Consider the following 55,690-nt stretch of genomic DNA (forward strand, 5'->3'; position numbering starts at 1 on the left):
CACCGCGACCACGAACACGACGCCGGCGACGATGACCACCCACGCGACCACTTGACCCAGCCGACTGTGCGCGCCGAATCGATGCCCGTCCCCGGGGTGGCCGGTCACGGTGGTCGGTTCGCCGCTGGATTCAGGATTTTGCGTCATGCCCCAAACGATGGCACGGGTATACCCACCGGGGGTAGGGACCATTGGCCCTAGAAAAGGGCGTGGCCCATCTGGTCGGCTTACCTGATGGCCGGATTCACTCGGCGGGCCGCGCTCGCCGCGCTCGGCGCGCACAGTCGGCTGGGTCAAGTGGTCGCGTGGGTGGTCATCGTCGCCGGCGTCGTGTTCGTGGTCGCGGTGATCTTCTTCTCGGGCGTCTTCTTGGGCTGGGCCTCGGGTGACCGCTACGGCTGGCACCACGGCTACGGCGGCGGGCGCGGCGGTACCTGCCCGATGATGGGTCCCGGCGGCATGATGGGCCCGGGAATGATGGGACCCGGCGGAATGGGGCCGGGCGGTCCGATGGGGCCTCAGCAAACGCCAACGCAAACGCCGACGGCGCCGCGCCCCTAGCGCACGCCGGGCCGCGCTTCGATGGCGCTCTGGAGTTCGCTGCTCCGAAGATGACACCTGCCCGGCGTTCGTCGTTCCGCAACGGGCAAGCCGGCCGCAACCTCGCGCCGCCGGCGCCGGGGCCGGCGTTCAACCCCGGTTTCCATTCGGACCGTCAGGGTTAGCCAACCGCTCTAGAATGAGACCCTTTGGTGCTGCCCTGTAGCCGGTCGGGATGAGGTTGGTATGAATAGCCCTGCGCGCAATCCACGTCAGCTGGCCGGCGGCCGTCCGCGTAGGGCGGCCGCCTTGCTGCGGGCGGCGTTCAGTTGCGCAGCGGCGGCAATCGTGGTGGGCGGGTGCACATCCTTCGTCGACGGGCGGGCGCTGTCGATGCTCAACGACCCGTTCCGGGTGGGTGGCCTGCCCGCGACCAACGGCCCCAGCGGGATCCGCTCGAACGCACCCGCCCCCACGGGCACGGTCGTCAACACCGACAACGGCGAGATCGACAAGCTGGCGTTGCTATCGGTCAACGACATCGAGGAGTATTGGAAGTCGGTCTACAGCCAATCGTTGAAAGGCGACTTCGTCCCGGTTGGCAAGATGGTGTCGTACAACTCCAAGCAACCGTCCAGCCCGATCGTTTGCCACAACGACACCTATAAACTCGTCAACGCCTTCTACACATCGCGCTGCAACCTGATCGCCTGGGACCGCGGGGTGTTCATGCCTGTTGCGCAACGGTATTTCGGCGACATGTCCGTCAACGGCGTGCTGGCCCACGAATTCGGCCACGCCTTGCAGACCATGGCGAAGCTGGTGACCAGACGAGACCCCACGATCGTGCGCGAGCAGCAGGCCGACTGCTTCGCGGGCGTCTACCTGTTCTGGGTGGCCGACGGCAAGTCGCCGCGGTTCACGTTGAGCACCGCCGACGGGCTGGACCACGTGCTGGCGGGGATCATCACCACCCGGGACCCGGTGATGGACAGCGAGGCCGAGAACGACGACGAACACGGGTCGGCCCTGGACCGGATCAGCGCCTTCCAAATGGGTTTCATCGACGGCGCCTCGGCCTGCGCGGCGATCGACAAGAAGGAAATCGGCCAGCGCCGCGGCGACCTGCCCAACGCCCTGCGCGTCGACAGCAGCACCGGGAACCCGGAGACCGGGGAGGTCCCGATCGACCAGGACACCCTGTCGACGCTGATGGAACTCTTGGGAAAGGTGTTCTCCCCGAAGAATCCCCCGGCATTGTCCTACCAGTCCGCCGACTGCCCGGACGCCAAGGCCAGCCCGCCTGCGTCCTACTGCCCGGCCACCAACACGATCGTGATCGACCTGCCGAAGCTGGCGGCGATGGGCAAGGTCGCCGACGAGAACGAACAAACCCTGCCGCAGGGCGACGACACCGCGCTGTCGGCCGTGATGTCGCGGTACGCGCTGGCCGTGCAGCACGAACGCGGGCTGGCCATGCAGAGTCCGTGGACTGCCCTGCGTACGGCCTGCTTGACGGGCGTGGTGCACCGCAAGATGGCCGAACCCATCGAGCTCTCGTCGCAGAAGCAGCTGCTGCTGACGGCCGGCGATCTCGACGAAGCGGTGGCCGGGTTGCTCACCAACCACCTGGTCGCCAGTGACGCGGACGGCACCAGCGTGCCGGCCGGTTTCACCCGGATAGCGGCGTTCCGCGGCGGGGTGACGGGCAATATGGACGCGTGCTACTCCCGCTATCCGGGATGACCGAAAGGCCGCGCTGTCAACCGATCTGGGCGAGCTTGGGTATCACTTCGTCGCCGAGCCGTCGGATGAATCCGACCGGATCGGGGTTGCCGGGGAACGGACCGGCATTGACCATCTCTATGCCGAGTTCGCCGTAGCGCTCGACGGTTTTGAAGTAGCCGTCGAGGTCGTCGAAGGGATTCACGAAAAAGCCCACGGTCTTGCGGATTTCGCTCGGGTCGCGGCCGATCGCGTCGCAATGGCGGTTCAGCACCTCGACCTTGCGCTTGAGTTCGTCGACGTCGCTCGTGGTGCTGTTCCAGACGTCGGCGTACTGCGCCACCAGGCGCAGCGTCTTCTTCTCGCCGTCGCCGCCGATCAGAATGGGCGGGCGCCGAATCGGTTGCGGCTCACAGATCGTCTCCGCCAACTGGTAATACTTGCCCTGGTAGGGCCCGTTGTCCGCGCTCCACATCTGCCTGCAGATCTGCAGCGTCTCTTCAAGCATCTCGAAGCGCTGACTCACCGGTGGGTAGGGGAAGCCGAGGGCGGCGTGCTCGCGGTCGTACCAGGCGGCGCCGAGCCCCAGCATCGAGCGGCCTTGCGACAAGACGTCCAGTGTGGTGACCGCCTTGGCCAGCATGCCCGGGTAGCGATAGGTGACACCCGTGACCAGCAGGCTCAGCTCGATCTTGGTCGTCTGCCCGGCCAAGAAGCCCAGCGACGTATAGCCCTCGAGGAACGGATCCTCCGCCCGTCCCATCGCTTCCATCTGAAAGAAGTGGTCGGCGAGCGTGAACAGCGTCGCCCCGCCCTGCTCGGCGGCCTTGGCCGCGTCGGCCAGCGTCGGGCCCAGTGCCGCCGGGTCGCCGGGTAGAAAATCGATGAAGTGCAGTCCTACTTCCATTGCAGCCCTTGCCCTTTCATTATTCGGTCAAGCGCTCGAGCAGCGTTAGCGCGTCGAGGATGATGCGACGCTCGCGTTCGGAATACCGCTCGTGGATGGCGCGTGCCAGCCACTCCTCCCGTACCTGTCGGTTGCTCTCGGCCCGTCGCCGGCCCGCCGCGGTCAGCGAAATCAGTTGCCGCCGGCCGTCTTCAGGGTCGGGCTTGCGCTCGATCAGCCCCCGCTGCCCGAGGGCGGCCACTATCGTGGCCATGGACTGTGGACGTACCCGTTCGGCTGATGCCAGGACGCTCGCCGATGAGGCGCCCTCTTTCCAGAGCCGGTTGAGCACCGCCGTCTGTGAGGGGGTCAGGTCGCCGTCGGTGGCAAGGTCCCTCAACTGGCGTCGCAGCCGGCTGAACATCACCCGTAGGTCGCGGGCCGCCGCAGCCGCTGACTCGGCGATTCCGTCCACAAGATCAGTCTAAACTGTTCAGCCCAAACTGTCTAATTGCGTCCGAGCAGCTTTAGGGCGGCGTCGACCGCCAGCGCGGCCACGTTCAGCGTCTTGGACCGCAGATCGTGGCGCGCGCCTGCGATCTCGACGACGGCGGTCGTGCCGGTGACCAGCGCGGCGGCGGCGCGCAATTCGTCGGGCGTGCCGAAGGGATCCGACGTCCCGTGCGTGAACACCGTCGGCACCCTGATGTCGGGCAGGTGCTCGGTGCGGGTCCGTTCCGGCTTGCCCGGGGGATGAACCGGATACGAGAACAGGGTGAGCATGTCCACCGGCGCTTCGCGGGCCGCCACCACCATGGACGTCTGCCGACCGCCATAGGAATGCCCGCCGGCGATTAACGGGCCGTCGGCGAGGCCCCGGCACAGCGCGATCGCCTCGACGATCCCGGCCCGGTCGGCGGCCGCCGAACCCGACGGCGGGCCCTTCGGCCGGCGCCGCCGGTAGGGCAGGTTGTACCGGACGGCGAGCCAGCCGCGGCGCGCCCATTCGTCGCAAACCTGCTGCAGCAGCGGCGAATCCCGGTCGCCGCCGGCGCCATGGGTCAGCACTACCACCCCGGCGGGTGGCCCGTCGGGTGCGTGCGCCACGCCGGCGATCTCGTCCAGGTTCACGTCAGCCTGAACAAGGGTGAGACGGGGCCGTGCCCGTGGCCCAGGGGATAGGAGGCGCGCAAGCATTCGGTGACCCATCGCTTCCCGAACCCGACCGCGTCGGGCACGGTGAAGCCGTGCGCCAGCGCGCACGCGATGGCCGTGGCCAGGGTGTCGCCGCCCCCGTGGTCGTTGCCGCCCGGCAGGCGTTCCGAATCGAACTCGTAGCAGGACACGCCGTCGTAAAGCAGGTCGCAGCTGCGATCGGACGATCGCAGGTGACCGCCCTTGACCAACACCCACCGCGGTCCCAGCGCGTGCAGCGCCTTGGCGGCCGCCCGTTGCGACTTCGCATCCACGACGTCGATGCCCACCAGCAGCCGAACCTCGTCGAGGTTCGGCGTGACCAGGGTGGCCAACGGAAACAGTTGTCCGCGAAGGGCATCGAGGGCGGACGCCGCCAGCAGGGCGTCGCCGTGCATGGACGCGCACACCGGATCGACGACGAGCGGCACCGACGAGTCCAGCCGGTGCCACATGTCGGCCACCGCGGCGATGATGGGGGACGACGCCAGCATGCCGGTCTTGGCGGCCTGGACGCCGATGTCGGTGACCACCGCTTCGATCTGATCGGCGACGACGTCGGGAGGGACCTCGTGAAACCCCTTGACGCCCACCGTGTTCTGCACGGTTACCGCGGAAACGGCGACGCAGGCATGCACACCCAGCAGCGCCATGGTGCGCATGTCGGCCTGGATGCCCGCGCCGCCCCCCGAGTCGGATCCGGCGATGGTCAGCACGCGCAGCGGCGTGGTGCCCGGCGGGGCCAGGGGCAGGTAGCTCACTGTGCCGAATTGCCGCGACCCGCTGCGCCCGGCTCGGTCATTTCTGCCGCATTCGCGTCATCACGGCTGGGTGATCGGCAGGTACACCCGCTTGCCGTGCTCGGCGAACTCGCGCGACTTTTCGGCCATGCCCTCGCTCATGACGGCCTCGATCGCCTCCTCGCTGTCGAGCCCGTGCTCGGCGGCGTAGGCCCGGACGTCGGCGGTGATCCGCATGGAGCAGAACTTGGGCCCACACATCGAGCAGAAGTGCGCGGTCTTGGCGGGTTCGGCCGGCAGGGTCTCGTCGTGGAATTCCCTTGCGGTGTCGGGGTCCAACGACAACGCGAACTGGTCGTTCCAGCGGAACTCGAAGCGGGCCGTGCTCAACGCGTCGTCGCGTTCCTGGGCGCGCGGATGCCCCTTGGCCAGGTCGGCGGAGTGGGCGGCGATCTTGTAGGCGATCACCCCGTCCTTGACGTCCTTGCGGTCCGGCAGCCCCAGGTGCTCCTTGGGCGTCACGTAGCACAGCATCGCGGTGCCGGCCTGCGCGATGATGGCCGCGCCGATCGCCGAGGTGATGTGGTCGTAGGCCGGCGCGATGTCGGTCGCCAGCGGGCCCAGCGTGTAGAACGGGGCCTCCTCGCACAGCTCCTCTTCCAGCCGCACATTCTCGACGATCTTGTGCATCGGGACGTGTCCCGGTCCCTCGATCATCACCTGCGCGCCGCGGGCTTTCGCGATCTTGGTCAGCTCGCCCAGGGTACGCAGCTCGGCGAACTGCGCGGCGTCGTTGGCGTCGGCGATCGACCCCGGCCGCAGCCCGTCGCCGAGCGAGAAGGTGACGTCGTAGCGGGCGAAGATGTCGCAGAGCTCCTCGAAGTTGGTGTAGAGGAACGACTCCCGGTGATGGGCCAGGCACCAGGCCGCCATGATCGACCCGCCGCGGGACACGATGCCGGTGACCCGCTTGGCGGTCAGCGGCACGTACCGCAGCAGCACGCCGGCGTGCACGGTCATGTAGTCCACGCCCTGCTCGCACTGCTCGATCACGGTGTCGCGGTAGATCTCCCACGTGAGTTCCGTCGGGTCGCCCTTCACCTTTTCCAGCGCCTGGTAGATGGGCACGGTGCCGACCGGGACAGGGGAGTTGCGCAGGATCCACTCGCGGGTTTCGTGGATGTTCTTGCCGGTGGACAGGTCCATGATGGTGTCCGCACCCCAGCGGGTGGCCCACACCATCTTGTCGACCTCCTCGGCGATCGACGACGTCACCGCGGAGTTGCCGATGTTGGCGTTGACCTTCACCGCGAAGGCCTTGCCGATGATCATCGGCTCGATCTCGGGGTGGTTGTGGTTGGCGGGGATCACCGCACGGCCGCGGGCGACCTCGTCGCGCACCAGCTCGGCGGGCATGTCCTCGCGGGCGGCGATGTATGCCATCTCGGCCGTGATCTCGCCGGCCCGCGCCCGCTGCAGCTGGGTGCCGCGGTCGCGGACCACCCCCGGCCGCGCCGGCAGCCCGGTCGTCAGGTCGATGACAGCGTCCGCGTCGGTGTACGGGCCGGAGGTGTCGTAGAGGTCGAAGTGGTCGCCGGTGGACAGGTGCACGCGCCGGAACGGGACGCGGGCGCCGGGGAACCCCTCGACGTCGCGGTAGACCTTGCTGCTGCCTGCGATGGGTCCCGTGGTGACGGAAGCCTCGACGGCTTGGGAAAGGACATCAGTCATTTTTCATCTCCCTACGCCGGCATTACCCGGTCAGGTTCGTACGGTCGACGGCCCCAGCCGTCCTCTCAGCGCATTCGACGTGCGCTCCCGCGTTTTTGGATGGTCCGCACGCGACGTTACCCCCACCCCGGACCTGCTGGCATGTGGGCGCGCCTTTTGGTCAGGGCGGTAGCCGGTGGTATCCCCCTGGTGTAAGGATGCAAACGTGCAAGAGCAAGGGGAAACGGACGGGCCGACACCCGACACGTCCCGCAGCGGTCACGAGCTGAGTCCGCCCGAGGCGGCCGCCTGTCATCTCAACGTCGGCACCTTCCGGTTCTGGTTCATCGGTGAGCGCTGGGAGTGGTCCGACGAGGTGGCCAGGATGCACGGTTACGAACCGGGCACCGTCGAGCCCACGACGAAGCTGTTGATGTCGCACAAGCACCCCGACGACCGCCGGCACGTCCAGGAGGTGCTCGACTACGCCCTGCAGTCGGCGGAGTCCTTCTCCAGTCGGCACCGGTTCCTCGACACGTCCGGCAACGTGCACGACGCGATCGTCGTGGCCGACCGCATGCACGACGAGTCGGGCGCCGTGGTGGGCACCGCGGGCTATTACATCGACCTCACCAACACGTTCGACGAAACCCGGCAAGAGGTGCTCGACGAGGCCCTCCCCGACCTCTTCGAAAACCGCGCGGCGATCGAGCAGGCCAAGGGCGTGCTGATGTTCGTCTACCGGGTCAGCGCCGAGCAGGCGTTTCGCGTGCTGCAGTGGCGGTCGCAAGAGACCAACGTGAAGCTGCGTGCGCTCGCCCGGCAACTACTCGCCGAGGTGACTACCCTCGAAGGCTCGACGGCCACTCTGCAGGGTCAGTTCGATCATCTGCTGTTGACGGTGCACGAACGGATAACCGCCGAGTCCGCCGGGTAACCAGAGGAATACGCGAACGCGGCAGCCCGCAAACAGTTAGTGTTCCTAGACGCTCCGAGCGGCGCACGCCGCGCATTCGGCCGACTGTGAAAGGCGCTGGAGTTGTTGGCGGTGGAACATGAGTCTCTCGAGGATGCGGTCGTCGTGCGCGTTGCGGGCGCCGTCGACTCCAGTACCGTCGAAGAGGTAGCCACTCACCTGAACGCCGCGCTCAAGTTGGCCGAGACTCACCCGGCCCGGCTGATGGTCGTCGACCTGCAGGCCGTCGACTTCTTCGGCAGCGCGGCGTTGAACGCCGTGCTCGAGTGCCACGACGAAGGCAAGGAAGCCGGGACGGCCGTCCGCCTGGTCGCGAACAACGACCAAGTGCTTCGTCCGATCGAGGTGACCGAACTGGATCGGATCTTCGACATCTACCCGACGCTGCCCGAGGCTCTGCAACACAAGCGACAGCAATGAACCCGGCGCTGCCGCCCGACCTGGCGGCTGCGGTCGAGCTGGGCGGCGAGATGGGCCGCCGCTTCGCCGAATTCGACTGGGACGCCCATCCATTGGGATCGCCGCGGGGCTGGTCGGCCGAGGTGCGCGCGGCCGTGGCGATCGCCCTGACCTCGCGGTTCCCCATCGTGCTCTGGTTAGGGCCGGAAAACCTCTTCCTGATGTACAACGACGGCTACGCGCAGATCCTGGGAGACAAGCACCCCGCGGCCCTGGGTTGCCCCGCGGAGCAGGTGTGGTGGGAAATCTGGGAGCAGATCTCCCCGATGCTCACCAGCGTGATGGAGACCGGCGTCGCGACCTGGTCCGACGACCTGATGCTGCAGCTCATCACCGGTGGTGAATCCCAGGAGCGGTATTTCACCTTCACCTACAGCCCCATCATCGGCGACGACGGTGGGGTCCCGGCCGTTTTCTGCGCGGTGATCGAAACGACCGACCGGGTGTTGAGTGAGCGTCGGCTCCACCTGCTCAACGCGGTCGCGACCGCCGTGATGGACGCGCACGCCATCGACGACGCGGTGAGCAGCACCGTCGCGATATGCGAGGCGCAGCCGCTGGACTTGCCGTTCATTGCCGTCTACGTAGCGGACGACGAGGCGGCGCGCGACAGCACGCTGCGGGGGGCCACGCCGTCGATCCGGCCGCTGCTGCCTCGCTCGCTGTCGGAGCTCAAGGGCTGGGACACCACGCCACGGGCCCGGGCCGCGCGCGTCATCGACCGGCTCGAGGACGTAATCCCGGGCATCACAGCGCGTTTCGGCGAGAACTGCCCCCGGCAGGCCCTGGTGTTGCCGCTGGGAGAAAACTCGAACGCCGGGGCGGTGGTGATCGGGGCCAATCCGCGGCGTCCCCTTGATTCGATGTACCGCGGCTTCTGCCAACTGCTCGCCGACCAACTGTCCGCGGCGTTCGCCTCGGCCGTCTCCTACGAACAGCAGCGGCGCCGGGCCGACGCGCTGGCCGAATTGGACCGCGCGAAAACGGCTTTCCTCACCAACGTCAGCCACGAGTTCCGCACGCCGCTCACGCTGCTGCTCGGACCCCTCGACGATGCGCTGACCGAAGCGGCGCCGGGAACCGCATTGGCGGATCGCCTGAACACCGCCGCCCGCAACGCGCGGCGCCTGCAGCGCCTGGTGGACTCGCTCCTCGACTTCTCCCGCATCGAGGCCGGCCGCGCGAACGCGAAGTTCGCGTGTGCCGACGTGGGCGCGCTTACCGCCCACATAGCATCGTCGTTCACCGAGCTCTGCCATCGGGCGGGGCTCGATCTCGTGGTGAACTGCTCGCCGGTGCTGGCCGACGTCGACCCGGGCATGTGGGAGACGATCGTCCTGAACCTGCTGTCGAACGCAGTCAAATACACTCTGCGGGGAACGATTTCGGTCGAGGTGCGCGCCGAACCCGAGCACTGCGTCGTCACCATGCGCGACACCGGAGTGGGGATCGCCGCCGCGGACCTGGACCGCCTGTTCGAGCGCTTCTACCGGGCCGACAACCTGCGCGGCCGCAGCGTTGAGGGCACCGGCATCGGCCTGTCGCTGGTGCGCGGGCTCGTCGAGCTGCACGGCGGAACCGTGCAGATCGACAGCGAATTGGACCGCGGCACGACGGTGACCATCCGGTTGCCGCAATCTATCGGCACGGCGGCCGACCAGTCACCCGCCGGCCCGCTGGACGAGACCAACCCGTACGTGGCGGAGGCCCGCCAATGGCTGGCGCCGGTTCCGGAACGCGACTCGTCGGCCGCCGCGGCCGAGAAGTCTCGCCAATTGGTGCTGATCGCCGACGACAACGCCGACATGCGAGACCATCTCGACCGGGTGCTGTCGCCCCATTGGGAGACGGTTCTTGCCGCAGACGGTGAGTCCGCACTGGCGGCGACCCGAAGCCTGCGTCCGGACGCGGTCGTCACCGACGTCATGATGCCGGGCGTCGACGGCTTCGGACTGGTGACTGCCATCCGGGCGGACCCCCAATTGGCGGCGACGCCGGTCCTCATGCTGTCCGCCCGGGCCGGCGCGGAGGCGGTCGACGAGGGTTATGCCGCCGGCGCCGACGACTACCTGCCCAAGCCGTTCCGTTCCCAGGAACTGATCGACCGGTTGAAGTCGCGGCTGTCCGCGGTGGCCCGCGAGCGCGACCGCCAGCGTCGTGCGGCGGCCTCCGATCTGTTGCCACTCGACTCCGCGCTGCAGGCCACCGACTCGGTCGCCGGGATCTTGGCCGCCCTGCTGGAGTCGCCGTTCGGCTCGGCCGACGCCGCAGCCGTCACGATCGGCGTCCTCGACGGCGAACGCCACATCCGGTTCGAATACGCCGGCGACCTGCCCGGCGAATTGCGCGACCGCTACCACGTGACAGAACTCGACTCCCCGGTGGTGGGGGCCGACGTCGTGCGCACCGGCGAGCCGATGGTCATCACGGACACGTTCGACCTGCCCCCGCGCTACGAACACGCCGTGCAGGACACCGCCGACAGCGTTCGGGCCTGCGTCGCCCATCCATTGCGGGATCACACGGGCCGCGTCATCGGCGTGCTTGGCTTGCTGTGGTCCACGCCGCGCCAGTTCGACACGGCCGAACTCGAGGCGTTCGGCCGCATTGCCGAGCTGACGTCCTCGGCGTTGGACCGGGTTCGCGTTATGGCGCGCGAACACCGCATCGCCGTCGACTTCCAGGAGCATCTGCTGGACCTGGACCGGGGCTCGACCGCGGCCGTCGTGGCCGCCGTTTACCAGCCCGCCGGTGAGGCGATGCGCGTCGGCGGCGACTGGTATTCGGTCACCCCGCTGGATCGCGCCGGCCGGGTCGGGATATCGGTGGGCGACGTCGTCGGCCACGGGCTGGCCGCCGCGATCGTGATGAGCAGGCTGCGCGCCGCGGTCGCCGCCTCGGCCCTCACCGCGGGCGAACCGGGCGCGGTGCTCGGGGCGCTGGATCGGTACGGCGCCAGCGTCGCGGGCGCCCGCTGCGCGACGGTGGCCTACGCGCTCGTCGAGACCGAACCGGACACCGGTTGCGCCACCGTCCGGTACAGCTGCGCCGGCCACCCCTATCCGCTGCTGGTCTTTCCCGACCATCGCGCCGTGTTCCTGACGTTCGGGCGGCGTCTGCCGGTGGCCGTCAAGGAACACGATGCCGAGAGCTATCCGTCCGGCGCCACCGCGACGGCGAATCTGCCACCGGGAAGCCTGATCCTGCTGTACACCGACGGGCTCATCGAGCGCGCCGGCGAGACGCTCGATGACGGGCTGGGCCGCCTGAAGGCCGCGGCCGCGGAATGCGTCGACCTTCCGGTCGAGGCGGTCTGCGCCGAGCTGCTGTCCCGGCTGACCCCGCCCGGCGGCTACCGGGACGACGTCGTGGTGCTCGCGCTGCGGCCGAGCCACGACTGCCCGCGCAGCTTCGCCACCGTGGTCACGGCCGCGCCGGGCCAGATTCCGGTGGCGCGCGAGCGGTTACACAACTGGCTGGCCGGCAACAACGTCGACCCGAAGCGCGAAATGGACATCCTGTTGGCGACCGGCGAGGCCGTGACCAACGCGATCGAGCACGGCAGTGACGGCGAGCCGCGCCGAACGGTCTCGGTGGAGGCCTTCCTGCGCCGGCAGACGGTTGCGGTCACGGTCAGCGACACCGGGCGGTGGGTGGGCGATTCCTCGGCCAGCCTGCGCAGCAGGCGGCGCGGCCGCGGTCTGACCCTGATCGGCGGGCTGGCCGATCACGTCGACACGTTCCGCACCGCCGGGGGCACCCGGGTCACGCTGCGGTTCGACAACGTCGCCGGGACCGCTTGACCCGCTCTCAGGCCTCTTCCATCGCCTCGCCGAGCTCTTCGAGGAGCTTGTTGTGGTGGTTGCTGGCCAGCAGGTGGCCGGCGGCGATCACCACGGCCACCGGCCAGTCGATGAGTTCGAGCGCCGCGAGGGCGGCCAGGCCCCCGAAATAGGCCAGCTGCTCGGGCCGGGGGATTTCCATCTGACCGACAACCGGAAGGTTGACGTGGAACGTTTCGCCTTCGCGGATCTTTTGCACCGCATCGCGCTGCGATGTCCCCCTGCGTGACTTCTTTTCCGCCATCATTTGCCTTTCGGTAACGAAGGGTTTGCCGACTCGCCGGGTACTGCGACCACCGTCGGACTTATGTCGACGATGACCGACACCGGGGGCGATCCGCTGGTTTCCTCTATTGCTCTGGTGCTGAAGGTGCCGCTACTGGAACTCTATGCGCTGCTATGGCGGGCCGGGGTCGTCGAGGTTCGTGCACCTCAGCGGGTGCATCGGCCGATCTGTCCGGACCCGTCAGCACACGATTCAGGACGCCGATCGCGACGGTCGCCGCGGCAGCGGATCCCAGCCCCTGCGCCCAGCCGACTGGACCCAGCGGTGTGCAGCCGAGCAACTGGCTGACCACCGGGATGCTGATCAGCGTCCCCATCGCAGCGAGCGAGCCCGCCGCGGTGAACACCACCAGCGGGGCACGTGAATCCAGCAGGGTTTGACCAAGCTCGGCGCCCACCAGGGCGACCAGCGCGACCGTGGATGCGCGCTGCGGACGACCGGTGACGCTTCCCATAGCCCACGCCGCCGTGGTCGCGGCCGCCGTGGTGACGCCGCGGATGGCGACGGCACGCCACAACGCGGGCTGATCGGGGCCCCGGATGCCCGGGTCGACCGGGCCGCTGGGCTTGCTGACCGCGAGGGCCGCGGCGGGCAGGGCGTCGGTCATCATGTTCACCAGGAGCAGTTGTCGCGTGTTCAGCGGCGAGGTCCCGGTGATCGCGCTGCCGACGATGGCGAACAACACCTCGCCGGCGTTGCCGCCGAGCAGCACGGAAACGGCGGCCTGCACCCGCTGCCAGAGTTGGCGGCCCTCCTCGATGGCGTACAGCAGGCCCTCGATGCGGGCGTCGACCAGCACCACGTCGGCCGCCATGTGCGCAGGGTCGCTGCCGCCGGCGACGACGCCGATGCCGACGGTGGCGGCCCGGATGGCGGCGGCGTCGTTGGCCCCGTCGCCGACCATCGCGGTGCGCACGCCCGCGCTTTCGAGCGTCTGAACGACCTGGACCTTGTTCTCCGGTGTCATCCGGGCGAAGATCACCCGCTCGGTCACGACGCGTTCCTGATCCTTGCGCGACATCGCATCCCATTCGGCGCCGCTGATCACCTGTTCGGCCGTCACGCTCAGCCCGAGCTCCTCGGCGATGGCCCTGGCGGTGATCGGGTGGTCCCCGGTGATCAGCTTGACGCCCACCGAAAGCCGGCGCAGGTCCGCGAGCAGGCCTGCCGCTTCGACGCGCGGGGTGTCGGACAAACCGAGGAACCCGGTCAGGGTCAGCCCGTCCCGCGCGAAATCGGCGATATCGTCGGGTTCCCGCTGGATCGCCGCGGCCTGGGCCGGGCTCAGCTGCCGTCGCGCCACCGCTATCACCCGCAGGCCGTTGCCGGCCATCTCAGCGACCGTCTCCTCCATGGTCGGGCTCACGTTGCCGCAGGCCGCCAGCACCACTTCGGGCGCACCCTTGACGGTCAGCTCGGTGTCCGTCACGGAGGCGGAGAACGACCGTCCGGAGCGGAACGGCAGGTGCGCGACGGGTGCGTTCGAGTTGTGCCCATTAACGGCGGCGGCGGCCTCGACGATGGCGACATCGGTGGCGTGCACGTGCGGTCCGCCGTTGGACACCGGCGCGGCGTGCGCGGCGCAGCGCAGCACCTCTTCGCGCGACGTCTCCGGCGCCGCAACGACCTCGGCCACCCGCAACCGGTTCTGGCTGAGCGTTCCCGTCTTGTCGAAGCAGACGACGTCGATGCGGCCGAGCGCCTCCACCGAACGCGGAACGCGCACCAGCGCGCCGAACTTCGTCAGCCGCCGCGCCGACGCCGCTTGCGCGAGGGTCGCCACCAACGGCATTCCCTCGGGAACCGCCGCGACGGCTATGGCGATGCCGCTGGCGACCGCCTGGCGCAGGACCGAGCCCCGCACCAGCCCCAGCACGCTGACCAGCGCGCCGCCCGTCATGCTGACCGGGAAGGCCCGGTTGGTGAGCTGGCTGAGCTGGTGCTGCAGACCGATGTCCGACGACAGGTCACCGGACACCAGCTCGGCGGCGCGGCGTTCCTGGGTGTCCGCCCCGACCGCGGTCACCACCGCGACCGCGGTACCCGCCACCACCGTCGTCCCGGCGTAGAGCATGCAGCGGCGCTCGGCCAGCGCGGCGCCGGGGGTCGGCTCGACCTGCTTCTCCACCGACAGCGATTCACCGGTCAGCGTCGACTCGTCGACCTCGACGTCGACCTCCTCGAGGATCCGGGCGTCGGCGGGCACCACCTCGTGGGTGCGCACCTCGATGACGTCGCCGGGCTGCAGCTGCGCCGCGATGACGTCGGCGTACACCCGATCCCCCTCACCATCAGCGAGGACCTTGCGTGCTGGTGGAATCTGTTGTGCAAGAAGGTGATTCAGCCGGTTTTCGGCGCGCAGCCGCTGGCTGGCCGCCAGCATGGAGTTCCCGGCCAGCACCGAGAAGACCAGGACGGCGTCGACCGGCGAGCCGAGCACCGCGCTGGCCGCCGAGCCCAGCGCCAGCACGGGGGTCAGCGGGTCGGTCAACTCGGCGCGGACGGCGGAAACGAACTGCAGGAAGGCATGCGCGCGCGTTTCGGGCCGCGGGGCGCCGAGGGCGGCCAGCGCGAGTTGCCTCGGATCACCTTCGGGCTCCGAGTCCGGAGCCGGCAACGCCCGGCGGACGTGCTCGACCGCCATCGCATGCCATTCCTGTACGGGGGCCGGGCGCGGGGTGTCCGCCTTGAGGATGCCGCGCGCCAACAGATATCCCGACATCAGACCGGCGGCCGCGCCGCTGGTCACCGGCCCGCGCCCGATGCCGCGGACTCCCGGGATCATCAGCAGTGAGCCCATCGCCGTCGCGCCGGCCGAGATCCCGACGCCGCGTTGGGCGGCGGCGCGGGCCGCCGGGAGCGCGTGCAGTACCCGCCAGGCGGCCGACAGGTCGGGCAGCAGCAGATCGGCATACCACGGCGGCGGGCCGGCGCCGGGCTCGGGCATCATGCCGAGCGCCACGTTGGCCGACCAAATCGCCTGCGCCCCGGGCGATGACAGCACGGCGACCGTGCGGCCCGCCTCCTGCAGATCCGCCACGGCGCGGCCCAGGGCGTCGTCGATGGACCCCCGCTGCAGCGGCCTGATCTCGTCGAACGCGGGGCGCAATTCACCCAGCGAATCGTCCTCCACCGAAACCAATTCGGATCCCGTCCGGTGCGCCTCGGCGACAACGGCCGACGCCAACGGATCATGCGTGAAGCAGAACAGCGCCTCCACTGTGGCCGTCGGCTCGCTGGCCGAGATTCCGGGCACCGGGTGCCAGCCCGGCCGCAACCGATTCTTTTCCAGCATCAGCTGGGCGCGCGACCACGCCGCGGACAGCTCGGCTTCCCGGGCGCCGCGGATGAGCGACACCCGCAGGCTCGTGGTGCACAACACCCGCGGGTCGATGACGATCGCGTCCACCCGGTCCAGGCGGCGCAACGCCTCCGGACGCAACGACAGGACCGCGTGCCGGTCGGCCAGCCCCTGCCCGAGCGCCGCCGCGAAGGCCTGGGGCGTGGTGCGGTTGGCCGCCGGGGTGGTCACCAGGACGGCCAGGGCCGCCTGGTGCAGGTTGCGGGTGGTGGCGCCGACGACCCCGGCGCTGATCGCCTGAACGAGCGCGAATCGGTCGCCGTGGTGATCGGCGGGGCGGCCGCGCGGCGGCTTCGACCCCGCCGACGCGTCAGTGTGCGGGTGATCGGCGTGCCCGGCCAGCTGCGGCTCGTGCTGGACCCAGGCCCGCGCCTCCGCGCGGCATTCGGCGGCTTTCAGCGACTGCATCAGCAGACCCACCGACAGCGACGCGGGAGACAGTGTGAGGGTTTCCGCGGTCGTCACCGCCAGCGCGAGCACGGTGTCGGTCGCGGGCCGGCCGATGCGGTCCTCGAGCAGGCGGCGCAGCCACGGTTGGTAGTCGACGGCCACCACGGCCGCCAGGACGCCGATGGGCATCCGTGGCCAGCGCAGCGCCCGCCCGGTCAGCGCTATGGACAGCCCCGCCGCGCTGGCGGCCGCGGTGGCGGCCCGGGTCGCCAGCACCACCCCATCGCCCGGCAGGCTCGTCGGGGGCGGCGCCGGCTTCACGACTTTTTTTGGGGCGCAATGCTTCTCGGCGGCATCGACGATGTGGCACAGCTCCCGCAGCGAGGTGTCCGCGTCATCGATGGTGACCACCACACGCGACAGTGGGTAGTTCAGGGCCGCCGACGCGATCCCCGGATGGGCCAGCAGCGCGTCGAGCACGGCGCGGCCGAGCTCGCCGTCTGGGGCGCCGTCCAGCCCGCGCACCTCGATCCAGGCGCGCTCCTGGCCGCGCCAGCAGCGCCGGCTCAGCGTTGCCGGTATGTCTCGGGGCAGTTCGCCGGAGATCGCCCGGGCGCCTTCGCGCAGCGGAATCGCGGCGATGGTGATGCCGGCCTCGACCAGCGAAGTGGTCGCCTGGACACCCGTCGCGACGGCGCGCAACGGCATGGATCGTCGTATCGCGGTCGCAATGCTCAAAGTGTTTTCGAGCAGTCCCGTTAGTTGGTGCTACGCAACTGGGCGCTGCCGGCCCGGCGTGCGGCGGCCTTCTTGGCCGTCGACTTGCCGGCCGCTTTCTGCGGTGGGGCCTTTTGCGGAGCGGCCTTCTGCGGCGCCGGCTCGACCGGTACCGCCTTGAGGCTCGCCTTGGTCGGCTCGCGCTTGCGGCTCAGCCGTTGCAGCAGGAGGGCGCTGCCGCCGACCGCCAGCAGCACGGGCCACTCAACCAGACCGGCGACGCCGAGCGCACCGAAGGCGACCGCCGCCGCCGGGGCCGAGTGGCTGCCGGTACTCATTCCCTTTTTGACGCCCTCGGCGGCTCCGGTGACGCCACCGATTACTCCGTTGACCGCCGCGCCACCCACAGCGCCGGCGGCCGCGGTCGTCGTGGCCGCCGCGCGACTCACCGCCTGACCCACGCCTCGGACCGCTCCGCCGATGACACTCATGCTGACTCCCTGGCTTTCATGCCCTTGCCGCGAACCCGCGTCATCAGCGAGGAATACCCACTGAACGCAGCGTTAACAGCAAAACAACACTGTTTGTCGCTTCTAACGAATCAAAGCCTGCCACCTCGCAAACGCGCAGACAACGAGCAGCCGCATTTAATTTGCCTGAGCTTAACCCGGTTGTGATTACGGCGCGAACGCAGAAAACGCGATTTAGCCTTGCCTTACGTCGATCTGCACCGGGGCGTGATCGCTCGCGGCCTTCCCCTTGCGCTCCTCGCGGACGATCTGGGCGTCCGTCACCCGTTCGGCCAGTTTCGGGGAGGCGAGGATGAAATCGATACGCATGCCTTGCCGTTTCGGGAACCGCAACTGCGTGTAGTCCCAGTAGGTGTACACGCCCGGCCCGGGCGCGAAAGGCCTTACCACGTCGGCGAATTGCGCGTCGACGATGGCGCCGAACGCGCGGCGCTCCGGCTCGGAGACGTGGGTGGCGCCGGCGTAGAACTCGGTGGACCAGACGTCGTCGTCGGTCGGGGCGATGTTCCAGTCACCGGCCAGCGCGATCTGCGCGGTGGGCTCGTCGCGCAACCAGCCGGCCGCCGTATCACGCAGCGCGGCAAGCCATTCCAGCTTGTAGGTGTAGTGCGGATCACCCAGCGCGCGGCCGTTGGGCACGTACAGGCTCCAGACCCGGATGCCGCCGCAGGTGGCCGCCAGCGCACGGGCCTCGGCCGTCGCGGCCACCTCCGGCTTGCTGCTCCAGGTGGGCTGGCCGTCGAAGCCGATCTGCACGTCATCGAGACCGACGCGGGAGGCGATCGCCACGCCGTTCCACTGATTGAAGCCGACATGGGCCACCTCGTAGCCGAGTTCGAAAAACGGCAGGGTGGGAAATTGGCCGTCGGAACACTTGGTCTCCTGCATGGCCAACACGTCGATGTCGGCACGGGCCAGCCAGTCGACGACGCGGGGCAGGCGGCTGCGAATCGAATTCACGTTCCAGGTGGCCAGCCGGAGGCGCCCTTGGGGCATGGCTAGACCGTATCCCAGGCGGGGGAGCGGGCCGGAAAGTAGCGGCGGCGGTGGTGCGCCCGAAAGCCGAGCGCGTCGGCGAGCGCCATCGAAACACCGGTGTCCGGGACGACGAGGTATCCGCGAGTGGCGCCGCGCGCGGCGGCCCAGGCCAACAGCGCCTCGCACGCGGCCGCGGTCGCCGGGTCCTCGGCTTGCTTCGGCGACAGCCCCACCCACCGCGTGCCGTCGGGCGCGTCGGTCACGGCCACCCGAGCAAGCTCCAGCTCGCCGCCGCTGGCCGGTTCGGCCGAAGGGGAGACGTCGCGCACCAACACGCGTTCGGTGTGTTCGGCGCGCAGCCCCGGTGGCAGCGGCAACAAGCGATCCGGAATCGCCAGCCGCGGCGTCAGGCCGCGGCTCTCATACCAGGCCGCGATGGCCGCGACGGTGCCCAGGTGCGCCGAAACATCGAGCGGCACAGCGTAATCGACGCCATCCCCGGCGCGCAGCAGCCAGCCCTCGAGCCAGGCGCGTTCCCTCCCGGGCGACGCGGCGGCGGCCGCGTGCTCGAGCGCCCGGATCTCGGAGGTGCGTACCGGCGCGTCGGTCAGCACCCGCAGCGCGACCACGTCGTCGGCCGCCACCTCCACGACCGCGCCGGTCTTGGTCCGAACGCGCACCACCGGCTCGACCGCCAACAGGTGTCCCACCGCATCGGTCAGCGGCGGGATCGAGCCTTTCGCGCGCCGGTAGCGAAGCGTCACCCGCGTGCCCGGCTCCGGCCACGAGAACATCAGTGGCCGAAGGGGTCCGGCCCTTCGCCGGGCAGCCACGACAAGCCCGGGACGCCCCAGCCGTGGGACTTGACCGCACGCTTGGCGCTGCGGGCGTGGCGACCGATCAGGCGGTCGAGGTACAGAAAGCCGTCCAGGTGACCGGTCTCGTGCTGCAGCATCCGCGCGAACAGGCCGGTGCCCTCGATTTCGACCGGCTTGCCGTCGGCATCCAGGCCCGTGACCCGGGCCCAGGTGGCGCGGCCGGTGGGGAACGACTCGCCGGGGACCGAGAGGCAACCCTCGTCGTCGGTGTCCGGGTTCGGCATGGTCTCCGGCACCTCGGAGGTCTCCAGCACCGGGTTGACCACCACGCCGCGGCGGCGGTCGGTCCGGCCGCGGTCGTCGGCGCAGTCGTAGACGAAGACCCGCAACGCGACGCCGATCTGGTTGGCGGCCAGGCCGACTCCGTGCGCGGCGTCCATGGTTTCGTACATGTCGGCGATCAGCCCCGGCAGATCCGCCGGCAGCGACCCGTCGGCGCCCACGGGCACCGGCTGCGTCGGGGTGTGCAAGACCGGATCCCCGACGATCCGAATCGGTACGACTGCCATGGTCGGCTAAGCTACCGCACGCCCGCGCGCCTCGAAGCCGGCCATGTTCGCTCGGGCAATCTGAGCCAATCGGCCGACTCGCGGGTCTGGATGACGGCTTGAGGGTTTGCGCCGTGGTTCAATATTCGCCGAAACACGCCCTCAGGTAAGTCAAGTCATCTAGAGCAGCCGAGAATCGCCGGAAGGGTCCAGGGGAAGCTATATGGACAGCGCCATGGCGCGGGCAAATCGATCGGGGGACGATGCCGAGATCGCAGATGGCCTCACCCGCCGCGAGCACGACATCCTCGCCTTCGAACGTCAGTGGTGGAAATTCGCGGGCGTAAAAGAAGAAGCAATCAAAGAGCTGTTCTCGATGTCGGCGACGCGCTACTACCAGGTGCTCAACGCGCTCGTGGATCGGCCGGAGGCGCTGGCCGCCGACCCGATGCTGGTGAAGCGGTTGCGGCGGCTGCGTGCCAGCCGTCAGAAGGCGCGGGCCGCGCGGCGCCTCGGCTTCGAGGTGACCTGACTCGCTACAGTGGGCTCGATGAAAGAGCGAGTCCCCGACTCCACGGGGCTGCCCCTACGGGCCATGGTGATGGTGCTGTTGTTCCTGGGGGTCATTTTCCTGCTGCTCGGCTGGCAGGCGCTGGGGTCGTCCGGCAGCTCCGACGAGGACTCGTCGGCGGCCGTCTCCACCTCGACCACCACCAGCTCCGCCACCCCGACCAGCGCTAAGCCCGCGGGCAACCGGTCCGAGGTCCAGGTGTACAACATCTCGGCCAAAGAGGGCGTCGCCGCCCACACCAAGGATCAGCTCACGACCGCCGGGTTCAACGTCACCAAGGTCGACAACATGACCGTGCCCGATGTGTCGGCCACCACGGTGTATTACACCGACGCCGACGACGAGCACGCGACCGCCGACGCGGTGGGCAAGGCACTGGGCGCGCCGGTCGAACCCCGCATTCCCGCGCTGGCCGGCCAACCGCCCGGGGTCATCGTCCTCGTTACGGGCTGACGACCCCCGGAGCGGTTAGGCTTCCGCTATGCCTCAGCTCGCTGGTCGCCGCACTGCCGCCGTCGCCATGTCCGCGCTTTCCGCAGCCGCTTCCGTCGCCCTGCTGGGGGCGTGTTCGTCGCCCCAACACGCCTCGTCCTCGCCGGGCACCACGCCGGCGGTGTGGACCGGATCGCCGGCGCCGGCGGGAACCGGTACCCCGGAGGGTGGGCCGGTCGCTGCGCCGTCGGGGCCGAGCATCGTCACCCACCTGAAGGCGCCCGACGGCACCCAGGTCGCGACCGCGACCTTCCAGTTCAACAACGGCTACGCCACCGTCACCATCGAGACGACGGCCAACGGGGTGCTGACGCCCGGCTTCCACGGGGTGCACATCCACAAGGTCGGCAAGTGTGAGCCCAACTCCGTGGCCCCGACCGGCGGTGCGCCGGGTGATTTCCTGTCCGCCGGTGGGCACTTCCAAGTGCCCGGGCACGCCGCCGAGCCCGCCAGCGGTGACCTGACCTCGCTCCAGGTGCGCAAGGACGGGTCCGCGATGATGATGACCACGACGGACGCGTTCGCCATGGACGACCTGGTCTCCGGGCAGAAGACCGCGATCATCATTCACGCCGGCGCCGACAACTTCGCCAACATCCCGCCGGAGCGCTACAGCCAGACCAACGGGACGCCGGGGCCCGACCAGACGACGATGACCACCGGTGACGCCGGCAAGCGGGTCGCGTGCGGTGTAATCGGTGCCGGCTAACAGGGCCCACGCGCGTATCGATTTCGCCCGTTCACCGAGGCCGACCCTCGGCGTGGAGTGGGAGTTCGCGCTCGTCGACGCGCAGACCCGCGACCTGAGTAACGAGGCCACGGCGGTCATCGCCGAGATCGGCGAAAACCCGCGCGTGCACAAGGAGTTGCTGCGCAACACGGTCGAAGTCGTCAGCGGTGTCTGCCATTCCACGTCAGAGGCGATGGAGGATCTGCGGCAGACCCTGGGCCCCGCGCACCGCATCGTCCGCGACCGGGGAATGGAGTTCTTCTGTGCCGGCGCACACCCGTTCGCGCAGTGGTCGACCCAAAAGCTCACCGACGCACCCCGGTACGCCGAACTGATCAAGCGCACCCAATGGTGGGGACGCCAGATGTTGATCTGGGGCGTACACGTGCACGTCGGGATCTCTTCGGCACACAAGGTGATGCCGATCATGACGTCGTTGCTGAAGTACTACCCGCACCTGTTGGCGCTGTCGGCATCCTCGCCGTGGTGGACCGGCGTGGATACCGGGTACGCCAGCAACCGCGCGATGATGTTCCAGCAGTTGCCCACCGCCGGGCTGCCGTTCCAATTCCAGACCTGGGCGGAGTTCGAGGGCTTCGTCTACGACCAGAAGAAGACCGGCATCATCGACCATGTCGACGAAGTCCGTTGGGACATCAGGCCTTCGCCGCACCTGGGCACGATCGAGGTGCGGGTGTGTGACGGCGTGTCCAACCTGCGGGAGCTGAGTGCGCTGGTGGCGTTGACGCATTGCCTGGTGGTCGATTTGGACCGCCGGCTGGAAGCCGACGAGACGCTGCCGACCATGCCGCCGTGGCACAACCAGGAGAACAAGTGGCGCGCCGCCCGCTACGGGCTGGACGCGATCATCATCCAGGACGCCGACAGCAACGAGCGGCTGGTCACCGAGGATCTCGACGACGTGCTGAATCGCCTTGAGCCCGTGGCCAAGTCGTTGCACTGCGTTGACGAGCTGGCCGCGGTGGCCGAGATTCCCCGCCGGGGTGCCTCGTACCAGCGGCAGCGCCGGGTGGCCGAGGAACACGACGGCGACCTGCGGGCCGTCGTCGACGCGCTGGTGAGCGAGCTGGAGATCTGATGGAGCTGGCGATGTTCCCGCTGGAGTCGGCGCTGCTGCCCGACCAGGACCTGCCGTTGCGGATCTTCGAGCCGCGCTACGGCGCGCTGGTACGGCATTGCCTCGACACCGGCGACCCGTTCGGCGTGGTGCTGATCTCCCGGGGCCGCGAGGTGGGCGGCGGCGACGCCCGCTGCGATGTCGGCGTGCTGTCCGAGATCACCGAATGCGTCGAGCACGGCGCCGGTCGCTACTCGATGCACTGCCGGACCGGTGAACGGATCCGGGTGTCCAAATGGCTGCCTGACGATCCCTACCCGCGGGCGACGGTGACGCCGTGGCCCGACGAGCCGGGGGACCCGGTCACCCCGGCGCAGCTGCTGGAGGTCGAGGACAAGGCGATGGCGCTGTTCGAGCGGATCGCCGACGCGCGCGGCGTGGCGCTGCCGGACCGCTCGGACCTGCTGGGCCCCGCCACGGCCGACGATCCCGGACAACGCCTGTACGCGTTGGCATCTCGCATCCCGATCGGCACGGCCGACCGGTACACGGTGCTGTCGGCGCCGTCGGCGGCCGAGCGCCTGGCCGCGCTGCGCGAGGCCCTGGCCGCGGTCGCCGAGGTGGTGGAGTTCCAGCTCTCCGAATAGTCCGATAGGGGATTGCATGAAGGTTCAGCTACAGGTCAACGGCTCACCGGTGGATGCGGCGGACAGCGCGGCCGACATCGCCGCGACCGGAGCCGACGGCCTGTTCACCTTCGAGGGCCAGCACGACGTGTTCTTCCCGCTGATCATCGCCGCCGGCACGACCAACCTGGAGCTGATGACCAACGTGGCGATCGCCCCGCCGCGCAGCCCGCTGCACCTGGCGCACGCCGCCTACGACCTGCAGCTCTACAGCGGCGGCCGGTTCCGGCTCGGCCTGGGCTCACAGGTGAAGGCGCACATCGAAAAGCGTTACGGCAGTAAGTGGGAGCGGCCCGCGGCGCGGATGGCCGAAACCGTCGCGGCGATCAAGGCGATCTTCGCGGCCTGGGAAGGCAAGCGCCCGCTGGACTTTCGCGGCGAGTTCTTCACCCACACCATCATGGCGCCCAACTTCAACCCGGGGCCCAACCCGTTCGGGCCGCCACCGGTGCTGCTGGGCGCGCTGGGCCCGGTGATGACGCGCACCGCCGCCGAAGTGGCCGACGGGCTGCTGGTGATGCCGTTCAACAGCGCCCGCCATTTCGCCGAGCGCACCGTCCCCGCGGTCGCCGACGGGCTGCGCCGCGCGGGCCGATCCTCCGACGGATTCCAGATCATCGCCCAGGCCATGGTCGCCGTCGGCCGCGACGAGGCCGACCTGGCCGCTGCGGTCGACGGTGTGGCAGCACTCATTTCGTTCTACGGGTCGACCCCGGCCTACCTGCCGGTGCTGGAGGCCGAGGGGTGGGCCGACGTCCAGCCCGAGCTCAACGCCCTGTCCAAGCAGGGCCGCTTCGCCGAGATGCGGCGGCTGATCGGCGACGAGATGGTGGCCCGGATCGGCATCGTCGGCACCCCCGAGCAATGCGCCGAGCAGATCGCCGCCCGGTTCTCCGAGCACGCCGCCGAAGTGTGCTGCTACTTCCCGGGCTACACGCCGCGCACCGCGGACGTCGCCGACCTGATCGGTGCGCTGCACCGCGCCCCGGTCCTGCGATGAGCCCCGATCTGACCGTCGACGTCGATGCGGGCGTGGCGGTGCTCACGCTCAACCGGCCCGAGCAGCTCAACGCCTACACCGCCGAGATGGGCGCAATGCTGAGCCGCGCGTACGCCGAGTGCGACGGCGACGACGACGTCCGGGCCATCGTCGTGACCGGCGCGGGCCGCGCGTTCTGCGCCGGGGCCGACTTCTCCGGCGACACAAGCCCATTCGAGGCGCCGGCCGCGGAGTTCTCGGCGTCACCGATCAGCCCGGCGGCATTCGAGTTGCGCAAGCCGGTGATCGCCGCCCTCAACGGCCACGCGATCGGCATCGGCCTGACCATCGCCCTGCAGGCCGACCTGCGCATCGTCGCCGAGGACGCCAAATACGGTGTGGTGCAGGTCCGCCGGGGAGTGCTCCCCGACTGCATGTCGCACTGGACGCTGGCGCAGCTGACCACGCTGGGGGCGGCCGCGGACATCCTGCTCACGGGGCGAACATTCGGCGGGGCCGAGGCCGTGGCGCTCGGCATCGCAAACCGGGCGCTGCCGGCCGGCCAGGTGCTCGACCACGCGGTGGAGCTGGCTCGCGACATCGCCGTCAACGTGGCGCCGATGTCGGCGGCGCTGTGCAAGCGGCTGCTGTGGGACACCGCGATCAACAACTACACCCCGCGGCAGGTCGCCGCGTTGGAAACACGGCTGCACCAACGCGTCATGGGCAGCGCGGACGCGCGCGAAGGGGTGGCCGCCTTCCGCGAGCGCCGGCCGCCGTCGTTCACGTCGCGGCTGTCCCGCGAGTGGACCCCACTCCCGGAAACGTGAGCTTCTCCGAGATCTCCCACCACTGGTCCGCGCGCCGCTCGTCGCGAGCGTAGGGGGCCGGTTCGCTGATCCCGCAGTCTTCGAGATACAGCCCCCCGCGACCGGCGAGCTCCGGGCTGACCGCCGCCCACACCTGGGTGGCCGCACCGCGGTCGGGCGTGGTGACGTCGAGCCGCTCGCCCGTCGGTTTACGCAGCCGCGAGAAGTCCGCCCGGGACATGTGCCGGGCGAGCGAGGTGGCCACCGTGCCGGGATGGACGGCGTAGGCCCGGATTCCGTCGTCGCGCAGGCGCCGGTCGGCTGCCACGGCGTGCAGGATGTTCGCCGTTTTCGACGCGCCGTACGCGGCGAACTTGTCGTACTCGCGGCGCTCCCAGTTGGGATCGTCGAAGTCGACGTCACCCATGATGTGGCCCGCGGACGACAGGTTGACCATCCGGGCCCCGCCGGCGGCGGCGAGCCGCGGCACCAGGAGCCGGGTCAGTTCGAAGTGCCCGAAATGGTTGGTGCCGATCTGCATCTCGAATCCATCGCTCGTCCTGCCGAACGGTGTGAACATCACGCCGGCGTTGTTCATCAGAACGTCGATGGCCGGGGCGATGTCGCCGATCGCGGTCGCCGCCGCCCGGACGCCCGCCAGCGTCGTGAGGTCGAGCTCGACCGCCGACGTCCGCGCGCCGGGCACCTCGGTCGCGATCCACCCTGCCGCCTCCGAAAGCGCCGCCGGGTTGCGGGCGGCCAGGACGACGTGCGTGCCCGCGGCGGCCAGCGCGCGGGCCGCCTCGCGCCCCAACCCAGATGACGCGCCGGTGATCACACAGACCTTGCCGGACAGGTCGATTCCGTGGACGACGTCCAGCGCGGTCGGTGGCTCGGTCATCTGGCCAACTGCCACAGGGGAATCACGACCGATTCTTTGGCGTCCTGCGTCATGGCGAGCGCCACGTTACACGCGTCGGCTCAAATGCTGACTAATGCAATCCGCCGGTCGGCGCTCAAGCCGCCCTCGAAGCCGGCGCGATCGAGACCGGGCGCTCCCGGGCCGCATCCGAAACGGGCTCGGCCGAAGCGGGCGCGTTTCTGATGCCGAGGCCGCCGACGACGGCGCCGATGAAGAACAGCAGCGAGCTGACCTCCAGCAGCCGGGCAAAGCCGGCGTCGGTCATCCTGTTGGCGGTGATCACTCCCACGCAGGCCACGGCGATCAGCGCGGACGTCCGCCCCGTCGCGTTCTGGATCGCGGCGGCGATCCCGCTGTGCGCGGACTTGACGGCGGACAAGTTGACCGTGGTCAGCGGCGTGATCGCCAGGACCATGCCGAGGGCCAGCAGGATCCTGCCCGGCAATACGTCTGTGACGACGTGCAATTGGTGCGCGGTGGGGCCGATGAGCAGCAGCCCCGCCCCCGCCAGCGCCGGGCCCGAGATCAGGAAGATCCTCGACCCGAACCGTGCGGCCAAGCCGCCGACTCCGCGGGCGAACAACAACGACATGATGGGGCTGGGCAGCGTGACCAGGCCCGCGGCGGTGGCCGAATACCCGGCGACCTCTTGCATGTACAGACCGATGGCCAACGAGCCCATCGTGATGCCGCCGTAGACGAACGCGGTGAGCAGGTTGGCTCCGGCGAAATTGCGGGTCGTGAACAGGCTGAGCGGCACCATCGGGTGCGCCGTGCGGCGCTGCCACGCCACGAACGCGAGCAATGCCGCGACCCCCGTCACCAACGCGGCGTCGACCCGGGCGTCGCCCCATCCCCGTCGGCCCTGTTCGATCAGCGCATAGACCGTGGCGGCCAGGCCGATCGCCGAGAGCGCGGCGCCTACCACGTCGAGGCGGGCGCGTTCGGTGGGCGCGGGCACCCGGCGCAGCCAATACGTCAAGGCGAAGCCGACGGCCATCGGGATCGCCGACAGAATGTAGATCCAGCGCCAGTTCAGGAAGTCCACGGCCAGCCCGCCCAGCAACGGTCCCACCGCGAAGGCGCTGCTGGTCCAGGCCGTCCAGGCCCCGATCGCCGCGGGCCGCCTCGCGACATCGAACGACGAGTTGATCAGGGCCAGCGAGCCGGGGACGAGAAAGGCGCCGCCCAGCCCCTGTACGAGGCGCCCCGCGATCAGCATCGCCGGGGTACCCGCCGTGGCCGCCAGCATCGAGCCCGCTCCAAACGCCGCCAGCCCGAAGCGCATTACCGGGATTCGCCCGAACAGATCGGAGATCGCGCCGCCCGGCAGGACCGTGGCCGCCACGGCGAGCAGGTAGCCGTCGACGACCCATTGCTGCGTGCACATCCCGCCGCCGATGTCACGGGCCGTGGCCGGCAGCGCCAGATTCACGACGGTGCCATCGAGGAACGCGACCATCGACACCATGATCGCCACCGTCATCACCCGCGTCGTCGGAGCGACATCGCGGAGTCTTACGAGTGATGCGGGGATCATCGCGCCGGCGCGTTGTTCATGGGCGCTTCTCCTCGAAGGTGCCGGATCGCATCGGGCCCATTCGGGCCGGATGCTCCCTAGTAGCCAACTGGGTTACGCCTAATCCGACGTTCGTCACGGGCGATAGGTTCACGCCCGCGCATTTCAGCGTTGGGCCATCCGAGTAACGCCTCGACCGGCGGCGCGCTCCAGCATTCGCGGCGCCACGGCCCGGTGCAGTGGCCCGATCACGGCCCAGACCGTTCGGGCGCTGAATCTGCGGCGGTACTGCACGCGGGTGGTGAGTGCGGCCCGGCCGTCCTGGCGTCGCAGCGTCAGCTCGCCGCGCATGAGCGGTCCGCGCGCGGTCAGCACGAGTTCGTCGCGATCCGAACGCGCGATCGTCCAGCCGATGATGTGCTCGGGCGACGAATACGGCCCGAGGCGGAATCTCAACACGTGGCGGTGGATCCACGGGACGACGCCGCCACCCCCGCCCCGCCCGACCGCATCGCGGAACGTCTGCTCGGCGGTGCGTGAGTCACCCTGCGGGAGAAGGACTTCGAAGACGTCGGTGTAGTCGGCTCGCCCGGCGGCCGCCGCAATGCGGTGCAGGGTCCACCGCGTGACGACGGCGTGCGCACCGGTGCCGATGACGAGTGCCCGGTAGGCCTTGCCGTGCACGCCAGGGAAGGCCGCCCAGGTCCCGGCGCGCACCCGGGTGCACCCCGCGCCCGCGTCCTCCAGCTCGAACACCCAGCGGTACACCGCGAAGGGGTGCCGGCCCTTCAGCGCGAACCGCTCCGGCGGGCGCGCCTCGTCCAGCGCGAAGCCAATCGGCACGGCCGACGGGTCGCCGGGGTCCCGGCACATCACCCGCAGCAGCGCGGCCCACGTGTCGTCGCGATCCGCGTCGACGGTTATGGCATGCTCATCGATATAGGGTAATCGTTCCATATAGAAGGAATGTACTAGATCATGGCGCCTCCGCGGAAGCATGAAACCGATGTGATCCTCGACGCCGCCCGGGCGCTGGTGCTCGACGGCGGGCCGCGCGCGGCGAGCGTCGCCGCCATCGCCAAGACCAGCGGTGCCCCCGCGGGCACGCTCTATCACCGGTTCGGCAATCGCGACGGCATCCTGACGGCGGCGTGGCTGCGCGCGCTCGAGCGGTTTCAGGCGCGGGCCCTGGCCGCCGACGGCGAAACCCCGGCGGACACCGCAGTCGCCATGGCCGTGGCAGCCGTCAGCTTCGCGCGCGAGCTGCCCGACGACGCCCGGCTGTTGCTGACGATCCGGCCCGGCGACCTGCTCGACGAGGAACCCGACGCGGAGTTCCAGCAGACGCTCGCCGCGATGAACGCGCCACTGACCGAGCGGATCGCGGCGCTGGCCCGGGACCTGTACGGCAACGCCAGGCCCCGGTCCGTCGACGCCGTCGCGCGGGCCGTCGCGGACCTGCCCTACGCGGTGGTGCGGCGCCATGCCCGCGACGACCCGATGCCGCGCTGGCTGGAGAACGACGTCGCGGCGTCGGCGCTGGCGGTGCTACGGAGCTTTGGCGAAGGCGCGTAGCGCCTCCACCTGCGTGGGATCCAGTGACGGGCGCACGATTTGGCGCGCGGCCGCGATGTCGGCGGCCGTCACGTCGGTGGCGTCGATGGACCGCCGCATCGCGGTCAGCGCCGCCTCGCGCAGCAGCGCCACGCAGTCGGCGGCGCTGTAGCCGTCGAGCCCGGCGGCCACCTCGTCGAGGTCGACGTCGTCGCTCAGCGGGACGGATTTGCCCGCGGTGCGCAGGATTTCGCGGCGGGCGGCGGCGTCGGGCGGTTCGATGAAGACGTGCCGCTCCAGCCGGCCCGGCCGCAGCAGCGCCGGGTCGATCAGGTCGGGCCGGTTGGTGGCGCCCAGCACGACGACGTCGCGCAGCGGGTTAACGCCGTCGAGTTCGGTCAGCAGCGCGGCCACCACCCGGTCGGTCACGCCCGAGTCGAAGCTCTGCCCGCGCCGCGGCGCCAGCGCGTCGATCTCGTCGAGGAACACCAGCGACGGGGCGGAGTCGCGGGCGCGCCGAAACAGTTCGCGGACAGCCTTTTCCGAGCTGCCCACCCACTTGTCCATCAGCTCGGATCCCTTGACGGCGTGCACGGACAGCTGCCCGGTGCTGGCCAGCGCGCGCACGACGAAGGTCTTGCCGCAGCCGGGCGGCCCGTACAGCAGCACGCCGCGCGGCGGTTCGACACCCAACCGGGCGAACGTGTCGGGGTGCTGCAGCGGCCACAACACGGCCTCGGTCAGCGCCTGCCGGGCCTCGGCCATGTCCCCGACGTCGTTGAGCGTGACATTGCCGACGGTCACTTCCTCGCTGGCCGACCGGGACAGCGGCCGGATGACGGTCAGCGCGCCGAGCAGGTCGTCCTGGTTCAGCTCGGGTGGCCGGCCGTCGGTGCTGGCGCGCGAGGCCGCGCGCAGCGCCGCCTCGCGTAGCAGCGCGGCCAGGTCCGCAACCACGAAACCCGGTGTGCGCGCGGCGATCTCGTTGAGATCCAGGGCGCCGGCCGGCACCGATTTCAGCAGCGACTCCAGCAGCGCCTTGCGGGTGCCGGCGTCGGGCAGCGGCAGGCTCAGCTCCCGGTCGCACAGGTCCGGCGCGCGCAGCCGGGCATCGAGCTGGTCGGGCCGCGCGGAGGTGGCGATCAGCGCGACGCCCTCGGTCGCGACCGCGGTGCGCAGCTCGCCCAGGATCAGGGCGGCCACCGGCTCGGGGGTGGCCGGCAGCAGGGCGTCGACGTCGGTGATGAGCAGGACGCCACCGCCCTCGCGGACGGTCTGCACCGCCGAACTCACGGTCTTGAGCCGGTCTTCCGGCGTCAGCGCGCCCACCTCCGGGCCGTCCAGTTTCACCAGCCTGCGGCCGTCGCACACCGCGCGCACCAGCGTCACCTTGCCGACGCCGGCCGGACCCGACACCAGCACGCCGAGGTTGGCGCCCGCGCCGAGCGTCTTGAGCAGGTGCGGTTCGTCGAGCGCGAGCTTGAGCCATTCGGCGAGCTTGGCGGCCTGCGGCTGCGATCCCTTGAGCTCCTCGACGACGGTCTCGGGGCTGGCGACGTCGACGAAGTCCTGCGACAGCGCCACCCCGGACGGCACGCCGACACCCCAGGTGACCAGCGAGTTGGGCTGCACGCTGACCGGGCCCGCGGGGTCGACGCCGGTGACCGTCAACAGCTCCGAGGTCCAGCTGATGCCGACCGAGGCGGCGAGCGCGCGGGCGGCGGCCGACGTCGAGAACGGCGGGCCCAGGTCGCGGGGCAGCAGCGACACCGCGTCGCCGACGGTCAGCACCTTGCCGAGCAGGGCCTGCCGCAACGTGACCGGCGAGATCGACTGGTGGGCCAGCGACGAGCCGGACAGCGTCACCGATCGCGCGGCGTAGACGGTGACCGCGCCGACGATTACCGGGGTGCCCTCGCGCAGCCCGGCGTTGGACAACGTCACGTCGTCGAGCAGTGCCGTGCCGACCGGGGTGTCCGGGCCGGCGAGGGCCGCCACCGCCGCCGTGGTCCGCGAGCCCGTCAGCGCCACCGCGTCCCACTCCCGAATGCCGAGCGCGGCAATCGCGCTCGGATGCAACCGGACCACGCCGCGGCGCGAGTCGACGGCCGAGGTGTTCAACCGCGCGGTGAGCGTGAGCTGACGGGCCGCATCCTCGCCCGGTGAGCTCATGGCAGGCGCCCACCCGGTTTGCGCAGACCCAGCCGCGCCATCGACCGGCGGTTCGGTTGCGCCCGGCGGATCGCGCGCCGCGCGGCGCGGCGCTGCTTGGGCTTGTCGGCCCACGCCTCGGGGTGCGCGGCAAGCCAGCGCTGGTTGCGGACCGCGAACGGCACGTGGCACAGGTAGGCGATGATGATGACCCAGATCAGGACGTACGGCGCCAGCACCGCGGCGGCCGCGCAGATCGCCAGCAGCGCCAGCAGTGGCGCGGCCCAGCTCGGCGGCACCGCCGCGGCATGCATCTTGCGCATCGGGATCTTGCTGATCATCAACATCGACGTCCCGGTGATCCAGATGCACAGGAACGTCGTCGAGGTCCACCAGCCCTCGCCGAACTGCAATTTGAGGCCGATCAGCCCGATCATCGACACCGCACCCGCCGGCGCGGGCATGCCGACGAAGAACTCGTGGGTGTAGGCGGGCTGACTGCCGTCCGCCTGCAGCGCGTTGTACCGCGCCAGCCGCAACACCACGCACACCGCGTAGAGCAGGATGACCACCCAACCGGCCGGCGACTTCCCCAACAGCGTCACGTAGAGCACGATCGCCGGCGTCACGCCGAAGTTCACCGCGTCGGCCAGCGAGTCGATCTCCTCGCCCATGCGCGACTGGGCATCCAGGATGCGGGCCACCCGGCCGTCCAGGCCGTCCAGGATGGCCGCCGCGGCGATCAACGCCATCGCCGCCTTCGGCTGGTGCTCGAGGGCGAACCGGATCGAGGTCAGGCCCGCGCAGATGGACAACACGGTCATCGCGCTCGGCAGGATCTGCAGGTTGACCGACGGCCTGCCGCGCGGCTTGCTGATCATCACAGCTCGGCCAGCACGGTTTCGCCGGCGATGGCGCGCTGCCCGACGAGGACCAGCGGCTCGGCGCCCGGGGGCAGATAGGTGTCGAGCCGGGAGCCGAACCGGATCAGGCCGTAGGTGTCACCGATGGTCAGCTTGTCGCCGACGCGCGCGTCGCAGATGATGCGCCGCGCCAACAGCCCGGCGACCTGCACCGCCACCACCTCCGCGCCCGTCGCCGTCCGGATCCGCAGACTGGTGCGTTCGTTCTCGGTGCTCGCCGAGGCCAGATCGGCCGACCCGAACCGGCCGGGCCGGTGCTGCATCGCGATCACCTCGCCGCTCACCGGCGCGCGCTGCACGTGCGCGTCCAGCAGCGACAGGAAGATGCTGACGCGCGGGAGCGGCGCGTCGCCCATGCCGAGTTCGGCGGGCGGGGCGGCGGAATCGATCACGCACACCACCCCGTCGGCGGGCGCGACGACCGCGCCCGGCCGGGTCGGCGGGACGCGCGGCGGGTGGCGGAAGAACCCCGCGCACGCGCCGGCCGCGAGCAGGCCGGCCCGCCGGATCCACCGGTGCCTGCGGCCGGCCAGCGCCACCGCCAGGCCGCCGGCGATGAACGGGCGGCCGGCCGGGTGTACCGGCGGAATGGTCGAGCGCACCAACTCCAACGCGTGCTGCGGGCTGAACGTTGGGTCCTCGGCCGTCGGGCCGATAGGGCGGGGGCGTCGTGCCACGCGGCCATCTTACGAAAGGCGCGGCCGGTTGGTTCGGGCCCGCAGGGGGAACGCCCACCTTCGACATGCATCCGAATGACGATTGGGCGCCGCGGCTGCGCCCGGCGAAGATCGCCGTCACCGCCGTATTCATCGCCCACGCCGTCGGGTTCTCCTCGTGGGCCGCCCACATCCCGGCCGTCAAGGCCGACCTCGGCCTGTCCGACGCGGCGCTGGGGACGGCGCTGTTCGGCGCGCCCCTGGGGTCGGTCGTGGCCACGCTGGGCAGCCACTGGGCGCTGCCGCGCTGGGGCAGCCACCGGCTGATCCCCGTGACGGCCGCCGGCTACGCCCTCGCGGGCACGACGGTGGGGCTGGCCCGGTCCGGGCCCTGGCTGTTCGCGGCGCTGACGTTGTGGGGGATGTTCCAGGGCGGGCTGGACGTCGCGATGAACACCCAAGCGGGCACGGTCGAGCGCCTGGCGCGGGCGCCGATCATGGCCCGCTTCCACGGCATGTGGAGCCTCGGTGCGCTACTGGGCGCCCTGATCGGCGCGGCGTGCGTGAGCGCTGGCGTCGATCTGACGCCGCAGCTGGCGGCAGTCGGGCTCGCGGTCCTGGTCGTCGTCGGGGCGCTGACCCGGCGGCTGATCCCGGACCGGGCGGGCGCGGCCGCGGCGTCGCCTGGCAGAGGGGCCTGGCTGACACCGGCGGTGGCGATCCTTGCGGCGGTGGCCTTCGTGTCGTTCCTGTGCGAGGGCGCCGCCACCGACTGGTCGGCCAACTACCTGCGCAACGTCGTCGGCGCGGGTCCCGGGATCGCCGCGTTGAGCTACGCGGCCTACACGCTGACGATGGTCGTCACCCGGTTGGGCGCGATACGCCTGCACGCGCGGGTGTCGGCCCGCCGGTTGCTGCCGGCGCTCGCGCTGTTCGCGGCGGCGGGCATGGGCGTGGCGCTGGTGACCGCCAATCCCGTTGTCAGCGTTGTCGGATTCGCCTGTCTGGGGGTCGGCGTGGCGCTGCTGGTGCCCACCGCGTTCAGCGCCGCCTACGGCGCGGGCGGTGCGGGATCGGCGATCGCCATCGTCGCGGCGACGGGCTGGCTGGGCTACCTGCTGGGGCCGCCGCTGATCGGCCACCTGGCCGATCGGGTCGGACTGGCCGCGGCGCTGGTGACGATCCCGGTGCTGATGACCGTGATCGCCGTCGCCATCCGCTGCGCCACCGCCTTCGACCGGGCCGACGAATTCCACCGGCAGGTGGCCACCCCCGCGAGCTAGCTAGGTGAGATCCCACACCTGCAGCTCGGTCCCTTCGGACACCTCGACGACGTCCTCGGGGATGTCCAGCAGCGCGTTCGCCGACGCGAGCCACCGCAGGTGGTGCGAGGCGGGCGGGCCGTAACTGGTGACGGTGCCGGCGTCGCGGTCCAGCACCGCGCGGCGGAACTGCCGCTTGCCGCCCGGCGAGGTCAACGACTCGGTGAGCACGGCCGCCCGGTGCGGGCGCTCCGGGTCGGGCAGGCCCATGGCTTTGCGCAGCGCGGGCCGGATGAACACCTCGAACGACACCAGGGCGCTGACCGGGTTGCCGGGCAAGGTGACGATCGTCGCGCCGGCCACCCGGCCGATCCCTTGCGGCATGCCGGGCTGCATCGCCACCTTGACGAACTCCACGCCCTGATCACCCTCGCGGCCGAACGCGTCCTTGACCACCTCGTAGGCGCCGGCGCTGACCCCGCCGCTGGTGATGATCAGGTCGGAGTCGGCCGCGTAGCGGTCCAGGATCGCGGTGAACTGCGCGACGTCGTCCTCGGCGGTCGCGACAGCTACCACGTCGGCGCCCGCGTCGCGAACGGCGCCGGCCAGCATGATCGAGTTGGACTCGTAAATCTGGCCCGGCCGCAGCGGGCTGCCGGGCGCGACCAGCTCCGACCCGGTCGATAGCACCAGCACGCGTTGGCGCGGGAGCACCGGCAGCTCGGCCATTCCCAGCGCCGCGGCCAGGCCGAGCACGGCCGGGGTCACCACCTGGCCGCGCCGCAGGACGGTGGTGCCGGGGGCGACGTCCTCACCCGCACGCCGGATGTGCTTGCCCGCGTCGCGCGGCGCGCGGATCGCCACGACATCCACGCCGCCGTCGGTGTCTTCGACGGGCACGACGGCCGTCGCCCCGGCGGGCAGCGGCGCGCCGGTCATGATGCGGTGCGCGGTGTTCGGTTGCAGCGTCAACGCGTCGGTGCGGCCGGCGGGGATGTCCTCGGCGACCTCCAGCACCACCGGGTGCTCGGGCGTGGCGCCGGAGGTGTCCTCGGCGCGCACCGCGTATCCGTCCATCGCGGAGTTGTCGAAGACCGGTAGCGCCAGCCGTGCGACCACGTCGTCGGCCAGGACCAAGCCCTGCGCCTCGGCCAGCGCGGTGGTGGCCGCCGGCCGGGGACGGATCAATTCGGCTACGACGCGCTGATGTTCTTCGACCGACCGCACCCGGCCATTATCGGCCGGTCGGATTTTTCAAACCGACCCCGGTGAGTCCTGCGGGCCGACGTAGAGTCGAGAACGTGATTACCGGTTTGGCCCACACCGGGGTGTGTGTTCCGGATTGCGAGGCCGCCGTGGCGTTCTACCGAGACGTGTTGGGCCTGCATGTGCTCTCGCCGCCGTACGTGATGACCGGTAATGCCATTCGCGACGACATGGGCGAGCTGGTGTCCGACCCCAGCATGAAGGCGGCGATCGTGGGGTTGCCGGGCGACGGCGATCGCGTGCTCGAGGTCATCGAATACCTCGGCGCCGACGGGCGCGTCGGCGACCGGGCCCTCACCGATCACGGGCTGTCCCACGTCGGGCTCATCTGTGCGGACCTCGACGCCACCCGGGCGGAGCTGGAGGGCAGGGGCGTGCGCTTCCTGACCGAGGGAACCGCGGAGGTCGCGCGGGTCCGCACCACGTGGTTCGTCGACCCCTGGGGTGTGGTGTTCATCCTGGTGGAGAAGAGCCGCCCGCAGCGACCGTACTTCGCCCAATGGGGGTGAAGCCGACCGTCGGGATCATCGGCGCGGGCGCCGGTGGCATCGCCATGGGCATCCAGCTGGCCCAGGGCGGCTACGAGTTCACCATCTTCGACCGGGCCGACGGATTCGGCGGAACCTGGCGCCACAACACCTTTCCGGGCGCGGCGTGTGACGTCCCGTCGCACCTGTACTCGTATTCCTTCGCGCCCAACCCGCGGTGGAGCAAGACGTACGCCAACCAGCCCGAGATCCTGGCGTATCTGGAAAAGGTTGCCATCGACCACGGGCTGGGCGCGCGCCTGCGGGCCAACACCGCGATTGCCGCCGTGCGCTGGTCGGACGCCCGGCGCCGCTGGACGCTGACCGACGGCGACGGCCGCGAGCACGAATTCGACGTGGTGGTCAGCGCCGTCGGGATGCTCGACGTGCCCCACATCCCGGACATCCCCGGGTCGCGGCGGTTCCGGGGCCGGCAATTCCATTCGGCCCGTTGGGATCACAGCAAGCCGACGGCCGGGGAGCGGGTGGCGTCCATCGGGACCGGCGCCAGCGCGATCCAGTACGTGCCCGCGATCGCGCGAAAGACCGCGCACCTGACCGTGTTTCAGCGGACACCGATCTGGATCGCTCCCCGATTCGACTTCCCGTTCACGCCCGAGCAGCAGGAGGAGTTCCAACGCCACCCCGAGACGGCGCGGAAGCTGCGCGACGAGGCCTTCGACGCCTACGAGTCGTCCAGCTTCGACGTCGCGGCCGACCAGACGCGGGAGGCCACCGAGCTGGCCCGCAGCTCGGGATCGGCGACCTTGCGCATGAGGTAGCTGCGGGCCAAGCTGATGCCGGACTATCCCGCCGGCTGCAAGCGGCCGCTGATGTCACGCGAGTGGTACCCCACGTTCGCGCTGCCCAACGTCTCCCTGGAGACCACCGCCATCGCCGAACTGACCGAGCGGGGGGTGCGCACCGCGGACGGTGTCGAGCACCGCGTGGACACCATCATCTACGGCACCGGGTTCAAGGCCGCCGACTATCTGGCGAGCATCGACGTGTACGGCGCCGGCGGTCGCCGCCTGGCCGACGACTGGAGCGACGGCGCCGAGGCGTACCTGGGCACCCTGGTGGCCGGCTATCCCAATTTCTTCACGCTGTACGGCCCCAACACGAACGGCGTCAACTCGATCATCTACATCCACGAGGCGCAGACGACCTTCGTCCGCCACATCCTCGACGCGATGACCGCCCGCAAAGCGCGCACCGTGGAGGTGACACCCGACGCGCAGCGCCGCTACAACGACGAGATCCAGGCCGCGATGGCGGGCAAGGTCTGGCTGGCGTGCAGCAACTACTTCCGCCATCCCAGCGGGAAAGTGGTCACCCAATTGCCGTACAGCGGGCGGACTTTCTTCGAGCGCACCCGCGAGCTGGTCGACGCCGACTACCGCTTCGCCCGGTGACCGATCGCGGGCCTGCGCCGCCGACCGCGGACCCTGGCGGACGCGGTCGGCAAGGGTTTGAGGCCGGGGCGCCTCGGGCGTTTGACCCGCTCCGCGGTCCTGACCGGGGCGCTGAATGCCGTCTCGACCTTCATCCGCAACCACGCCGCAGCCCGCTTCGACCTCACCTGCACGGCCACACCCTACGTCGCGCATAGGCGGCGCATCGCCGGCGAGCGCGGAAAGTTCGCTCACCATTAACCCGGGCGGGTCTACTGCACCCAGTAATTGTCGTGGCGGACGAACCACTCCCTACGCTCATCGTCGGTCATGTCGGCGAGCGCCCCGAAGCCCTCGAAGTAGGCCTCCCGCGGCGCGCCCGGCGCGAACAGCATCAGGATCGACGCCGGCTCGTCGGCCCCGTTGCGGAAGCCGTGGACGCCGCCGGGCGGGACGTAGAGGAAGTCGCCTTGCCGGCCGTCGGCCCACTGGGTGCCGTCGTAGAGCTTCATCGTCCCGGACAACACGAAGAAGGCCTCGGACATCGCCCGGTGAAAGTGCGGGCCGGGCCCGCCGCCGCCGGCGGGCAGGTCGACCCGGTAGAGCCCGTAGTCGCCGCCGGTGGCCTGTTGGTTGGCCAGGTAGTGGTACTTGACGCCGCCGGTTTCGTAGTCGGGCGGCGAGTCGGCCCGCTTGAGCCAGGCGCTGATCTCCGGCTCGTCCTTGGTGTATCGGGGCGGGGGATAGGGCGGCACGACGAGGGACATGCCTCCAGTGTGCGGCTATAACATCGCGGGCGTGGCCGACGAAAAAGTTCGGGTGGAACGGCTGCTCGACGCCCAGGAGAAGGCGACGCGATTGTTCGACGAGATCGAGCGGCGCGCCATGATTCGCCCCGGCGTCTCGGAAAAGCGGTTGTCCGACGAAATCAACCAGCTCGCCGCGGAAATGCTCGGGGTCACCCGGCACTGGCATCGGCGGATCGTGCGCGCCGGGGAGAACACCCTGCAGCCCTTCAGCGAGCGCCCGCCGGACCGGGTGGTCGACGACGACGACATCGTCTTCCTGGACCTCGGGCCGATATTCGCGGAGTGGGAGGCGGACTTCGGCCGCACCTTCGTGCTCGGCGACGACCCGCACAAGACCGCCGTCCGCGACGCGCTGCCCCGGGTGTGGCGGGCCGGCCGCGAGTACTTCGATGCGCGCCCGGACGTCACCGGCGCCGAGCTGTACGACTTCGTCGTCGGGCTGGCGCACGCCGAAGGCTTCGAGTTCGCCAGTGCCATCGCCGGCCACCTGGTCGGGGAGTTCCCACACAAGAAGATCGCCGGCCCCGGCGTCCAGTGGTACATCATGCCCGGATCGAACAAGCCGATGCGGCGCACGGACCCGGCCGGCCGCGCCTGCCATTGGATCCTGGAGATCCATCTGGCCGACCGGGCCCGCGGCTTCGGCGGCTTCTACGAGCAGCTGCTCGACCTCAGTCGAGGGGATACGTGACGCCGGTCAGCTCCTCCGAAACCGCCCACAACCGCCGCTGCAGGTCGGCGTCGTGCGACTTCGAGCTGGACGAGACCAGCTTGGGGTAGCCGCGCGTTTCGGCGAAGCCGTCGGGGCCGTAGTACTGGCCGCCCAGTACCCCGGGGTCGGTGGCGGCCCGCAGCGTCGGCAGCGCCCCCATCGCCGCGTCCTGCGCGATCACTGAGAAGAACACGTTGACGAGCGGCCGGAACACCATGGGCGTGTAGCGGCCCAGCTCGGTGTTCGACCCGCCGGGGTGCGCGGCAGCGGCGATCGTCGTGCCGTGGGAGGCGAGCCTGCGCTGCAGCTCGTAGGTGAACAACAGGTTGGCCAGCTTGGCCTGCCCGTAGGCCGCGACCCGGTTGTAGGAGCGTTCCCACTGCAGGTCGTCGAAGTGGATGTCGGCGAGGATGCGATGGCCCATGCTGCTCACCGTCACGACCCGCGATCCGGGGACCGGCAACAGCCGCTCGAGTACCAGGCCGGTGAGCGCAAAGTGGCCCAGGTGGTTGGTGCCGAACTGCATCTCGAAGCCGTCTCTGGTGGTTTCCTTCGGTGTGTACATGACGCCCGCGTTGTTGATCAGCAGGTCGATGCGGTCGTAGTCGGCCTTGAGCTGTTCGGCCGCGGCGCGGACGGACTCCAGCGACGTCAGGTCGAGCTCCTGGAGGACGACGTCGGCGTGCGGGCTGGCGGCGGTGATCCGCGCGGCGGCGTCCTTGCCCTTGTCGAGGTTGCGCACCGCGAGCACGACGCGCGCCCCGTGGTCGGCCAGCGCGGCGGCCGTCTCGTAACCGAGGCCGGTGTTGGCTCCCGTGATGACGGCGACCCGTCCGGCCTGGTCGGGAATGTCGGCGGCGGTCCATTTGGCCATGGTTTCCTCCTAGAACGGTTAGACTAAACGGGGCGAGCGCTCCGGTTGATTCGACTATACGGAACGTACGCCCCGCTTTGTCAACCGATGGGTGGTGAACACTTGGCCGAGCCCGCGAGGCCGTTGCGCGCCGACGCCGCGCGTAACCGCGCGCGCGTGCTGGACGTGGCCTACGAGACCTTCGCGGCCGAAGGCCTGTCCGTGCCCATCGACGACGTCGCGCGGCGCGCCGGGGTGGGGGCCGGCACCGTGTACCGGCACTTCCCGACGAAGGAAGCGCTCTTCACCGCTGTGATCGAGGACCGGATGCGCCGCCTCGTCGACGACGGGCACGCCCTGCTGGAGTCCGAGGGGCCCGGCGAGGCGCTCTTCGCCTTTCTGCGCTCGATGGTGCTGCAGTGGGGTGCCGCGGACCGCGGCCTGGTCGACGCCCTGGCCGGCTACGGGATCGACATCGCCTGCGCCGCGCCCGAGGCCGAAGACGCCTTCAAGGCCATGCTCGGCGAGCTGCTGCGGGCCGCGCAGAACGCGGGCACCGCGCGCGGCGACATCGATATAGGGGATCTCAAGGCGATCCTGGTCGGCTGCCAGGCGATGCAGGCCTACGACTCGGTGCTGGCCGAGCGGGCGACCGACGTCGTCATCGACGGTTTACGCCCGCCGCGATAGGGCCGAACTGTCCTTGCACTCGGCATAGGCGAGTGCTAAGAATGACGTTGGCACTCGCGACTGGCGAGTGCTAGGTCGGGACGGTGAGACCAGCAGACACCTGGGGTCGTCCGTCGCGGGCACTGCACCCGGCCAGCGTAAGTAATGGGGTGACCACGCGTGGTCACCCGGTGTCATTCCCGATCCGGAGGAATCACTTCGCAATGGCCAAGACAATTGCGTACGACGAAGAGGCCCGTCGCGGCCTCGAGCGCGGGCTCAACGCCCTCGCCGACGCGGTAAAGGTGACGTTGGGCCCCAAGGGTCGCAACGTCGTCCTGGAGAAGAAGTGGGGTGCCCCCACGATCACCAACGATGGTGTGTCCATCGCCAAGGAGATCGAGCTGGAGGACCCGTACGAGAAGATCGGCGCCGAGCTGGTCAAGGAAGTCGCCAAGAAGACCGACGACGTCGCCGGTGACGGCACGACGACGGCCACGGTGCTGGCCCAGGCGCTGGTGAAAGAGGGCCTGCGCAACGTCGCGGCCGGCGCCAACCCGCTGGGTCTCAAGCGCGGCATCGAGAAGGCCGTCGAGAAGGTCACCGAGACCCTGCTCAAGCAGGCCAAGGAGGTCGAGACCAAGGAGCAGATCGCCGCGACCGCCGCGATCTCCGCGGGCGACCAGTCGATCGGCGACCTGATCGCCGAGGCGATGGACAAGGTCGGCAACGAGGGTGTCATCACCGTCGAGGAGTCCAACACCTTCGGCCTGCAGCTCGAGCTCACCGAGGGCATGCGGTTCGACAAGGGCTACATCTCGGGCTACTTCGTCACCGACGCCGAGCGGCAGGAAGCGGTCCTCGAGGACCCCTACATCCTGCTGGTCAGCTCCAAGGTGTCGACGGTCAAGGACCTGCTCCCGCTGCTGGAGAAGGTCATCCAGGCCGGCAAGCCGCTGCTGATCATCGCCGAGGACGTCGAGGGTGAGGCGTTGAGCACCCTGGTCGTCAACAAGATCCGCGGCACCTTCAAGTCGGTGGCCGTCAAGGCCCCCGGCTTCGGTGACCGCCGCAAGGCGATGCTGCAGGACATGGCGATCCTCACCGGTGGTCAGGTGATCAGCGAGGAGGTCGGCCTGTCGCTGGAGAGCGCCGACGTCGCCCTGCTCGGTAAGGCCCGCAAGGTCGTCGTCACCAAGGACGAGACCACGATCGTCGAGGGCGCCGGTGACACCGACGCCATCGCCGGCCGCGTGGCCCAGATCCGCCAGGAGATCGAGAACAGCGACTCCGACTACGACCGCGAGAAGCTGCAGGAGCGCCTGGCCAAGCTGGCCGGCGGTGTTGCGGTGATCAAGGCCGGCGCCGCCACCGAGGTGGAGCTCAAGGAGCGCAAGCACCGCATCGAGGACGCGGTGCGCAACGCCAAGGCGGCCGTCGAGGAGGGCATCGTCGCCGGTGGTGGCGTGGCCCTGCTGCACGCGTCGCCGTCCCTGGACGAGCTGAAGCTCTCCGGTGACGAGGCGACCGGCGTGAACATCGTGCGCGTCGCGCTCGAGGCTCCGCTGAAGCAGATCGCCTTCAACTCCGGGCTGGAGCCCGGCGTTGTCGCCGAAAAGGTCCGCAACTCGCCCGCCGGGACCGGCCTGAACGCCGCCACCGGTGAGTACGAGGACCTGCTCAAGGCCGGCGTTGCCGACCCGGTCAAGGTCACCCGCTCGGCGCTGCAGAACGCGGCGTCCATTGCCGGGCTATTCCTGACCACCGAGGCCGTCGTCGCCGACAAGCCGGAGAAGGCGGCCGCTCCCGCGGGCGACCCGACCGGCGGCATGGGCGGTATGGACTTCTAAGTCCCGTTACGAAAAGGCCCGGCTCCCTTCGGGAGTCGGGCCTTTTCGTGTGGCCGCCGGCGGCTGCTCGACGCCGAATGTGAAGCTTTCCGTAGGGTGAACACCATGCCCCTTCCCGCCCCCTCGCCCACCAGCACCGCCGTCGTGACCGGCGCGTCGTCGGGCATCGGCGCCGACATCGCACGCGAGCTGGCCGGCCGGGGCCACGGCGTCACGCTCGTCGCCCGCCGCGAGGAGCGGCTGCGCGAGCTGGCCGAGGAACTGTCGGGCCGTGTCCGGGTCGAGGTGATCGCCTGCGACGTCGCAGACGCGACAGCCCGCGCCGGCCTCCTCGGCGAGGTGGAGCGCCGCGGGCTGACCGCCGACATCCTCGTCAACAACGCCGGCATCGGGACCATGGGGTCGGTGACGAAAACGTCCGTCGACGACGAGATCGCCCAGGTGCGCGTCAATGTCGAGGCTGTCATCGACCTGAGCACGCGCGCGGCCCAGCAGATGGTGCCCCGCCGGCAGGGGGCGATCCTCAACGTCGGATCCACCGCGGGATACCAGCCGTTTCCCGGGCAGATCGGCTACGCCGCCACGAAGGCGTTCGTCAACAACTACACCCAAGGCCTGCGCGCCGAACTCGCCGGCACCGGCGTCACGGTCGCGCTGTTGTGCCCGGGGCCGGTGCGCACCGAGTTCGTGAAGAACGCCCGTATGGACGAGCGGGACTTCGCGGACGCCTTCCCGAAGTTCATGTGGATGCCGTCGCGCGACGTGGCGCGCGCCGGGGTCGACGCGCTCGAGCACGACCGCGGAACGGTGATCCCCGGGCTGCCGAGCCAGATCACCACCCGGCTGTTCCAATTCATGCCGCGACGGGTGCTGCTGCCGCTGGTGAAGAACCAGCATCCAGCCCTGCGCAGAGATCGGGACTAGGGCCAGCGCCGCATCCAGCCCTCCACCGGCAGGGCCAGCGCGTTGCACAGCGTGCAAATCGTGCGATACCAGCCGACGGCCGTGAGCAATTCGATCCGCTGCTCGTCGTCAAGGAAGCGCCCCAGTGCAATCCATGTCGCCTCCGACCATGAACCGGTGCGCTCGAGTTCGTCCACCGCCCCGATCAGCGTCCGTTCGGCCGGGCTCCACCGCGGGTCGTTGCCGTCGCCGGTCACCAGCGCGTCGCACTCGTCGTCGCTGACCCCCGCGATCGGACCCCAGAACGCCGCCTGCCCGCCCCACTCGTACGCGCAGCCGACCAGCGCGCAGGTGCGCAGTATGGCGATCGTCCGCGTCCGGGCCGGCAAAAGCGCTGCGACATAAAGTGATTCGCCGAGTTTGCGCAGCCGGCTGGCCAGCGCGGGGTGGCGCTGCAGGCAGCGCACCAGAAGCAGCGGCTCATAGGTGCGGTCCGGATGCCCCCAGCTGTTGATCCCAGCGGCATCTTCTTCGCTCCACGGCGGGGCGAGCGGTGCGACGCGGCTCACGGATGAGACTGTACGGCGCTAGGCCGGCAGCGAGAACACCACGCAGTCGTGCAGGCAGCCCTTGGCCGCGCCGGGGGAGTCGGGCTCGGCCTCCCGGTGCAACAGCGCGCGGGTGGGCGCCACGGCCAGGCGTACCGCGTCCCCCGCATCCGTCACCTCGGCCGTGCCGTCGACGATCAGCGAATAGCCGCCCGGCTGGGTCGGGGGCCACAGCAGGGTGACGTCGCGGCGCTGCGCGAGATTCTGCCGGGTGCGGCCCCCGATGAGGCCGACGTCGACGATCGCCTCGCGCAGCCGTGGCTCGACGGTCACGGTGTGCACGCGGTAGTCGTCGTCGACGGTCACCAGGTACGCGTACGGGTAGTCGGGGAGGGCGGCGGCGAGCCGCTCGATGTCCACCTTCTTCTTCGTGCGCATGGTTCTCAGGATAGGCGCGGGCCGCGGCCGTCAGAGCGTGCGCGGAACCCGCGCCGCGGGCAGGCCGAACGTGAGCTGTCCGCTGCTGCTGAAGTGGAAGCCGAGGTTCTGCAGCACCTGCTGCCAGGGCGCCAGCTTCTCCACGGCCGCCGACGCGTCGGCGTGGTAGCCGTACATCGCTTCCACGTCCGACGCCCACATCTGGTCGTAAGCGGCCTCGATGTCGGCGATCGCGGGGGTGTTCTGGCCCAGCCAGTTCGTGGCCGACAACGCTTGCGCCAGAGCGCGGTTGGCCGCGACCACCGCGGGCTGCACGGTGGCGGCCAGCGCCCCCTCGAACGCGTGCGCGACGGCCGACGCCTGGCTGGACACCGCCTCGGCCTGGGCCGCGGCCGCGCTGAGCCAGCTCACGTAGTGCGTGGCGAGGGCCATCATCGCCGCCGACGACGGACCCTGCCAGGAGCCGTTGGCCAAATTTGACGTGACCGAAGAAAATGACGATGCTGAGGAAGCCAGGTCCTCGGCCAGGCCGTCCCAAGCTTCCGCGGCAGCAAGCAGCGGCCCGGCTCCGGGACCCGCGAAGATTCGTGCCGAGTTGACTTCGGGCGGCAACCACGCAAAATGCGGGCTCGTCACCGGCTCAACTTACCCGGGATTTGGCGATTTTGGTGGCGTTATTGCGCGGGTACCGGGCGAGGTTGCCGGCCGCGCACCAACTTGCCTGGGCGGGCTTCGGTGGGCACACCGTTCTCCGCGATCACTTGGCCGGCCACGATCGTGGCGACGTACCCGTCGGCGGTCTGATCCAGCCGCCTCCCCCCGGCCGGCAGGTCGTAACTGATCACCGGTTTGTGCAGCCGCAACGCCGCGTGATCGATGACGTTGAGGTCGGCTTTGTACCCGACCGCGACGCGGCCCCGGTCGCCCAGCCCGGCGATGCGGGCCGGCACCGAGGTGAGTTCGCGGACGGCCTCCGGCACCGTGAACCGCCCCGACTTCCGGTCGCGGGCCCAGTGCGCCAGGAAGTACGTCGAGTAACTGGCGTCGCAGATCATCCCGTAGTGCGCGCCGCCATCGCCGAGCCCCAGCACCACGTCGTCGCGGTGCAGCAGCTCCCCGACGGTGTCCAGCGAATTGCCCTGCAGGTTGCTGGTGGCCACCAAGAGCATGGCCCGGCCGTCGTCGTCGAGCAGCCGGTCGTAGGCCTCCTCCATCGGGTCGACGCCCTTGGCCCGGGCCCGGGCACCGATGCTGGTCGACGGGTCCGGCTCGTAGTCCGGGGTGTCGCCCAGCGGGAAGATCCAGTCCCACATCTGCGCCACGTACAGGATCGGGTGACCGACGCCGGGCTTGTCGGACAGGATGCGCGCCCGCACCTCCGGCTTGCGCATCTCGGCGACCCGCTCGGCCAGCGGCAGGTGCGCGATCTCTCGGTAGCTGGGGTAGAGCACGAAAGGGTTGGCGGACAGCTGGAGTCCGATGATCAGCCCGATCGGGCGCGGGAGCAGCTGGGCGGTGATGTCACCGCCCGCGGCGTTGGCCTTCTCGATCATCGTGATGGCGTCCGGCCACGTGGGGTCGCCGGCGTTGGCGACGACGAGCGTGAACGTCAGCGGCAGGCCGACATCCTCGGCGACGTCGAACACTGTCTGCAGCACGGGCTCGTAACCGCCGGCCGGAATGTCCGGCACGAACTGCAGCAGGCCGCCGCCGCCGTCGACGACACCGCGGGCGATCTCTTCGATCTCCTCCCGGGCGGCGTCGTAGCTCGGGATGGGCGAACCACTTTCGGTCTTGTGGATGGTCAGCCGGGACGACGCGAAGCCCAGCGCGCCGGCCTCGACGGCCTCCTTGGCGAGCGCCCGCATCTTGGCGAGGTCCTCGGCGGTGGCCGGCTCGCGGTCGGCGCCGCGCTGACCCATCACGTAGACGCGCAGAGGGGAGTGCGGCAGATACGCCGCAACGTCGATGTCCCGCCTGCCCGCGTCCAGGGCGTCCATGTATTCGGGGAACGTCTCCCACGTCCAGGGCAGGCCGTCGGTCATGACGACACCGGGAATGTCCTCGACGCCGGCCATCACGTCGACGAGCACGTCGTGGTCTTCCTGGCGGCACGGGGCGAAGCCGACCCCGCAGTTGCCCATCACCACCGTGGTCACCCCGTGTGCCGACGACGGCGTCAGGCGTTCCGACCAGATGGCCTGGCCGTCGTAGTGGGTGTGCAGGTCGACGAAGCCCGGGGTGACCAGCAGCCCGGTGGCGTCGATCTCCCGTTCGGCCCCTTCGCCGTTCACGTGACCGACGGCCGTGATGACGCCGTCGCGCACCGCGACGTCGCCGACATACGGCTCGCCGCCCAGCCCGTCGACGATGGTGCCGTTGCGAATGATCAGGTCGTACGTCATCCAAACAATCTACGACCGTGCCGGTGGCTCGTGCCAGGATCTAGTGTCGCTGGTATGGCCAACACCTCCAGCCCCGATGCCGCCGTCCAGGAACTGCTTCGCGACGCCTTCACCCGGTTGATCGAACACGTCGACGAGATCGCCGACGGATTGACCGACGACGTCGCCACCTACCAGGCGACCCCCGACGCCAACAGCATCGCCTGGTTGCTCTGGCACAGCGCGCGGGTGCAGGACATCCAACTGGCCGACGTCGCGGGCGTCGAGCAGGTGTGGCTGCGCGACGGCTGGGTGGACCGGTTCGGGCTGGACCTGCCGCGCAACGACACCGGCTACGGGCACAAGCCCGAGCAGGTCGCGAAGGTCAAGGCGCCCGCGGATCTGCTGGCCGGCTACTACCACGCGGTGCACAAGCTCACGCTCGAATACATCGCCGGCGTGACCGCCGCCGAGCTGGAGCGGGTGGTCGACACCAACTGGGACCCGCCGGTGACCGCCAGCGCCCGGTTGGTGAGCATCATCGACGACTGCGCCCAGCACCTCGGGCAGGCTGCCTACGTTCGCGGAATCGCGCCCTAAGGGTTCTCCGGCGTGCGAATCGTGGCCGCCGTCTTCCGGGCGGTGCTGTGGCTGGCCACCACCGTCGCGCTGGCCGTGGCCATCCCGGCGTCGTGGCTGCAGCTGAACATCGTCAGCGAGGGCGGCTACGCCGCGCTGGCCCAGCGGGCCGCCGGCGACCCCGCGCTGCAGTCCGCCGCCGCGGACGAGCTATCCGACCGCGCGATGGCGCTCATCGCGGAGCGCAACGGCGGACGGCGGCCGGTCGAGGGCGCGGAAGTGCACCTGGCCGCCGTCGCGTTCACGGCCGGGCCCGCCTTTCCGGCGCTGTTCGCCCAGGCGAACCGGGCGGCGCACCGCTGGTTGTTCACCGCCGACGGCGCCGGCGAGTCGTGGGCGATCGACGTGGCGCCGATGCTCAGGGACGCCTCGATGCAGCGGATCCTGAGCCGTCACAACGTGAAAGCGCCTGCGACGCTGACGGTTCCGTTGACGGCGTCGGTGCCGCGATCGCTGCGGCAGGGCCGGCTCAGCCCGCTTGCCACGTGGGGCCCGTGGGTGAGCATCGGCGCGGTCGCCCTCAGCGTCGTGTGCGCCGTGCTGACGGTGGCCACCGCGCGCCGCCGCGGGAAGGCGCTCACCGGCCTCGGGGTCTCCGCGTTGCTGGTCGGCGCCGCCGGCTGGGCGGGCATCGAGATCGCCCGCCGCTATGTCAACGACGCGCTCAACCGGACCACCGGCGACATCCGCCGCGTCGCGGAGGTGATGGTCGGCCACGCCGAGGCGGGCCTGCATCAATGGCTCAACCTGACGCTGCTCGCCGGCGCCGCGCTGGTGATCGGCGGTGTCGTCGTCGCGATGCTGGGCAGCCTGCGGAAGAAGCCGGCGGGCTAGCCGAAGGTGAACGAAAAGACTTGCAGCCCAGGGCTGACCCGCATGTCGAGCTGGTCGCCGCGCGCCGTCTCGTCGGTGACGATCGGGTGCAGCGTGGGTGGCCCGCCGATCGCCGTCGTGGTGGTCCTGCCGTCGCGGGTCACCGTGAGTGTGCCGGTGCCGCCGACGACGACATAGACGTCCTTGGCCGTGTAGTTCAGCCGGATGGCGGCGTCATCGCTGTCGGCGGTGGCGCCCTGGTCGTCCAGCTTCCATCGGCCGCCCAGCGCGAACGTGTCGCCCGCCAACTGCGGCGGATAGCTGAACTCGCCCGACTTGTAATCGCCTTTGCCGCCGTAGTTTCGGGCCCGGTCGACCCCTAGATACGTCTCGGGGGTGAGCCGGGTCTGCGGTGTGGTGTCCGCGGAGTGCGCCGGCGCGGGCAGCCGGGTGTCGGGGTGGGCGTCGACGAGCAGGTCCCGGATCAGCTTCTCGGTGCCCTCGTAATCACCCTCGCCGAACTTCGTGTGCCGGACGGTTCCGGTCGCGTCGATCAGGTATTCCGCGGGCCAGTACAGGTTTTGGTAGTTGTTCCAGGTGGTGTAGTCGTTGTCCAGCGCGACGGGGTAGGTGATGTGCAGCGCGGCGGCGCCGCTGGAGACGTTGGCGGGGACCCGCTCGAAGGCGTACTCGGGGGTGTGCACCCCGACGACGACGAGCCCGGCGTCGTGATACCGGTTGTACCAATCGGTTACGTGCGCGATGGCCCGTTGGCAGTTGATGCACGAGTAGGCCCAGAAGTCGATCAGCACCACCTTGCCGCGCACCGCCGCCTCGTCGAGCGGTTTGCCGTCCGGGGTGTTGAGCCACCCCGTGATCCCGCCGACGGCGGGCGCCGGGCCGCACTGCTGCAACTGGGTGGCGCCGTCCATGCAATCGGTCAACGCGCCGTCGACTCTGACCCCGGCCGGGCTCAGCCGCAAGCCGCTGGACCCTGGCGCCGGCGTGGCCGCGGCGGGGTTGAGCGTGCGCTGGAGGTCGTCGGCGCCGATCTTGTTCTGCATCGCCGTCGTGTAGTCGGGGATCGCGCGCTGCAGCATCGCGGGCAGGTTGAAGACCAGTGCCACGGCCAGCACCACCATCATGATCCCGCCGGCCACCTGGATCGCGCGCTGCCGGCGGCGGAACGCGGCGACGCGTTCGGCGACGCGCCGCCCGGCCAGCGCGAACGCCAGCAGCGGCAGCGCATTGCCCAGTGCGAACGTCCCGGTCAAGACCAGCGCGCCGGCTCCGATCGACTGCGTGCCGCCGGCGACCACGATCGCCGCGAGCACCGGGCCCGCGCACGGCACATACAGCGCGCCCAGCGTCAATCCGAGCCCGAAACCGTCTGCGTTGGCGCCGATTTGCCGCTGCGGCAGGTACCCGAACGGCCGCTCGATCAGGTGTTGCAGCGGCGGGAAGATCAGCCCGAGTCCGATCAGCACCAGCACCACCAGCGCCGCCCACCGGATCGCGTCCTGCGGCAGGTGCAGCGCCGTCAGCAACCCGGAGCCGACCAGCGTGGCCAGCGAGAAGCTGCACACCAGGCCGGCGATCACCAGGTAGGGCCGCGCGGCGGCACTGATCGCCCGGGTGCCGCCCGCGCCCGACAGCAGGAGCACCGGAAGCACCGGCAGGATGCACGGCGAGATCCCGGTGATGAGTCCGCCGAGGAAGCCGATGAGCGCGATGGTGTGCATACCTATATACACCTTTCCGCACCCGGGACGGTTCATGTGGCCGAGAACAAATCACGCTACGTGCGTTATACAAATCACATAATGTGCGTTACGCTCCACCGGTGGCGCAGTTAACTTTCCAGCGCGCCCGCACCGAGGAGAAAAAGCGCCAACGTGCGGAGGCACTCGTGGAGGCCGCACGCTCACTGGCGCTCGAGACCGGCGTCGCGTCGGTCACCCTGACCGCCGTCGCCAGCCGGGCCGGCATTCACTACTCCGCCGTCCGTCGCTACTTCACCTCACATAAGGAAGTCCTGCTGCACCTGTCCGCCGAGGGCTGGGTGCGCTGGTCGAACACGGTGTCGGAGAAGCTGGCCGAGCCCGGCCCGAAGTCGCCGTCGGAAATCGCCGAGACGCTGGCCAACGCCCTGGCCGAGGACCCGCTGTTCTGCGACCTGCTGGCCAACCTGCACCTGCACCTCGAACATGAGGTGGACGCCGAGCGGGTGGTCGAGGTCAAGCGGATCAGCACCGCGGCCACGCTCTCGCTCGCAGACTCCATCGAGACGGCGCTGCCCGAGCTCGGGCGGTCGGGGTCGCTCGACATCCTGCTGGCCGCGTACTCGCTGGCCGCGACGCTATGGCAGGTCGCCAACCCGCCCGAGCGGCTGACCGACGCGTATGCCGAGGAGCCCGAAGTGATTCCGCCCGAGTGGAACCTGGACTTCACCTTCGCCCTCACTCGCTTGCTGACCGCCACGTGCGTGGGGCTCATCTCGGGATCGCAATGAACGAAGAGAGGAGGCCGGGGGGCTGTGGCTTGGCGAACTGCGACCGGTGAACGGGAAGGACTTGGAGCGCCCATGACGACGACTGAGCCAAGGACCGAGCCGCTGCAGAAGCAGGGCTCCGGCGCCGGCGAGGGCAAAAAGGGCGCTCCGCAGCCTTCCGGGAAAAAGGGGCTGCTGGCGCGTTTCTGGTTGGTGCTCACGATCGCAGCCGTCGTCGCGGTGTCGGGATTCGTCGTATACCGATTGCACGGCGTCTTCGGAGTTCACAAGGGTTCGTTCGGTGGCGGCACGTCGGGCGAGGTCCTCGACGAGTTCAACGCCAAGACGATCACGCTCCAGGTCTGGGGCTCACCGGGCAGCACGGCAACCATCAACTACCTCGACGAAAACTCCCATCCGCAGCAGGCCCTCAACGTGTCCTTGCCCTGGAGCAAAGTATTGAGTTCAACGAAGCCCGGCATCCCGGCAAACCTGATTGCACAAGGCGACGGCAGTTGGATCGCCTGCCAATTCGTCGTGAACAACCACGACGGGCACGGTGACGTGATCAAGGCTCCGAATCGCTCGGATGCCAACGAAACCGTGAACCCCTTCGTCTACTGCCTGGACAAGTCCGCATGAGCGAGCCAGGCGGGGCTCCGCCGCGCGTCGACCAGCCGCTGATCCCGCCGTTCCTGCCGCGGATGATCCACCGGCTCGCCCTGCCGATCGTCCTGATCTGGTTGGGCATCGTGTTCCTCACCAACACCGTGGCCCCGCAGCTGGAGGTCGTCGCCAAAACCCACTCGGTGTCGATGAGTCCCACTGCCGCGGCGTCCTTTCAGTCGATGATGAAGGTCGGATCGACGTTCAAAGAGTTCAACTCCGACAACTCGGCCATGATCTTGCTGGAGGGCGACAAGCCACTCGGCGCCGAAGCGCACCGTTACTACGACGAGATCGTCAGGCGCGTCGAGCAAGACAAGACGCACGTTCAGCACGTGCAGGATTTCTGGAGTGATCCGCTGACGGCGGCGGGTTCCCAGAGCCACGACCAAAAGGCCGCGTACGTCCAGGTCTACCTCGCCGGGAACATGGGCGGCGGGCTGGCGAACGAGTCTGCCCTGGCCGTCCGCAAGATCGTGGACTCGGTGCCCGCACCGCCGGGAATCAAGGCGTATGTCACCGGCGCGGGTCCGCTGTTCGCCGATCAGTCCCATGCGGGCGAGAAGGGCGTCATGCTCGTCACCCTTGTCACTTTTTTGGTGATCGTGGTGATGCTGCTGTTCGTCTACCGCTCGATCGTCACCATGCTGATCATGCTGGCGATGGTCTTCATCGAGTTGGCGGCGGCCCGTGGTGTCGTCGCGACGCTCGGAAACTACGGGATCATGGGGCTCTCGACGTTCGCCAACAACATGCTGGTGCTGATGGCGATCGCCGCCGGAACGGACTACGCGATCTTCGTGGTCGGGCGCTACCACGAGGCGCGCGGTCTGGGCGAGACCCGTGAGCAAGCGTTCTACACGATGTTCCACAGCACCGCGCACGTCGTGCTTGGGTCGGGCCTGACGATCGCCGGCGCGATGTACTGCCTGAGCTTCTGCCGGCTGCCGTACTTCGAGTCGCTGGGGGTGCCCTGTGCGGTGGGCATGCTGGTCGCGGTGTTGGCGGCTTTGACGCTGGCTCCGGCGGTTTTGACGGTGGCTTCGTTCTTCAAGCTCATGGATCCGAAGCGCACGCTGCAGACCCGGGGCTGGCGTCGCATCGGCACCGCGGTCGTCCGCTGGCCCGCACCGGTTTTCGCGGTGACCATCGGGGTCGCACTGGTTGGTCTGCTCGCCCTGCCGGGCTACAAGACGGACTACGACAACCGCCACTTCCTGCCGGCGGACACCCCGGCCAATGTCGGGTATGCCGCCGCGGACCGGCATTTCGACCAGGCGCGGCTCAATCCCGAGTTGTTGATGATCGAAACCGATCACGACTTGCGCAACCCCGCCGACTTCCTGGTCCTGGACAAGGTCGCCAAGGCGGTCTTCCACATCCCCGGCATTGGCCGCGTGCAGACCATTACCCGGCCGTTGGGCACGCCGCTCGACCACAGCACCCTCGGTTTCCAGATGGGCGCACAAGCAGCGGGGCGGATCCAGACCCAGCACTATCAGGAAGAGCAGGCGAACAACCTGCTCAAGCAGGCCGACGAACTGCGCAAGACCATGGCCACCCTGCATGAACAGATGCAGGTCACCCAGGACCTCAGCAACACGACGCACGAAACCACCAGGCTCACCAAGGAAACCGTGCGGATCACCGAGGCGTTGCGCGATGACATCGCCAACTTCGACGACTTCTTCCGGCCGATCCGCAGCTTCTTCTACTGGGAGAGGCACTGCTACGACATTCCGGCCTGCTGGGCGCTACGGTCGGTCTTCAACGCGCTCGACGGCATCGACCAGGTGGCTCAGAACATCGTTGAACTGAGTGCGAATCTGGACAAGTTGGATCAGATCCAGCCGAAGCTGGTGGCGCTGATACCGCCGCAGATCGAAAGTCAGCAGCGCAACCTCGACACCATCATGTCGAACTACGCGACCACGATGGGTCTCAACGAACAGGCGAAAGCGCAGTCCGACAACGCCACCGCCCAGGGCGATGCCTTCGACAAAGCAAAGAATGACGACACGTTCTACCTCCCGCCGGAGGCGTTCAAGAGCCCGGATTTCGCACGGGGTCTGAAGAACTTCATTTCGCCGGACGGGCACGCGGTCCGGTTGATCATCTCCCATGAAGGCGACCCGGCGAGCCCCGAAGGCATCAGCCACATCGAACCGATCAAGCAGGCCGTGCACGAGGCGATCAAGGGCACGCCCTGGGAGGGCTCCAAGGTTTACCTCGGCGGTACCGCCGCGACGTACAAGGACATGCACGACGGCTCTAACATCGACCTGCTGATCGCCGGAATTGCTGCAGCCACACTGATTTTCATCATCATGCTGGTGATCACCCGAAGCGCCGTGGCGGCCTTCGTGATCGTCGGTACGGTGTTGCTGTCACTGGGCGCCTCGTTCGGGCTCTCCGTGCTCCTTTGGCAGTACATCCTGGGCATCAAGTTGCACTGGATGGTGCTGGCGATGGCGATCATCCTGCTGCTGGCGGTCGGCTCGGACTACAACCTGCTGCTGATATCGCGGTTCAAGGAGGAAATCCACGCCGGGCTCAAAACCGGGACGATCCGCGCGATGGCCGGTTCGGGCTCGGTGGTGACCTCCGCCGGCCTGGTGTTCGCCGCGACCATGGCCACGTTCATGTTCAGCCCGCTGCTGGTGATGGCCCAGGTGGGTACGACGATCGCGCTGGGTTTGTTGTTCGACACCTTGATCGTGCGGTCGTTCATGACTCCGTCGCTGGCAACCCTGCTCGGGCGCTGGTTCTGGTGGCCGCAGCACGTGCGTCCACGGCCGGCCAGCACCATGCTGCGACCGTACGGACCGCGTCCCGCTGTGCGCGATCTGCTCCTCAGGAACGTCGAGGAGCACCCGCCGGGCGGGTTGGTCCAGCCGCGCTGATCCGACGAGGCGGCGCCGCGAGGCCGCCGCCGGGGCGACCAACACAGACTGGTTCCCGGCGGCGTCACCGCATTACTGAGCCCTAGCGCGGAATTACTGGACCCTGCCGCGGACGGGTCCCGGCCATCCAGGCGGACCAGTCGGCTCGGCCCAGTCCCAGACCGCCATGTCGCCGGGCGGGTATTGGTTGCACACGTCGGTGGCCTTGGCCACGACGCCCTTGTTGTTGAAGAAGAGCTTCATGTGGTTCGGCCACGCGTACCACAGCGGGTCGTTGTTGAAGAAGTTCTCCGAATACGTCCGGCGGTCCTCCGGCGACAGCGAGTAGAACCAATGCACCTTGTCGATCGTCGCCTGCTGGACGTTCGGGTGGTTGTCGAAGTCGATCATGTAGCGCTGGTAGTACACCGGGCTGGTGTCGCGGGTGGCCGCCATGATCTGCTCGGCGTCGCAGGTGGTGTTGATCATCCTGCGCGGAATCGGGAAGTCCTCCGTGGAGTCGGCCACGGCGGTTTTCGGGAACGCCGTCGCGGCGATACCCAGGGCGAGGACAGCGGCGCCTGCACGCAGGCCAGAAGTCAGCCGGGACATAGTTGATAACGGTAACACTTTTTGGGCGCCGGGGAACAGGTTCCTAGCCCATCTCAGCATTGGTCCCGATCAGGCACGATGACGTGCGTGGGGTCGGGCCGCAGCTCCGGCGGGGCCTGGCTGTAGTCCCCGAAGGGACCGTCTCGGCGCTCGACCGCCGCCCGAACGCCCTCGGTTTCGGCTGTCTTGACGAACTCCAGGGCGTCGGGGGTGTTGCGCATCAAGCCGTCGAGGATGCCGCCGAGCGTCTGCGTGGACGCCAACCCCATGTTCTCGTAGGCCTGGTTGACGATCAGCTTCTGCGCCTGCAGCTGCGACAGTGGAATCCGGGCCAGCTCGGCGGCTACCTCGGCGACCCGGGCCTCGAGCCGCTCGAACGGCACCGCCTCGTTGATCAGCTCGACCTCGGCCGCCTGCACGCCGGTCAGCGGCCGCCCGGTCAGCGAGTGCCACTTGGCCTTGGCGAAGCTGAGCCGGTAGAGCCACATCCCGCTCAGGTATGCGCCCCACATCCTGCTGTACGGGGTGCCGATCACCGCGTCGTTGCTGGCGATCACCAGGTCCGCGCACAGCGCGTAATCGCTTGCGCCGCCCACGCACCAGCCGTGCACCTGGGCGATGACCGGCTTGGATGCCCGCCAGATGGCCATGAACTTCTGCGTCGGCCCCGTCTCGCGGGAGGTGACCATCGCGAAGTCCTTGCCGGGATCCCACTTGCCGTCGGTCATCATCGACTCGCCCCAGTGCTGAAAGCCGCCGCCGAAGTCGTAGCCGCCGGAGAACGCCCGGCCCGCGCCGCGCAGCACGATGACCTTGACGGCCGGGTCGCGCTCCGCCAGCCCGACCGCCGCCTCGATCTCGTCGGGCATGGGCGGCACGATCGTGTTGAGCTGCTCCGGGCGGTTCAGCGTGATGGTGGCCACCGGGGCGGCCGTCGTATAGAGGAGCGTCTCGAAGTCGGGTGCGGTCATAGCATCCTTTAGGGATCGGGCCGACGGTTTTCCGGCGACGACGCGTAGATGCGGTCGCCGATCTTGAGATACGGCGTAGTCAGGTAGGCCGACAAGACGACGACGCCGGAAAAGATCACCGCCACGCAGACGGCGTTGGGCCAGACCCTGCCCGTGCCGATCGCGAAGCAGACGATGCCGATGATCGCGGTCGTCCAGTAGAACCGCCTGCCGGCGCGGCGATGACGGATG

At 69.6% G+C, this 55,690-nt stretch carries 53 protein-coding genes, 2 pseudogenes and 1 riboswitch (1 of these 56 cut by a window edge); of the genes and pseudogenes, 27 read left to right on the plus strand and 28 right to left on the minus strand.

Features of this window, described 5'->3' with window-relative positions; translation table 11 throughout:
• Positions 1-234: 234 nt before the first annotated feature.
• Positions 235-561: a hypothetical protein gene (locus A5697_RS19585; protein ID WP_068011738.1), complete on the plus strand. Its 327-nt coding sequence runs from the start codon at positions 235-237 to the stop codon at positions 559-561.
• A gap of 225 nt (positions 562-786) precedes the next feature.
• Positions 787-2,286: a peptidase gene (locus A5697_RS19590; RefSeq protein WP_156673373.1), complete on the plus strand. Its 1,500-nt coding sequence runs from the start codon at positions 787-789 to the stop codon at positions 2,284-2,286.
• 16 nt (positions 2,287-2,302) lie between these two features.
• Here the strand turns inward: A5697_RS19590 and A5697_RS19595 are convergent, their stop codons facing one another.
• From A5697_RS19595 to thiC, 5 genes are all read right to left on the minus strand, one after another.
• Positions 2,303-3,172: an LLM class F420-dependent oxidoreductase gene (locus A5697_RS19595; protein WP_067948965.1), complete on the minus strand. Its 870-nt coding sequence runs from the start codon at positions 3,170-3,172 to the stop codon at positions 2,303-2,305.
• A 19-nt stretch (positions 3,173-3,191) separates the two neighbouring features.
• Positions 3,192-3,626: a MarR family winged helix-turn-helix transcriptional regulator gene (locus tag A5697_RS19600; protein ID WP_067948963.1), complete on the minus strand. Its 435-nt coding sequence runs from the start codon at positions 3,624-3,626 to the stop codon at positions 3,192-3,194.
• 32 nt (positions 3,627-3,658) lie between these two features.
• Positions 3,659-4,282, minus strand: a complete 624-nt coding sequence (locus tag A5697_RS19605) for an alpha/beta family hydrolase (RefSeq protein ID WP_068011740.1) — start codon at positions 4,280-4,282, stop codon at positions 3,659-3,661.
• Complete coding sequence (gene thiD, locus A5697_RS19610; protein WP_068011741.1) at positions 4,279-5,106, minus strand: bifunctional hydroxymethylpyrimidine kinase/phosphomethylpyrimidine kinase; 828 nt, start codon at positions 5,104-5,106, stop codon at positions 4,279-4,281. The genes A5697_RS19605 and thiD overlap by 4 nt, the downstream gene beginning before the upstream one ends.
• Before the next feature lie 60 nt (positions 5,107-5,166).
• On the minus strand, positions 5,167-6,816 hold the full coding sequence (gene thiC / locus A5697_RS19615) for a phosphomethylpyrimidine synthase ThiC (protein ID WP_068011742.1): 1,650 nt from the start codon (positions 6,814-6,816) through the stop codon (positions 5,167-5,169).
• Positions 6,808-6,917: riboswitch (TPP riboswitch) on the minus strand. It overlaps the preceding gene by 9 nt.
• Positions 6,918-7,081: 164 nt before the next feature.
• Between thiC and A5697_RS19620 the strand changes: the two genes are divergently transcribed.
• From A5697_RS19620 to A5697_RS19630, 3 genes are all read left to right on the plus strand, one after another.
• The gene (locus A5697_RS19620) at positions 7,082-7,732 is read left to right on the plus strand and encodes a PAS and ANTAR domain-containing protein (protein WP_068011810.1); all 651 of its coding nucleotides are present in this window, start codon (positions 7,082-7,084) and stop codon (positions 7,730-7,732) included.
• Between the two features lie 96 nt (positions 7,733-7,828).
• On the plus strand, positions 7,829-8,191 hold the full coding sequence (locus A5697_RS19625) for an STAS domain-containing protein (protein ID WP_068011743.1): 363 nt from the start codon (positions 7,829-7,831) through the stop codon (positions 8,189-8,191).
• On the plus strand, positions 8,188-12,033 hold the full coding sequence (locus A5697_RS19630) for an ATP-binding protein (RefSeq protein WP_068011744.1): 3,846 nt from the start codon (positions 8,188-8,190) through the stop codon (positions 12,031-12,033). The genes A5697_RS19625 and A5697_RS19630 overlap by 4 nt, the downstream gene beginning before the upstream one ends.
• A gap of 7 nt (positions 12,034-12,040) precedes the next feature.
• Here the strand turns inward: A5697_RS19630 and A5697_RS19635 are convergent, their stop codons facing one another.
• The gene (locus A5697_RS19635; RefSeq protein ID WP_156673374.1) at positions 12,041-12,316 is read right to left on the minus strand and encodes a hypothetical protein; all 276 of its coding nucleotides are present in this window, start codon (positions 12,314-12,316) and stop codon (positions 12,041-12,043) included.
• Between the two features lie 63 nt (positions 12,317-12,379).
• Here A5697_RS19635 and A5697_RS28795 point away from each other — a divergent pair.
• Positions 12,380-12,457 (plus strand): annotated as a pseudogene (locus tag A5697_RS28795) (hypothetical protein); the annotation flags it as partial.
• On the opposite strand, the gene A5697_RS28800 reads toward A5697_RS28795, so the two are convergent.
• The 5 genes from A5697_RS28800 to A5697_RS19660 all read right to left on the minus strand — a co-directional run bounded on the left by A5697_RS28800 (position 12,423) and on the right by A5697_RS19660 (position 19,721).
• On the minus strand, positions 12,423-16,817 hold the full coding sequence (locus A5697_RS28800) for a cation-translocating P-type ATPase (protein WP_156673375.1): 4,395 nt from the start codon (positions 16,815-16,817) through the stop codon (positions 12,423-12,425). The pseudogene A5697_RS28795 and the gene A5697_RS28800 overlap by 35 nt on opposite strands.
• 50 nt (positions 16,818-16,867) lie before the next feature.
• Positions 16,868-17,317 carry a hypothetical protein gene (locus A5697_RS19645; protein ID WP_067949214.1) on the minus strand — a complete coding sequence of 150 codons (450 nt, stop codon included), beginning with the start codon at positions 17,315-17,317 and terminating at the stop codon, positions 16,868-16,870.
• A 213-nt stretch (positions 17,318-17,530) separates the two neighbouring features.
• Positions 17,531-18,352, minus strand: a complete 822-nt coding sequence (locus A5697_RS19650; protein WP_068011746.1) for an exodeoxyribonuclease III — start codon at positions 18,350-18,352, stop codon at positions 17,531-17,533.
• A gap of 2 nt (positions 18,353-18,354) precedes the next feature.
• Positions 18,355-19,128: a GCN5 family acetyltransferase gene (locus A5697_RS19655; protein ID WP_068011747.1), complete on the minus strand. Its 774-nt coding sequence runs from the start codon at positions 19,126-19,128 to the stop codon at positions 18,355-18,357.
• Complete coding sequence (locus A5697_RS19660) at positions 19,128-19,721, minus strand: peptide deformylase (RefSeq protein WP_067949208.1); 594 nt, start codon at positions 19,719-19,721, stop codon at positions 19,128-19,130. The genes A5697_RS19655 and A5697_RS19660 overlap by 1 nt, the downstream gene beginning before the upstream one ends.
• Before the next feature lie 202 nt (positions 19,722-19,923).
• Here A5697_RS19660 and A5697_RS19665 point away from each other — a divergent pair, with 202 nt between their 5' ends.
• The 7 genes from A5697_RS19665 to A5697_RS19695 are packed head-to-tail and all read left to right on the plus strand — an operon-like array spanning position 19,924 to position 25,066.
• On the plus strand, positions 19,924-20,232 hold the full coding sequence (locus A5697_RS19665) for a DUF3263 domain-containing protein (RefSeq protein ID WP_007167558.1): 309 nt from the start codon (positions 19,924-19,926) through the stop codon (positions 20,230-20,232).
• An 18-nt stretch (positions 20,233-20,250) separates the two neighbouring features.
• Positions 20,251-20,724, plus strand: coding sequence for a LytR C-terminal domain-containing protein (locus A5697_RS19670; protein WP_068011748.1), 474 nt, complete (start codon positions 20,251-20,253; stop codon positions 20,722-20,724).
• A gap of 28 nt (positions 20,725-20,752) precedes the next feature.
• On the plus strand, positions 20,753-21,472 hold the full coding sequence (locus A5697_RS19675) for a superoxide dismutase family protein (protein WP_068011749.1): 720 nt from the start codon (positions 20,753-20,755) through the stop codon (positions 21,470-21,472).
• Positions 21,462-22,592, plus strand: a complete 1,131-nt coding sequence (locus A5697_RS19680) for a glutamate--cysteine ligase (RefSeq protein ID WP_067949202.1) — start codon at positions 21,462-21,464, stop codon at positions 22,590-22,592. Before A5697_RS19675 ends, A5697_RS19680 begins: the two co-directional genes overlap by 11 nt.
• Entirely contained in the window at positions 22,592-23,218 is a 627-nt protein-coding gene (locus A5697_RS19685) for an LON peptidase substrate-binding domain-containing protein (RefSeq protein WP_068011750.1), read from the plus strand. The genes A5697_RS19680 and A5697_RS19685 overlap by 1 nt, the downstream gene beginning before the upstream one ends.
• Before the next feature lie 16 nt (positions 23,219-23,234).
• Positions 23,235-24,257 (plus strand): TIGR03617 family F420-dependent LLM class oxidoreductase, encoded by a 1,023-nt coding sequence (locus A5697_RS19690; protein ID WP_068011751.1) that lies wholly within the window; start codon positions 23,235-23,237, stop codon positions 24,255-24,257.
• Positions 24,254-25,066 (plus strand): enoyl-CoA hydratase/isomerase family protein, encoded by an 813-nt coding sequence (locus tag A5697_RS19695; RefSeq protein ID WP_068011752.1) that lies wholly within the window; start codon positions 24,254-24,256, stop codon positions 25,064-25,066. The genes A5697_RS19690 and A5697_RS19695 overlap by 4 nt, the downstream gene beginning before the upstream one ends.
• On the opposite strand, the gene A5697_RS19700 is transcribed toward A5697_RS19695, so the two are convergent.
• The 3 genes from A5697_RS19700 to A5697_RS19710 all read right to left on the minus strand — a co-directional run bounded on the left by A5697_RS19700 (position 25,020) and on the right by A5697_RS19710 (position 28,443).
• Positions 25,020-25,946, minus strand: a complete 927-nt coding sequence (locus A5697_RS19700) for an SDR family NAD(P)-dependent oxidoreductase (RefSeq protein WP_068011753.1) — start codon at positions 25,944-25,946, stop codon at positions 25,020-25,022. The genes A5697_RS19695 and A5697_RS19700 overlap by 47 nt on opposite strands.
• Before the next feature lie 115 nt (positions 25,947-26,061).
• Positions 26,062-27,453 carry an MFS transporter gene (locus A5697_RS19705; RefSeq protein WP_082953505.1) on the minus strand — a complete coding sequence of 464 codons (1,392 nt, stop codon included), beginning with the start codon at positions 27,451-27,453 and terminating at the stop codon, positions 26,062-26,064.
• A gap of 198 nt (positions 27,454-27,651) precedes the next feature.
• Positions 27,652-28,443: a hypothetical protein gene (locus A5697_RS19710; protein WP_068011755.1), complete on the minus strand. Its 792-nt coding sequence runs from the start codon at positions 28,441-28,443 to the stop codon at positions 27,652-27,654.
• A 21-nt stretch (positions 28,444-28,464) separates the two neighbouring features.
• Here A5697_RS19710 and A5697_RS19715 point away from each other — a divergent pair, with 21 nt between their 5' ends.
• On the plus strand, positions 28,465-29,061 hold the full coding sequence (locus tag A5697_RS19715) for a TetR/AcrR family transcriptional regulator (protein WP_068011756.1): 597 nt from the start codon (positions 28,465-28,467) through the stop codon (positions 29,059-29,061).
• Here the strand turns inward: A5697_RS19715 and A5697_RS19720 are convergent.
• Genes A5697_RS19720 through A5697_RS19730 form a run of 3 tightly spaced genes read right to left on the minus strand, consistent with a single transcriptional unit; the run spans position 29,035 to position 32,791 of the window.
• Positions 29,035-31,212, minus strand: coding sequence for an AAA family ATPase (locus A5697_RS19720; protein ID WP_068011757.1), 2,178 nt, complete (start codon positions 31,210-31,212; stop codon positions 29,035-29,037). The two genes, A5697_RS19715 and A5697_RS19720, sit on opposite strands and share 27 nt — an antisense overlap.
• Positions 31,209-32,072, minus strand: a complete 864-nt coding sequence (gene pssA / locus A5697_RS19725) for a CDP-diacylglycerol--serine O-phosphatidyltransferase (RefSeq protein ID WP_067949184.1) — start codon at positions 32,070-32,072, stop codon at positions 31,209-31,211. The genes A5697_RS19720 and pssA overlap by 4 nt, the downstream gene beginning before the upstream one ends.
• Positions 32,072-32,791: a phosphatidylserine decarboxylase gene (locus tag A5697_RS19730; RefSeq protein WP_067949182.1), complete on the minus strand. Its 720-nt coding sequence runs from the start codon at positions 32,789-32,791 to the stop codon at positions 32,072-32,074. The genes pssA and A5697_RS19730 overlap by 1 nt, the downstream gene beginning before the upstream one ends.
• Positions 32,792-32,856: 65 nt before the next feature.
• Between A5697_RS19730 and A5697_RS19735 the strand changes: the two genes are divergently transcribed.
• Positions 32,857-34,053, plus strand: coding sequence for an MFS transporter (locus A5697_RS19735; RefSeq protein WP_068011758.1), 1,197 nt, complete (start codon positions 32,857-32,859; stop codon positions 34,051-34,053).
• On the opposite strand, the gene glp is transcribed toward A5697_RS19735, so the two are convergent.
• Positions 34,054-35,259: a gephyrin-like molybdotransferase Glp gene (gene glp / locus A5697_RS19740; protein ID WP_068011759.1), complete on the minus strand. Its 1,206-nt coding sequence runs from the start codon at positions 35,257-35,259 to the stop codon at positions 34,054-34,056.
• 74 nt (positions 35,260-35,333) lie between these two features.
• Here glp and A5697_RS19745 point away from each other — a divergent pair, with 74 nt between their 5' ends.
• The 3 genes from A5697_RS19745 to A5697_RS28480 are packed head-to-tail and all read left to right on the plus strand — an operon-like array spanning position 35,334 to position 37,240.
• The gene (locus A5697_RS19745) at positions 35,334-35,807 is read left to right on the plus strand and encodes a VOC family protein (RefSeq protein WP_068011760.1); all 474 of its coding nucleotides are present in this window, start codon (positions 35,334-35,336) and stop codon (positions 35,805-35,807) included.
• Complete coding sequence (locus A5697_RS28475; RefSeq protein ID WP_231972118.1) at positions 35,798-36,607, plus strand: NAD(P)/FAD-dependent oxidoreductase; 810 nt, start codon at positions 35,798-35,800, stop codon at positions 36,605-36,607. The genes A5697_RS19745 and A5697_RS28475 overlap by 10 nt, the downstream gene beginning before the upstream one ends.
• Positions 36,608-36,622: 15 nt before the next feature.
• On the plus strand, positions 36,623-37,240 hold the full coding sequence (locus tag A5697_RS28480; RefSeq protein ID WP_231972119.1) for a hypothetical protein: 618 nt from the start codon (positions 36,623-36,625) through the stop codon (positions 37,238-37,240).
• 251 nt (positions 37,241-37,491) lie between these two features.
• Here the strand turns inward: A5697_RS28480 and A5697_RS19755 are convergent, their stop codons facing one another.
• On the minus strand, positions 37,492-37,986 hold the full coding sequence (locus A5697_RS19755) for a cupin domain-containing protein (RefSeq protein WP_067949174.1): 495 nt from the start codon (positions 37,984-37,986) through the stop codon (positions 37,492-37,494).
• Between A5697_RS19755 and A5697_RS19760 the strand changes: the two genes are divergently transcribed.
• Positions 37,985-38,719, plus strand: coding sequence for a M24 family metallopeptidase (locus A5697_RS19760; RefSeq protein ID WP_068011761.1), 735 nt, complete (start codon positions 37,985-37,987; stop codon positions 38,717-38,719). The genes A5697_RS19755 and A5697_RS19760 overlap by 2 nt on opposite strands.
• Here the strand turns inward: A5697_RS19760 and A5697_RS19765 are convergent.
• The gene (locus tag A5697_RS19765) at positions 38,700-39,614 is read right to left on the minus strand and encodes an SDR family NAD(P)-dependent oxidoreductase (RefSeq protein WP_068011762.1); all 915 of its coding nucleotides are present in this window, start codon (positions 39,612-39,614) and stop codon (positions 38,700-38,702) included. The two genes, A5697_RS19760 and A5697_RS19765, sit on opposite strands and share 20 nt — an antisense overlap.
• An 87-nt stretch (positions 39,615-39,701) precedes the next feature.
• Between A5697_RS19765 and A5697_RS19770 the strand changes: the two genes are divergently transcribed.
• From A5697_RS19770 to A5697_RS19780, 3 genes are all read left to right on the plus strand, one after another.
• Complete coding sequence (locus tag A5697_RS19770; protein ID WP_067949168.1) at positions 39,702-40,283, plus strand: TetR/AcrR family transcriptional regulator; 582 nt, start codon at positions 39,702-39,704, stop codon at positions 40,281-40,283.
• 203 nt (positions 40,284-40,486) lie between these two features.
• Positions 40,487-42,112 (plus strand): chaperonin GroEL, encoded by a 1,626-nt coding sequence (gene groL / locus A5697_RS19775; RefSeq protein WP_067949166.1) that lies wholly within the window; start codon positions 40,487-40,489, stop codon positions 42,110-42,112.
• 105 nt (positions 42,113-42,217) lie between these two features.
• Positions 42,218-43,036: an SDR family oxidoreductase gene (locus tag A5697_RS19780; RefSeq protein ID WP_068011811.1), complete on the plus strand. Its 819-nt coding sequence runs from the start codon at positions 42,218-42,220 to the stop codon at positions 43,034-43,036.
• Here the strand turns inward: A5697_RS19780 and A5697_RS19785 are convergent.
• From A5697_RS19785 to A5697_RS19800, 4 genes and pseudogenes are all read right to left on the minus strand, one after another.
• Positions 43,033-43,584: a carboxymuconolactone decarboxylase family protein gene (locus tag A5697_RS19785; RefSeq protein WP_068011763.1), complete on the minus strand. Its 552-nt coding sequence runs from the start codon at positions 43,582-43,584 to the stop codon at positions 43,033-43,035. The two genes, A5697_RS19780 and A5697_RS19785, sit on opposite strands and share 4 nt — an antisense overlap.
• An 18-nt stretch (positions 43,585-43,602) precedes the next feature.
• Positions 43,603-44,001 (minus strand): hypothetical protein, encoded by a 399-nt coding sequence (locus tag A5697_RS19790; protein ID WP_067949161.1) that lies wholly within the window; start codon positions 43,999-44,001, stop codon positions 43,603-43,605.
• A gap of 63 nt (positions 44,002-44,064) precedes the next feature.
• Positions 44,065-44,637, minus strand: a pseudogene (locus A5697_RS19795) (PPE family protein); the annotation flags it as partial.
• 38 nt (positions 44,638-44,675) lie between these two features.
• Positions 44,676-46,406: an amidohydrolase family protein gene (locus tag A5697_RS19800; RefSeq protein WP_067949159.1), complete on the minus strand. Its 1,731-nt coding sequence runs from the start codon at positions 46,404-46,406 to the stop codon at positions 44,676-44,678.
• Positions 46,407-46,460: 54 nt separating this feature from the next.
• On the opposite strand from A5697_RS19800, the gene A5697_RS19805 reads away from it, so the two are divergent.
• Complete coding sequence (locus A5697_RS19805) at positions 46,461-46,985, plus strand: mycothiol transferase (protein ID WP_067949157.1); 525 nt, start codon at positions 46,461-46,463, stop codon at positions 46,983-46,985.
• A gap of 12 nt (positions 46,986-46,997) precedes the next feature.
• The gene (locus A5697_RS19810; protein ID WP_068011764.1) at positions 46,998-47,858 is read left to right on the plus strand and encodes a hypothetical protein; all 861 of its coding nucleotides are present in this window, start codon (positions 46,998-47,000) and stop codon (positions 47,856-47,858) included.
• On the opposite strand, the gene A5697_RS19815 is transcribed toward A5697_RS19810, so the two are convergent.
• Positions 47,855-49,579, minus strand: coding sequence for a cytochrome c biogenesis protein DipZ (locus A5697_RS19815; RefSeq protein WP_067949153.1), 1,725 nt, complete (start codon positions 49,577-49,579; stop codon positions 47,855-47,857). The genes A5697_RS19810 and A5697_RS19815 overlap by 4 nt on opposite strands.
• A gap of 83 nt (positions 49,580-49,662) precedes the next feature.
• Between A5697_RS19815 and A5697_RS19820 the strand changes: the two genes are divergently transcribed.
• From A5697_RS19820 to A5697_RS19830, 3 genes are all read left to right on the plus strand, one after another.
• Positions 49,663-50,349: a TetR family transcriptional regulator gene (locus A5697_RS19820; RefSeq protein ID WP_156673377.1), complete on the plus strand. Its 687-nt coding sequence runs from the start codon at positions 49,663-49,665 to the stop codon at positions 50,347-50,349.
• 72 nt (positions 50,350-50,421) lie between these two features.
• Entirely contained in the window at positions 50,422-50,970 is a 549-nt protein-coding gene (locus A5697_RS19825; protein ID WP_067949149.1) for an MmpS family transport accessory protein, read from the plus strand.
• On the plus strand, positions 50,967-53,897 hold the full coding sequence (locus tag A5697_RS19830; RefSeq protein ID WP_067949147.1) for an RND family transporter: 2,931 nt from the start codon (positions 50,967-50,969) through the stop codon (positions 53,895-53,897). Before A5697_RS19825 ends, A5697_RS19830 begins: the two co-directional genes overlap by 4 nt.
• Before the next feature lie 93 nt (positions 53,898-53,990).
• Here A5697_RS19830 and A5697_RS19835 read toward each other — a convergent pair whose 3' ends face one another.
• The 3 genes in view from A5697_RS19835 to A5697_RS19845 are tightly spaced (at most 53 nt apart) and all read right to left on the minus strand, a layout consistent with a single transcriptional unit that may run on beyond the window.
• Positions 53,991-54,488 (minus strand): DUF5078 domain-containing protein, encoded by a 498-nt coding sequence (locus A5697_RS19835; RefSeq protein WP_067949144.1) that lies wholly within the window; start codon positions 54,486-54,488, stop codon positions 53,991-53,993.
• 53 nt (positions 54,489-54,541) lie between these two features.
• Positions 54,542-55,459, minus strand: coding sequence for a crotonase/enoyl-CoA hydratase family protein (locus tag A5697_RS19840; RefSeq protein ID WP_068011765.1), 918 nt, complete (start codon positions 55,457-55,459; stop codon positions 54,542-54,544).
• 8 nt (positions 55,460-55,467) lie between these two features.
• Positions 55,468-55,690, minus strand: the 3' portion of a protein-coding gene (locus A5697_RS19845) for a hypothetical protein (protein ID WP_067949140.1). Its footprint extends 89 nt past the window's final position; the window shows 223 of its 312 coding nt (coding positions 90-312); its start codon lies off the right edge, out of view; the stop codon is at positions 55,468-55,470.

Origin of the sequence: Mycobacterium sp. E3251 (assembly GCF_001666835.1) — a bacterium.
GTDB lineage: Bacteria > Actinomycetota > Actinomycetes > Mycobacteriales > Mycobacteriaceae > Mycobacterium.

Excerpts from the sequence above, each read along its gene's own strand:
- A5697_RS19585 (WP_068011738.1), top strand. The coding sequence starts at position 235 with ATGGCCGGATTCACTCGGCGGGCCGCGCTCGCCGCGCTCGGCGCGCAC.
- A5697_RS19590 (WP_156673373.1), top strand. The coding sequence starts at position 787 with ATGAATAGCCCTGCGCGCAATCCACGTCAGCTGGCCGGCGGCCGTCCG.
- A5697_RS19595 (WP_067948965.1), bottom strand. The coding sequence starts at position 3,172 with ATGGAAGTAGGACTGCACTTCATCGATTTTCTACCCGGCGACCCGGCG.
- thiC (WP_068011742.1), bottom strand. The coding sequence starts at position 6,816 with ATGACTGATGTCCTTTCCCAAGCCGTCGAGGCTTCCGTCACCACGGGA.
- A5697_RS19630 (WP_068011744.1), top strand. The coding sequence starts at position 8,188 with ATGAACCCGGCGCTGCCGCCCGACCTGGCGGCTGCGGTCGAGCTGGGC.
- A5697_RS19635 (WP_156673374.1), bottom strand. The coding sequence starts at position 12,316 with ATGGCGGAAAAGAAGTCACGCAGGGGGACATCGCAGCGCGATGCGGTG.
- A5697_RS28800 (WP_156673375.1), bottom strand. The coding sequence starts at position 16,817 with ATGCCGTTGCGCGCCGTCGCGACGGGTGTCCAGGCGACCACTTCGCTG.
- A5697_RS19645 (WP_067949214.1), bottom strand. The coding sequence starts at position 17,317 with ATGAGTGTCATCGGCGGAGCGGTCCGAGGCGTGGGTCAGGCGGTGAGT.
- A5697_RS19650 (WP_068011746.1), bottom strand. The coding sequence starts at position 18,352 with ATGCCCCAAGGGCGCCTCCGGCTGGCCACCTGGAACGTGAATTCGATT.
- A5697_RS19655 (WP_068011747.1), bottom strand. The coding sequence starts at position 19,128 with ATGTTCTCGTGGCCGGAGCCGGGCACGCGGGTGACGCTTCGCTACCGG.
- A5697_RS19660 (WP_067949208.1), bottom strand. The coding sequence starts at position 19,721 with ATGGCAGTCGTACCGATTCGGATCGTCGGGGATCCGGTCTTGCACACC.
- A5697_RS19665 (WP_007167558.1), top strand. The coding sequence starts at position 19,924 with ATGGACAGCGCCATGGCGCGGGCAAATCGATCGGGGGACGATGCCGAG.
- A5697_RS19670 (WP_068011748.1), top strand. The coding sequence starts at position 20,251 with ATGAAAGAGCGAGTCCCCGACTCCACGGGGCTGCCCCTACGGGCCATG.
- A5697_RS19675 (WP_068011749.1), top strand. The coding sequence starts at position 20,753 with ATGCCTCAGCTCGCTGGTCGCCGCACTGCCGCCGTCGCCATGTCCGCG.
- A5697_RS19685 (WP_068011750.1), top strand. The coding sequence starts at position 22,592 with ATGGAGCTGGCGATGTTCCCGCTGGAGTCGGCGCTGCTGCCCGACCAG.
- A5697_RS19690 (WP_068011751.1), top strand. The coding sequence starts at position 23,235 with ATGAAGGTTCAGCTACAGGTCAACGGCTCACCGGTGGATGCGGCGGAC.
- A5697_RS19695 (WP_068011752.1), top strand. The coding sequence starts at position 24,254 with ATGAGCCCCGATCTGACCGTCGACGTCGATGCGGGCGTGGCGGTGCTC.
- A5697_RS19700 (WP_068011753.1), bottom strand. The coding sequence starts at position 25,946 with ATGACCGAGCCACCGACCGCGCTGGACGTCGTCCACGGAATCGACCTG.
- A5697_RS19705 (WP_082953505.1), bottom strand. The coding sequence starts at position 27,453 with ATGACGGTGGCGATCATGGTGTCGATGGTCGCGTTCCTCGATGGCACC.
- A5697_RS19710 (WP_068011755.1), bottom strand. The coding sequence starts at position 28,443 with ATGGAACGATTACCCTATATCGATGAGCATGCCATAACCGTCGACGCG.
- A5697_RS19715 (WP_068011756.1), top strand. The coding sequence starts at position 28,465 with ATGGCGCCTCCGCGGAAGCATGAAACCGATGTGATCCTCGACGCCGCC.
- A5697_RS19720 (WP_068011757.1), bottom strand. The coding sequence starts at position 31,212 with ATGAGCTCACCGGGCGAGGATGCGGCCCGTCAGCTCACGCTCACCGCG.
- pssA (WP_067949184.1), bottom strand. The coding sequence starts at position 32,072 with ATGATCAGCAAGCCGCGCGGCAGGCCGTCGGTCAACCTGCAGATCCTG.
- A5697_RS19735 (WP_068011758.1), top strand. The coding sequence starts at position 32,857 with ATGCATCCGAATGACGATTGGGCGCCGCGGCTGCGCCCGGCGAAGATC.
- A5697_RS28475 (WP_231972118.1), top strand. The coding sequence starts at position 35,798 with ATGGGGGTGAAGCCGACCGTCGGGATCATCGGCGCGGGCGCCGGTGGC.
- A5697_RS28480 (WP_231972119.1), top strand. The coding sequence starts at position 36,623 with ATGCCGGACTATCCCGCCGGCTGCAAGCGGCCGCTGATGTCACGCGAG.
- A5697_RS19760 (WP_068011761.1), top strand. The coding sequence starts at position 37,985 with ATGCCTCCAGTGTGCGGCTATAACATCGCGGGCGTGGCCGACGAAAAA.
- A5697_RS19755 (WP_067949174.1), bottom strand. The coding sequence starts at position 37,986 with ATGTCCCTCGTCGTGCCGCCCTATCCCCCGCCCCGATACACCAAGGAC.
- A5697_RS19765 (WP_068011762.1), bottom strand. The coding sequence starts at position 39,614 with ATGGCCAAATGGACCGCCGCCGACATTCCCGACCAGGCCGGACGGGTC.
- A5697_RS19770 (WP_067949168.1), top strand. The coding sequence starts at position 39,702 with ATGGGTGGTGAACACTTGGCCGAGCCCGCGAGGCCGTTGCGCGCCGAC.
- groL (WP_067949166.1), top strand. The coding sequence starts at position 40,487 with ATGGCCAAGACAATTGCGTACGACGAAGAGGCCCGTCGCGGCCTCGAG.
- A5697_RS19780 (WP_068011811.1), top strand. The coding sequence starts at position 42,218 with ATGCCCCTTCCCGCCCCCTCGCCCACCAGCACCGCCGTCGTGACCGGC.
- A5697_RS19790 (WP_067949161.1), bottom strand. The coding sequence starts at position 44,001 with ATGCGCACGAAGAAGAAGGTGGACATCGAGCGGCTCGCCGCCGCCCTC.
- A5697_RS19800 (WP_067949159.1), bottom strand. The coding sequence starts at position 46,406 with ATGACGTACGACCTGATCATTCGCAACGGCACCATCGTCGACGGGCTG.
- A5697_RS19805 (WP_067949157.1), top strand. The coding sequence starts at position 46,461 with ATGGCCAACACCTCCAGCCCCGATGCCGCCGTCCAGGAACTGCTTCGC.
- A5697_RS19815 (WP_067949153.1), bottom strand. The coding sequence starts at position 49,579 with ATGCACACCATCGCGCTCATCGGCTTCCTCGGCGGACTCATCACCGGG.
- A5697_RS19825 (WP_067949149.1), top strand. The coding sequence starts at position 50,422 with ATGACGACGACTGAGCCAAGGACCGAGCCGCTGCAGAAGCAGGGCTCC.
- A5697_RS19830 (WP_067949147.1), top strand. The coding sequence starts at position 50,967 with ATGAGCGAGCCAGGCGGGGCTCCGCCGCGCGTCGACCAGCCGCTGATC.
- A5697_RS19835 (WP_067949144.1), bottom strand. The coding sequence starts at position 54,488 with ATGTCCCGGCTGACTTCTGGCCTGCGTGCAGGCGCCGCTGTCCTCGCC.
- A5697_RS19840 (WP_068011765.1), bottom strand. The coding sequence starts at position 55,459 with ATGACCGCACCCGACTTCGAGACGCTCCTCTATACGACGGCCGCCCCG.